Annotated in this window: 49 protein-coding genes; 23 read left to right on the top strand and 26 right to left on the bottom strand. The window is 69.5% G+C overall.

From position 1 onward, the window contains the following. Window positions 1-51: 51 nt before the first annotated feature. Together ACFVWR_RS15040 and ACFVWR_RS15035 are read right to left on the bottom strand one after the other, a co-directional pair. Entirely contained in the window at window positions 52-426 is a 375-nt protein-coding gene (locus tag ACFVWR_RS15040; protein WP_387213640.1) for an FKBP-type peptidyl-prolyl cis-trans isomerase, read from the bottom strand. Between the two features lie 239 nt (window positions 427-665). Next, the gene (locus ACFVWR_RS15035; RefSeq protein ID WP_387213637.1) at window positions 666-2,057 is read right to left on the bottom strand and encodes an FAD-binding oxidoreductase; all 1,392 of its coding nucleotides are present in this window, start codon (window positions 2,055-2,057) and stop codon (window positions 666-668) included. Between the two features lie 103 nt (window positions 2,058-2,160). Here ACFVWR_RS15035 and ACFVWR_RS15030 point away from each other — a divergent pair, with 103 nt between their 5' ends. After that, on the top strand, window positions 2,161-3,654 hold the full coding sequence (locus ACFVWR_RS15030) for an AlkA N-terminal domain-containing protein (RefSeq protein WP_387213634.1): 1,494 nt from the start codon (window positions 2,161-2,163) through the stop codon (window positions 3,652-3,654). A gap of 45 nt (window positions 3,655-3,699) precedes the next feature. Further along, the gene (locus ACFVWR_RS15025) at window positions 3,700-4,464 is read left to right on the top strand and encodes a glycosyltransferase family A protein (RefSeq protein ID WP_387213631.1); all 765 of its coding nucleotides are present in this window, start codon (window positions 3,700-3,702) and stop codon (window positions 4,462-4,464) included. A gap of 7 nt (window positions 4,465-4,471) precedes the next feature. Here ACFVWR_RS15025 and ACFVWR_RS15020 read toward each other — a convergent pair whose 3' ends face one another. After that, complete coding sequence (locus tag ACFVWR_RS15020; RefSeq protein WP_387213628.1) at window positions 4,472-5,347, bottom strand: fumarylacetoacetate hydrolase family protein; 876 nt, start codon at window positions 5,345-5,347, stop codon at window positions 4,472-4,474. Window positions 5,348-5,424: 77 nt separating this feature from the next. On the opposite strand from ACFVWR_RS15020, the gene ACFVWR_RS15015 reads away from it, so the two are divergent. Then, window positions 5,425-6,342 (top strand): alpha/beta fold hydrolase, encoded by a 918-nt coding sequence (locus ACFVWR_RS15015; protein WP_387213625.1) that lies wholly within the window; start codon window positions 5,425-5,427, stop codon window positions 6,340-6,342. Here ACFVWR_RS15015 and ACFVWR_RS15010 read toward each other — a convergent pair. From ACFVWR_RS15010 to ACFVWR_RS14985, 6 genes are all read right to left on the bottom strand, one after another. Beyond that, window positions 6,339-6,770, bottom strand: a complete 432-nt coding sequence (locus ACFVWR_RS15010) for a cytidine deaminase (protein WP_387213622.1) — start codon at window positions 6,768-6,770, stop codon at window positions 6,339-6,341. The two genes, ACFVWR_RS15015 and ACFVWR_RS15010, sit on opposite strands and share 4 nt — an antisense overlap. Then, the gene (locus ACFVWR_RS15005) at window positions 6,767-8,290 is read right to left on the bottom strand and encodes an aspartate ammonia-lyase (RefSeq protein WP_387213652.1); all 1,524 of its coding nucleotides are present in this window, start codon (window positions 8,288-8,290) and stop codon (window positions 6,767-6,769) included. The genes ACFVWR_RS15010 and ACFVWR_RS15005 overlap by 4 nt, the downstream gene beginning before the upstream one ends. A 138-nt stretch (window positions 8,291-8,428) precedes the next feature. Then, complete coding sequence (locus ACFVWR_RS15000; protein ID WP_387213619.1) at window positions 8,429-9,811, bottom strand: aldehyde dehydrogenase family protein; 1,383 nt, start codon at window positions 9,809-9,811, stop codon at window positions 8,429-8,431. A 9-nt stretch (window positions 9,812-9,820) separates the two neighbouring features. Next, complete coding sequence (gene trmB / locus ACFVWR_RS14995; RefSeq protein ID WP_387213616.1) at window positions 9,821-10,504, bottom strand: tRNA (guanosine(46)-N7)-methyltransferase TrmB; 684 nt, start codon at window positions 10,502-10,504, stop codon at window positions 9,821-9,823. 124 nt (window positions 10,505-10,628) lie between these two features. Further along, window positions 10,629-10,958, bottom strand: a complete 330-nt coding sequence (locus ACFVWR_RS14990) for a hypothetical protein (RefSeq protein ID WP_387213613.1) — start codon at window positions 10,956-10,958, stop codon at window positions 10,629-10,631. A gap of 113 nt (window positions 10,959-11,071) precedes the next feature. After that, a complete protein-coding gene (locus ACFVWR_RS14985) occupies window positions 11,072-12,532 on the bottom strand; it encodes an NCS2 family permease (protein WP_387213649.1) in 1,461 nt (486 codons plus the stop codon). A gap of 84 nt (window positions 12,533-12,616) precedes the next feature. On the opposite strand from ACFVWR_RS14985, the gene ACFVWR_RS14980 reads away from it, so the two are divergent. Continuing rightward, window positions 12,617-13,894, top strand: coding sequence for a uracil-xanthine permease family protein (locus tag ACFVWR_RS14980; protein ID WP_387213610.1), 1,278 nt, complete (start codon window positions 12,617-12,619; stop codon window positions 13,892-13,894). Window positions 13,895-14,221: 327 nt separating this feature from the next. Here the strand turns inward: ACFVWR_RS14980 and ACFVWR_RS14975 are convergent, their stop codons facing one another. From ACFVWR_RS14975 to ACFVWR_RS14965, 3 genes are all read right to left on the bottom strand, one after another. Then, the gene (locus tag ACFVWR_RS14975) at window positions 14,222-14,554 is read right to left on the bottom strand and encodes a peptidase (protein WP_387213607.1); all 333 of its coding nucleotides are present in this window, start codon (window positions 14,552-14,554) and stop codon (window positions 14,222-14,224) included. Next, window positions 14,551-15,768, bottom strand: coding sequence for an anion permease (locus tag ACFVWR_RS14970; protein ID WP_387213604.1), 1,218 nt, complete (start codon window positions 15,766-15,768; stop codon window positions 14,551-14,553). Before ACFVWR_RS14970 ends, ACFVWR_RS14975 begins: the two co-directional genes overlap by 4 nt. 167 nt (window positions 15,769-15,935) lie before the next feature. Next, window positions 15,936-18,494: a DEAD/DEAH box helicase gene (locus ACFVWR_RS14965; RefSeq protein WP_387213646.1), complete on the bottom strand. Its 2,559-nt coding sequence runs from the start codon at window positions 18,492-18,494 to the stop codon at window positions 15,936-15,938. A gap of 112 nt (window positions 18,495-18,606) precedes the next feature. On the opposite strand from ACFVWR_RS14965, the gene ACFVWR_RS14960 reads away from it, so the two are divergent. The 9 genes from ACFVWR_RS14960 (at window position 18,607) to ACFVWR_RS14920 (ending at window position 27,048) form a co-directional block, all read left to right on the top strand. After that, window positions 18,607-20,133, top strand: a complete 1,527-nt coding sequence (locus ACFVWR_RS14960) for a molybdopterin-dependent oxidoreductase (RefSeq protein WP_387213601.1) — start codon at window positions 18,607-18,609, stop codon at window positions 20,131-20,133. Window positions 20,134-20,150: 17 nt separating this feature from the next. Next, the gene (locus ACFVWR_RS14955; protein WP_387213598.1) at window positions 20,151-21,266 is read left to right on the top strand and encodes a ThiF family adenylyltransferase; all 1,116 of its coding nucleotides are present in this window, start codon (window positions 20,151-20,153) and stop codon (window positions 21,264-21,266) included. A gap of 4 nt (window positions 21,267-21,270) precedes the next feature. Beyond that, window positions 21,271-22,485 (top strand): gephyrin-like molybdotransferase Glp, encoded by a 1,215-nt coding sequence (gene glp / locus ACFVWR_RS14950; protein WP_387213595.1) that lies wholly within the window; start codon window positions 21,271-21,273, stop codon window positions 22,483-22,485. Further along, window positions 22,482-23,489, top strand: a complete 1,008-nt coding sequence (moaCB, locus tag ACFVWR_RS14945) for a bifunctional molybdenum cofactor biosynthesis protein MoaC/MoaB (protein WP_387213592.1) — start codon at window positions 22,482-22,484, stop codon at window positions 23,487-23,489. Before glp ends, moaCB begins: the two co-directional genes overlap by 4 nt. Continuing rightward, entirely contained in the window at window positions 23,486-23,899 is a 414-nt protein-coding gene (locus ACFVWR_RS14940) for a molybdenum cofactor biosynthesis protein MoaE (protein ID WP_387213589.1), read from the top strand. The genes moaCB and ACFVWR_RS14940 overlap by 4 nt, the downstream gene beginning before the upstream one ends. Before the next feature lie 71 nt (window positions 23,900-23,970). Then, complete coding sequence (locus ACFVWR_RS14935; protein ID WP_387213586.1) at window positions 23,971-24,375, top strand: molybdopterin-binding protein; 405 nt, start codon at window positions 23,971-23,973, stop codon at window positions 24,373-24,375. After that, the gene (gene modA / locus ACFVWR_RS14930; protein ID WP_387213643.1) at window positions 24,372-25,178 is read left to right on the top strand and encodes a molybdate ABC transporter substrate-binding protein; all 807 of its coding nucleotides are present in this window, start codon (window positions 24,372-24,374) and stop codon (window positions 25,176-25,178) included. The genes ACFVWR_RS14935 and modA overlap by 4 nt, the downstream gene beginning before the upstream one ends. After that, on the top strand, window positions 25,175-25,984 hold the full coding sequence (locus ACFVWR_RS14925) for an ABC transporter permease (RefSeq protein ID WP_387213583.1): 810 nt from the start codon (window positions 25,175-25,177) through the stop codon (window positions 25,982-25,984). The genes modA and ACFVWR_RS14925 overlap by 4 nt, the downstream gene beginning before the upstream one ends. Continuing rightward, a complete protein-coding gene (locus tag ACFVWR_RS14920) occupies window positions 25,981-27,048 on the top strand; it encodes a sulfate/molybdate ABC transporter ATP-binding protein (RefSeq protein WP_387213580.1) in 1,068 nt (355 codons plus the stop codon). Before ACFVWR_RS14925 ends, ACFVWR_RS14920 begins: the two co-directional genes overlap by 4 nt. A gap of 79 nt (window positions 27,049-27,127) precedes the next feature. Here the strand turns inward: ACFVWR_RS14920 and ACFVWR_RS14915 are convergent, their stop codons facing one another. Next, window positions 27,128-27,373, bottom strand: coding sequence for a MoaD/ThiS family protein (locus tag ACFVWR_RS14915; protein WP_387213577.1), 246 nt, complete (start codon window positions 27,371-27,373; stop codon window positions 27,128-27,130). Beyond that, a complete protein-coding gene (moaA, locus tag ACFVWR_RS14910; protein ID WP_387213574.1) occupies window positions 27,366-28,430 on the bottom strand; it encodes a GTP 3',8-cyclase MoaA in 1,065 nt (354 codons plus the stop codon). The genes ACFVWR_RS14915 and moaA overlap by 8 nt, the downstream gene beginning before the upstream one ends. Before the next feature lie 63 nt (window positions 28,431-28,493). On the opposite strand from moaA, the gene ACFVWR_RS14905 reads away from it, so the two are divergent. Genes ACFVWR_RS14905 through ACFVWR_RS14885 form a run of 5 tightly spaced genes read left to right on the top strand, consistent with a single transcriptional unit; the run spans window position 28,494 to window position 33,679 of the window. After that, a complete protein-coding gene (locus ACFVWR_RS14905; protein ID WP_387213572.1) occupies window positions 28,494-29,087 on the top strand; it encodes a sulfite oxidase-like oxidoreductase in 594 nt (197 codons plus the stop codon). Continuing rightward, window positions 29,084-29,824 carry an FAD-binding oxidoreductase gene (locus ACFVWR_RS14900; protein ID WP_387213569.1) on the top strand — a complete coding sequence of 247 codons (741 nt, stop codon included), beginning with the start codon at window positions 29,084-29,086 and terminating at the stop codon, window positions 29,822-29,824. The genes ACFVWR_RS14905 and ACFVWR_RS14900 overlap by 4 nt, the downstream gene beginning before the upstream one ends. After that, window positions 29,821-30,093, top strand: a complete 273-nt coding sequence (locus ACFVWR_RS14895; RefSeq protein ID WP_387213565.1) for a DUF6510 family protein — start codon at window positions 29,821-29,823, stop codon at window positions 30,091-30,093. Before ACFVWR_RS14900 ends, ACFVWR_RS14895 begins: the two co-directional genes overlap by 4 nt. A gap of 46 nt (window positions 30,094-30,139) precedes the next feature. Continuing rightward, on the top strand, window positions 30,140-31,636 hold the full coding sequence (locus ACFVWR_RS14890; protein ID WP_387213563.1) for an SDR family NAD(P)-dependent oxidoreductase: 1,497 nt from the start codon (window positions 30,140-30,142) through the stop codon (window positions 31,634-31,636). A gap of 45 nt (window positions 31,637-31,681) precedes the next feature. Continuing rightward, window positions 31,682-33,679 carry an amino acid transporter gene (locus tag ACFVWR_RS14885; RefSeq protein WP_387213561.1) on the top strand — a complete coding sequence of 666 codons (1,998 nt, stop codon included), beginning with the start codon at window positions 31,682-31,684 and terminating at the stop codon, window positions 33,677-33,679. Here ACFVWR_RS14885 and ACFVWR_RS14880 read toward each other — a convergent pair. After that, window positions 33,648-34,343 (bottom strand): LysR family substrate-binding domain-containing protein, encoded by a 696-nt coding sequence (locus ACFVWR_RS14880; protein WP_387213558.1) that lies wholly within the window; start codon window positions 34,341-34,343, stop codon window positions 33,648-33,650. The genes ACFVWR_RS14885 and ACFVWR_RS14880 overlap by 32 nt on opposite strands. Window positions 34,344-34,386: 43 nt before the next feature. Between ACFVWR_RS14880 and ACFVWR_RS14875 the strand changes: the two genes are divergently transcribed. Beyond that, window positions 34,387-34,779 (top strand): DUF5997 family protein, encoded by a 393-nt coding sequence (locus ACFVWR_RS14875; RefSeq protein WP_387213555.1) that lies wholly within the window; start codon window positions 34,387-34,389, stop codon window positions 34,777-34,779. Between the two features lie 12 nt (window positions 34,780-34,791). Here the strand turns inward: ACFVWR_RS14875 and ACFVWR_RS14870 are convergent, their stop codons facing one another. The 5 genes from ACFVWR_RS14870 to ACFVWR_RS14850 form a co-directional block, all read right to left on the bottom strand. After that, a complete protein-coding gene (locus tag ACFVWR_RS14870) occupies window positions 34,792-35,205 on the bottom strand; it encodes a DUF1622 domain-containing protein (protein WP_387213552.1) in 414 nt (137 codons plus the stop codon). Window positions 35,206-35,266: 61 nt separating this feature from the next. Next, window positions 35,267-35,674: a hypothetical protein gene (locus ACFVWR_RS14865; RefSeq protein WP_387213549.1), complete on the bottom strand. Its 408-nt coding sequence runs from the start codon at window positions 35,672-35,674 to the stop codon at window positions 35,267-35,269. A gap of 239 nt (window positions 35,675-35,913) precedes the next feature. Beyond that, window positions 35,914-36,837 carry an NADP-dependent oxidoreductase gene (locus ACFVWR_RS14860; protein ID WP_387213546.1) on the bottom strand — a complete coding sequence of 308 codons (924 nt, stop codon included), beginning with the start codon at window positions 36,835-36,837 and terminating at the stop codon, window positions 35,914-35,916. Window positions 36,838-36,908: 71 nt separating this feature from the next. Continuing rightward, on the bottom strand, window positions 36,909-37,937 hold the full coding sequence (locus ACFVWR_RS14855; protein WP_387213544.1) for a 6-phosphofructokinase: 1,029 nt from the start codon (window positions 37,935-37,937) through the stop codon (window positions 36,909-36,911). 114 nt (window positions 37,938-38,051) lie between these two features. After that, window positions 38,052-38,663, bottom strand: a complete 612-nt coding sequence (locus ACFVWR_RS14850) for a CYTH domain-containing protein (protein ID WP_387213541.1) — start codon at window positions 38,661-38,663, stop codon at window positions 38,052-38,054. A 76-nt stretch (window positions 38,664-38,739) separates the two neighbouring features. Here ACFVWR_RS14850 and ACFVWR_RS14845 point away from each other — a divergent pair, with 76 nt between their 5' ends. Further along, window positions 38,740-39,132, top strand: coding sequence for a DUF3224 domain-containing protein (locus ACFVWR_RS14845; protein WP_387213538.1), 393 nt, complete (start codon window positions 38,740-38,742; stop codon window positions 39,130-39,132). Between the two features lie 51 nt (window positions 39,133-39,183). Next, window positions 39,184-39,387: a hypothetical protein gene (locus tag ACFVWR_RS14840; protein ID WP_387213535.1), complete on the top strand. Its 204-nt coding sequence runs from the start codon at window positions 39,184-39,186 to the stop codon at window positions 39,385-39,387. Window positions 39,388-39,448: 61 nt separating this feature from the next. On the opposite strand, the gene ACFVWR_RS14835 is transcribed toward ACFVWR_RS14840, so the two are convergent. The 5 genes from ACFVWR_RS14835 to ACFVWR_RS14815 all read right to left on the bottom strand — a co-directional run bounded on the left by ACFVWR_RS14835 (window position 39,449) and on the right by ACFVWR_RS14815 (window position 45,350). Continuing rightward, window positions 39,449-41,617, bottom strand: coding sequence for a DEAD/DEAH box helicase (locus tag ACFVWR_RS14835; protein ID WP_387213532.1), 2,169 nt, complete (start codon window positions 41,615-41,617; stop codon window positions 39,449-39,451). Window positions 41,618-41,819: 202 nt separating this feature from the next. After that, entirely contained in the window at window positions 41,820-42,164 is a 345-nt protein-coding gene (locus ACFVWR_RS14830) for a DUF6804 family protein (RefSeq protein WP_387213530.1), read from the bottom strand. Between the two features lie 108 nt (window positions 42,165-42,272). Further along, on the bottom strand, window positions 42,273-42,698 hold the full coding sequence (locus tag ACFVWR_RS14825) for an RbsD/FucU domain-containing protein (protein ID WP_387213527.1): 426 nt from the start codon (window positions 42,696-42,698) through the stop codon (window positions 42,273-42,275). Between the two features lie 178 nt (window positions 42,699-42,876). Then, window positions 42,877-45,129 (bottom strand): heavy metal translocating P-type ATPase, encoded by a 2,253-nt coding sequence (locus ACFVWR_RS14820; protein ID WP_387213524.1) that lies wholly within the window; start codon window positions 45,127-45,129, stop codon window positions 42,877-42,879. Then, the gene (locus tag ACFVWR_RS14815; protein WP_387213521.1) at window positions 45,126-45,350 is read right to left on the bottom strand and encodes a heavy-metal-associated domain-containing protein; all 225 of its coding nucleotides are present in this window, start codon (window positions 45,348-45,350) and stop codon (window positions 45,126-45,128) included. The genes ACFVWR_RS14820 and ACFVWR_RS14815 overlap by 4 nt, the downstream gene beginning before the upstream one ends. A gap of 61 nt (window positions 45,351-45,411) precedes the next feature. Between ACFVWR_RS14815 and ACFVWR_RS14810 the strand changes: the two genes are divergently transcribed. Together ACFVWR_RS14810 and ACFVWR_RS14805 are read left to right on the top strand one after the other, a co-directional pair. Beyond that, complete coding sequence (locus ACFVWR_RS14810) at window positions 45,412-45,690, top strand: metal-sensitive transcriptional regulator (RefSeq protein ID WP_055892256.1); 279 nt, start codon at window positions 45,412-45,414, stop codon at window positions 45,688-45,690. A gap of 2 nt (window positions 45,691-45,692) precedes the next feature. Continuing rightward, complete coding sequence (locus ACFVWR_RS14805; RefSeq protein WP_387213518.1) at window positions 45,693-46,253, top strand: O-acetyl-ADP-ribose deacetylase; 561 nt, start codon at window positions 45,693-45,695, stop codon at window positions 46,251-46,253. On the opposite strand, the gene ACFVWR_RS14800 is transcribed toward ACFVWR_RS14805, so the two are convergent. Further along, window positions 46,231-46,800: a GDSL-type esterase/lipase family protein gene (locus tag ACFVWR_RS14800; protein WP_387213515.1), complete on the bottom strand. Its 570-nt coding sequence runs from the start codon at window positions 46,798-46,800 to the stop codon at window positions 46,231-46,233. The two genes, ACFVWR_RS14805 and ACFVWR_RS14800, sit on opposite strands and share 23 nt — an antisense overlap. Window positions 46,801-46,935 lie beyond the last annotated feature (135 nt).

The raw sequence follows: 46,935 nt of genomic DNA, 5'->3' as shown, positions 1-46,935 counted from the left end.
CCCCCGGCCCATGCCGGAGGAGCGTTTTCGTGCTCGCAGGTGCGCAGTCGCTCAGCTGACGCCGAGGAGGTCGATCACGAAGATGAGGGTCTTGCCGGAGAGCTGGTGCCCTCCACCGGCCGGGCCGTAGGCGAGCGCGGGCGGAACCGTGAGCTTGCGGCGGCCGCCGACCTTCATGCCGGGGATGCCCTCCTGCCAGCCCTTGATGAGGTTGTTCAGCGGGAAGTTGATCGACTGACCGCGGCCCCACGACGAGTCGAACTCCTCGCCCGTCTCGTACTCGACGCCGAGGTAGTGCACGTCGACCTTGGAGCCGGGAGCGGCCTCCGCGCCGGAGCCTTCGACGATGTCGACGATCTCGAGGGTCTCGGGAGCCGGACCCTCAGGGGCGTCGACTTCGGGCTTCTGGTTGGTGTTTTCTGCCATGCCTCCATCCAACTCGTTCGTGCGCATCCGCGTCAAAGGCGTTCGCTGAGCGCGTCATCCCGGATGCCCATTCCTGAATTCGCTCTTGCGCTCACCCGCGAATGTTGGCACCCTGGAGGTAGATCACAGATCAACTCGTCGCCCGGGAGAGTCGCAGGCATCGCCGCACCACCGGGCGATGAGTCTGTTAACCGGCAGCTTCGTGTCGCGTCGCTAGACCCCTCGATGGAGCGACGGGCTCAGCCGAAGACTTTGCCGGGGTTGAGGATGCCGAGTGGATCGAAGACCGACTTCAGCTTCACCTGGAGGTCGTAGGAGTCGGGGCCGAGTTCATCCCCGAGCCAGCGGCGTTTGAGCACGCCGACGCCGTGCTCGCCGGTGAGCGTGCCACCGAGCTCGATCGCGGTGCGGAACATGTCGCCCGCCGCATCCCACACCTTCTCCGGCACCTCTTCGCCCGTGTAGACGAAGTTGGGGTGCAGGTTTCCGTCGCCCGCGTGCGCGACGGTGGGGATGGCGATGCCGTAGCGCTCGCCGATGCGTTCGATCGCCGCGAACATCTCGGGCATCTTCGACCGCGGAACCGACACGTCCTCGATCAGCACCTCACCTGTCGCTTCGAGAGCGGGGTGGAAGGCGCGTCGGATCGCGAGGAGCCGCTCTCCTTCCGCGGCGTCCGCGGACACTCGCACGGTTCCGCCGGATGCGCGGATGACGTCGGCCGCGGCCGCTGCATCCGTCGCCGAGCTCAGGCCGTCGAACTGGGTGAGGAGATAGCTGCCGCCGCCGGTCGCGCCGAACGCCTCGGCGATGGTCTGCTCGCCGAGGTACGCCGCGATGCGCTCCAGCGACGGGGCGTCGAGCAACTCCATCACGGCTGGGCGCAGCCGGGACGCCGTCACGGCCGCTGCCGCCGCTGCCGCGCTGCGCACATCCGGGAACAGCGCTCCGATGGTGGTCGCGGTGCCGGGCGTCACCGGGAGCACACGCACGGTGGCGCCGACGATGACGCCGAGCGTTCCCTCGGATCCGACGAACAGGGCCGTGATGTCGTATCCGGTGACCCCTTTCACGGTGCGGTGGCCGGTGCGGAGGAGCCTGCCGTCGGCGAGCACCACGTCGAGCGCGAGCACAGCCTCGCGGGTCACGCCGTACTTGGCGCAGAGCAGGCCGCCGGCGTTCGTGGCGATGTTTCCGCCGACGCTGGCGATGGCCCGGCTGGCCGGGTCGGGGGCGAACCAGAGCCCGAACGGTTCGAGGGCGGCGTTCAGGTCACCGTTGATGACACCCGGCTCGACGACGGCCAGCTCGTCCTCCGCCGAGATCTCGAGGATGCGGTTCATGCCGGCGACGCTCACGACGATGGCGCCGTCCGTGCCGTTCGCACCGCCGGCGAGCCCTGTTCCGGCGCCGCGCGGCACCACGGGAACCCGGAACTCGCTCGCTGCGCGCATCGCAGCCTGCACGTGCTCGACCGTCGTGGCGTTCACCACGGCCAGCGGACGGCCGGAGGCCACCCAGCCGGAACGATCGGTGCGCGCGGCCTCCAGGGTCGCCTCATCGGTGCTGAGCACACCGGCGGCGACCGCATCGTCGCCGAGAGCCGCCTTGAGCCAGTCGAGAACATCCATGGCCTTCACCTTAGGGATGCGGTGGTCGTGCCACCGAATCGGCACGACCGGTGATGTCCGAAAACCGCTATCGAATGTCGGTCGCCGGTGTCAGTCTTGACCCATGAGCACCACCGACAAGCTGGCCGATCCCGTCTTCGCCGAGCGCTACCGGGCGATGAGCGCGCGGGATGCCCGGTTCGACGGGCAGTTCATCACCGGAGTGCACTCCACGGGCATCTACTGCCGCCCGAGCTGCCCGGCGGTCGCGCCGAAACCCTCCAACGTGACGTTCTACCTCACTGCCGCCGCCGCGCACGAGGCCGGGCTCCGCGCCTGCAAACGCTGTCTGCCGGATGCCGTTCCCGGCTCCCCCGAGTGGAACGTGCGCGACGATCTGGCCGCGCGAGCGATGAGACTGATCGCCGACGGCACCGTCGAGCGGGAGGGCGTTCCCGGGCTGGCGAACCGGCTGGGGTACACGCCGCGTCACCTGGGCCGCGTTCTGGTCGCCGAGCTGGGGGCCGGGCCGCTGGCGCTCGCCCGCGCGCACCGCGCTCAGACCGCGCGCCTGCTGCTGGCGGGCACCGACCTCAGCATCACGGATGTGGCGTTCGCCGCCGGCTTCACGAGCGTGCGGCAGTTCAACGAGACGATGGCGGAGATCTACCGCACCACGCCGGGCGACATCCGCGCCGCCGCGAAGGGCAGGCCGGCCGCGCGGCCGCAGCCGGGAGAGACGCGGGAGGCTTCTCTGACGCTGAGGCTGCCCGCGCGGGCGCCGTTCGACGGCCGTGCGGTGCTCGACTTCCTCGGCGCCCGTGCTGTCGCCGGCGTCGAACTCGGCGGCCCGGGCACATACTCCCGCGCCGTCGACCTGCCGCACGGGCCCACGGTGGTGCACCTGAGCCTCGGCGGAACCGAGGCGTCGCCGCACGTGGTCTGCGAGGCTGCCCTCGGCGACGTGGCCGATCTCGCGCCCCTGGTGGCGCGCATCCGTCGCCTGCTCGATCTCGACGCGGACGCGCAGGCGATCGACGCCGCGCTCTCGTCCGACCCGGCGCTGGCTCCGAGCGTCGCCGCCGCGCCCGGCCGGCGGGTGCCGGGTGCCGTCGACGCCGAAGAGATCCTCTTCCGTGCGCTCATCGGCCAGCAGGTCTCCGTGCCCGCTGCCCGCACCGCACTGGCCCGGCTGACCGACGCGCTCGGCCGACCCATCGATCTCGGCGGCTTCACGAGGCTCTTCCCCGCCGCGGCGGACATCGCCGAGCACGGTCGGAATGTTCTCCGCGGGCCGGCCCGCCGCATCGACGCCATCGTCGGCACGGCCCAGGCGCTCGCAAACGGCGAACTCGTGATCGATGTCGGCGAATCGCGCGAAGAGCTGGAGCGCCGCCTGCTCGCACGACCGGGCATCGGACCGTGGACGGCCGGCTACGTGGCGATGCGCGTTCTCGGGAGCCCCGACATCCTGCTCACGAGCGATCTGATCATCCGGCAGGGCGCCGCGAAGCTCGGCCTGCCGGCCGAAGCGCGAGCCTTAACGGAGTACGGCGCGCGCTGGGCGCCGTGGCGCAGCTACGCCGGAATGCATCTCTGGCGCGCCTCTCAGGCGTAGGATCGCAGACGGACAAGTTCGGGTCGGTGAAGGAGGAACGGCAGGTTGCCTTCGATCACCGTCGTGATTCCGGCATTGAACGACGCCGAGATGCTCGCTCACAGCCTCTCCGACCTCGCCGCCCAGCTGCGCCCCGCCGACGAGATCATCGTCGTCGACAACGGCAGCACCGACGAGACGGCCGCCGTGGCCGCGGCGCACGGTGCGCGCGTCATCGAGGAGCCGGTTCGCGGAATCTGGCCCGCGGCGTCCGCCGGCTACGACGCGGCGACGGGCGACATCATCGCGCGTCTCGACGCGGACTCGCGACCGCCCGTCGACTGGCTGCTGCACATCGAGGCCGAGTTCGTCGACTCCCCCGAGATCAGCGTGCTCACCGGACCCGGGATCTTCTACGACGGCAACGCCGTGATCGCCGGGCTCGGCCAGGCGCTCTACATCGGCGGATACTTCTGGTCGATGGAGATCTGGCTCGGGCATCCCCCGATCTTCGGCTCGAACTTCGCGATGCGCCACGAGGTGTGGCAGCGGATGCGCGGCCGCGTGCACCGCGGACTCCGCGCCATCCACGACGACCTCGACCTGGCCATCCACCTCGACCCCGATCAGGTCGTGCGCTACGACGAACGGCTCACCGTCGGAATCTCGGCGCGACCGTTCTCCACCTGGCGCGGCTTCGGCCGCCGCCTCGGCTGGGCGTACACGACGCTGCGGATGCACCTTCCCCAGGAGTCGCCGTGGCGTCGCCGGTCGGCGCGCCGCCGGTGGGAAGAGGAGCACGCCGAGGAACTGCCGGGCGCGGTCGCCTGAGGCGGGCTCAGGTGACCCGGCAGTAGGTGGTCAGGTAGCCGATGCCGCCGACCGAGACGGTGACTGTCGAGTGGTCGCGCAGGAAGACCGGCGGTGTGCGCGAGTAGCCGGCGCCGCCGGGGCTGCCGGTCGAGATGAGTGTGCCGGGCTGCACCGTCGCCGAGCGGGAGAGGAAAGCGATGATCTCGGCGACCGACCGCACCATGTCCGCGGTCGATGAATCCTGCAGGATGCGGCCGTCGACGTTCGTCGTGAGCCACAGGTCCTGCGGATCGCTGATCTCATCGGCGGTCACGACGACGGGGCCGTTGGGGGTGAACCCGTCGAACGACTTGCACCGCGACCATTGCGCCTCGGAGAACTGCAGATCGCGCGCCGTGATGTCGTTGACGACCGTGTAGCCCCAGACGTAGTCGAGCGCATCCCTCTCCGAGACATCGCGCGCCGGCTTGCCGATGATCACACCGAGCTCGGCCTCGTAGTCGACCTGCGTGGTGAGGTCTTCGGGCCAGACGGTCGTGCCCTCGTGCCCGGCGAGCGAGTTCGGCCAGAGCGAGAAGACCGTCGCCGCCTTCTCGCTGCGCAGTTTCAGCTCGGAGGCGTGAGCGGCGTAGTTCGCACCGATCGCGATCACCTGCGGCGGGCGGAGCACCGCAGAGGCGTGCCGCAGCTCGCGGATGGGCGTGAGCGAGGTGTGCTGGGCGATCGCGTTGTCGACGACCGCCCGCGCGTGGGCGAGCGCCTCGTCCCCGCGTTCGATGAGGTCTTGGAGGTCGCGCGGTGCGTCGTCCATCACCTCTTCGAGGAAGAGGGCGCCGTCACCGATGACGGCTGCCAGACGCGGCGTCGGGTCTGATGTGGAGCTGAGGTGCGAGAATCTCACCCCTTCAGGCTATCGGGCGCGCTGCGTCGACGCGGACACTGCGCGCGAACGTCGGGCGCGTCGGCTAGCGTTGGAGCGTGTCCATCGGTGAGAGGCGACCGGGAGTCGCCGGAGGTGACGACGAGGCTGCGCGACTCGATGCCGGAATCCCCGACATCGACTGGTCCGTGGCCCCGGTCGGCGCGCAGTTCTCGACCTTCGACGCACCGAGCGGCGCCCTCGCCGTGGTCTCGCTCGGCGACCCGGCCGACCCGCGAGTGGTGCTGATCCCTGGCGTCACGGGGTCGAAAGAAGACTTCTACCTGCTCGCGCCCATCCTGGTGGCCGGCGGGTACTTCGTGCAGAGCTTCGACCTGGCAGGCCAATACGAGTCGGCGGATGCGGGACCGGTGCCCGGCGGCCATTACACGTACGAGCTTCTGGTGACCGACGTTCTCGCCTTCCTCCGCTCGGGCGAACCGGCGCACGTGCTCGGCTACTCCTTCGCCGGCGTGCTGTCGCAGCTCGCGCTGATCGAGCAGCCGCACCTGTTCCGCAGCCTGACCCTGCTCACGACGCCGCCGGAGCCCGGCCAAGCGTTCCGAGGGGTGCGGGTCATCGGCTGGCTGAGCTGGTTCCTCGGCGGAAGACAGGGCGCCGGCCTGATGATCTGGGGCATCGTCACCAACAAGAACAAGGTTCCGCCCAGCAGGCTGGCATTCGTGCGCTCGAGGTTCCGGCTGACCAGACGAGCGAGCGTCGACGACATCGTCGGACTCATGAAGCGGGTTCCGGATGTGCGCGAGCGCGTCGCCCAGAGCCGCGTTCCCGTGCTGGTCGCCACGGGCAACCACGACCTGTGGCCCACGCACCTGCACGCTGCGAACGCCCAGGCGCTCCGCGCCACCCTCGCGGTCTACACGACCGGCCACAGTCCGTGCGAGACGGCCCCGCACCAGCTCGGCCGCGACATGCTCGCCCTGTTCCACCGCGCCGAGCGCGCCGAACGCTCCTAAGACGGCGCGTGGCGCCAATCGTACGGTAGGGCCTCGCGGAGCTTCACCCAGCGCAGGAGGTCATCGTGCGCTCGGCCCGGCTGGGCAGGCACGCCGACGAGAACGTCGTCACCGTGATCGCGCAGGCGTTCCAGGCACACGCCGCAGGGGCTCAGCACGACCATCCTGTCGCCTTCCCGAGCGATACACACCGAGGCGAGGATGCGGCGGTCACGCTTGAACGCTTCGGCGAATGCTCCCAGTTCGTGGCAATAGTCGACGGCGGGATTGCTCGCCGGAGGTGACGTGCTCGTCACGATGCAGCCGTCGTCGAGCAGCACGCCGGCTGCTCCGTGGTCCCCCGTCGGGAAGCGGGCGTCGAGAAAGGCGCGGACCTCGCCGGCCAACCGGGTGAGCGGAAGGCCGACGGGGTCGAGGCCGAGGGTCACTCGCCGAGATCGATCGCGTTCGGAACGGTGGGGATGGCCGAGGTGATCGTCTCGATGCCGCTCAGCCGGGCCGGTGACAGGAGGCGGGTGACGTCTTCGCGGCTCATGAGCTTGGCGTCGACGACCATGTCGGCGACGTTGTTGCCGGTGAGCAGAGCAGCCTTGGCGAGAGTCGCCGCCGCCGCGTAGCCGATGTGCGGCATGAGCGCCGTGATCACGCCGACCGACGAACCGACCATCGCGCCCAACCGCTCCTCGTTGGCGGTGATGCCGTCGACGCAGTTGACGCGGAGGGTGTGGAAGCCCTGCGTCATCCAGGTGATGCTCTGCAGCAGCGAGTGGGCGATCACCGGCTCGAAGGCGTTCAGCTGCAGCTGGCCCCCCTCGGCCGCCATCGTGACCGTCACGTCGGCGCCGGCGACCGAGAACGCGACCTGGTTCACGACCTCCGGGATGACCGGATTCACTTTGCCCGGCATGATGCTCGAACCTGCCTGGCGAGGCGGCAGGTTGATCTCGCCGAAACCGGCCTGCGGCCCGCTGGACAGGAGGCGGAGGTCGTTGCAGATCTTCGACAGCTTGATGGCGCTGCGCTTCAGAGCGCCGGAGAACGACATGAAGGCGCCCGCGTCGCTCGTCGACTCGATGAGGTCGGGGGCGGTCTCGAGGTTGAGCCCCGTGATCTCGTTGAGGTGGCGCACGGCCGCCGAGGCGTAGCCCGGGTCTGCTGTGATGCCGGTGCCGATCGCGGTGGCACCCAGGTTGATCTCCGCGAGCAGCCATTTCGACTCGGTGAGCCGGGCGTGGTCTTCGGTGAGAGTGGTCGCGAAGCCGTGGAACTCCTGGCCGAGGGTCATGGGCACCGCATCCTGAAGCTGCGTGCGGCCGACCTTGAGCACGTGCCGGAACTCTTTGCCCTTCGCCGCGAAGGAGTCGCGGAGCAGCGCCAGCTCGTCGAGCAGGTGTGCGAGGGCGAAGGTCAGGGCGATCTTGATCGCCGTCGGGTAGGTGTCGTTGGTGCTCTGACTGCGGTTGACGTCGTCGATCGGGCTGAGGTACTGGTAGTCGCCCTTGGGGCGGCCGTCCAGTTCGAGCGCGACGTTGGCGATGACCTCGTTGGCGTTCATATTCGTCGAGGTGCCGGCGCCGCCCTGCATGACACCGACCACGAACTGGTCGTGGAAGCGGCCGTCGATGATGAGCTGGCAGGCGCGGTCGATGAGTTTCGCCTTGCGCTCGTCGAGCACCCCGATCTCGAGGTTGGCACGAGCGGCAGCCTGCTTGACGCTGGCCAGGGCGACCACGAGGTCGGGATACACCGAGATCGGACGCTTGGCGATCTGGAAGTTCTCGAGCGCCCGGGAGGTGTGCACCCCCCAATATGCGTCGATCGGAATGTCTCTGACGCCGAGAGAGTCGCTCTCGGTTCGCACCTCGCCCTCGGCGCTGGGCGCGGGAACGTCGGAGACGTTCTCACTGGCGTCCACGACCGGGATGGGGCGGGTCTTGGGTTCGTCCATGGTTGCTGCGGTGGGGGAATTCACGTTCGGCTCCGTTGCCTCTCGTTGTGCGTTGGCAGGATGAAGGTGTCGACCGTTCGTGGCCGTCGACCCTTCGAGCCTACCCCGCCCGCCTGCCCGCCGGGAGGGTGCCGGCCGTCAGCCGAGTTTGCGCAGGAGGCCGCGCGCGAACCTGTCTTTCGCGTCGGTGTACGGCGGGTAGATCAGCTTCATGGTGTCCGGCTTGAGGCTCTTCGTGAGCACGGCCTTCTCGTGGCTGAACGTGCGCAGCGAGTTCTCGCCGTGATACGAGCCGCTGCCGCTCTCGCCCACTCCCCCGAACGGCAGACCGGCGACCGCGAGGTGGGCGGCGGGAACACCGAACCCGACGGCCCCCGAGCTCGTCTCGGTGAGGATGCGCTTGCGCACGGCCGCGCTGGCGCTGAACACGTAGAGCGCCAAGGGTTTGTCGCCCGCCTTGATCACCGAGATCGCGTCGTCGAGTCCGGCGACCGTCACGATGGGAAGGACGGGGCCGAAGATCTCCTCCTGCATGACCGCCGCGTCGCGCGGCACGTCCGTCAGCACCGTCGGAGCGATGTACCGGGAGGCAGGATCGGTGACCCCGCCCACGACGGTGGTTCCCGCATCCAGGAGGCCCGCGAGCCGCTCGAACTGCCTCGCGTCGACGATGCGGCCATAGTCGGGGCTCGTCGCTGGATCGGCGCCGTAGAGGGCGCCGAGCGCTGACTCGAGCGCCTCCGCCAGCCGGCGCGACACGGCAGCCGTCGCGAGCACGTAGTCGGGCGCGACGCAGGTCTGCCCGGCGTTCATGAACTTGCCCCAGGCGATGCGCTCGGCCGCTGCAGCGATGTCGACGGTGTCGTCGACGTAGACCGGCGACTTTCCGCCGAGCTCCAGCGTGACCGGTGTCAGGTTCTGAACCGCCGCGGCCGCCACGATGCGCCCCACCCGGCCGTTGCCGGTGTAGAAGATGTGGTCCCAGCGCTGCGCGAGCAACTCGGTCGTCTCGGCGACACCGCCCTCGACCACGCTCACGGCGCGGGGATCGAGATACTGCGGAACGAGCCGCGCCATCGCGGCTGATGTCGCCGGCGCGAGCTCACTCGGTTTGAGCAGAACGGCGTTGCCCGCAGCTAGAGCGCCGACCAGGGGCGCCAGCAGCAGCTGTACGGGGTAGTTCCACGGCGCGATCACGAGCACGACACCGAGCGGTTCGCGCACGACGGATGCGCGCGCCGGCATCAACGCGCCTGGCACGCTCACCCGGCGCGGGCGCAGCCACCGCCGCAGGTGCTTGGCGGTGTGGTCGATCTCGCCGACGACGAAACCGATCTCGGCGATCTGCGACTCGGTGGGATTCTTCGCGAGATCCGCCAGCAGCGCATCCTCGAAGTCCGGCGCCCGTTCGACGAGCATCCGGCGCAGCGCCGCCAACTGCGCGAGCCGCCAGGACAGCGGCTTCGTGAGGCCGGAATCGTAAGAGCGACGGAGGTCTTCGACGGTCTGCGCCAGGGTCATGCGGCCATCCTACGGGTGCGCGGTCGGGCGGTACTCCAGGTCTTTGATGGCGTGCCCGAGACGCTCGCCGCGGCGCTCGAACCTCGTGACGGGACGGTCGGCCGGCCGCTCGACGAAACCGCGTTCGCCCGCCGCGTTGACGAGCCCGGGAGCCGCATCCAGCACCGTGAGCATGTGCTCGGCGTAGTCCTCCCAATCGGTCGCGAGGCGGAAGACTCCGCTCGGCTTCAGCACACGCACGACCAGCTGGGCGAACTCGGGCTGCACCAGCCGCCGGCTGCGATGGCGGTTCTTCGGCCAGGGATCGGGGAAGAAGAGCAGCACCTCGTCGACGCTGGCGGCCTGAAGGTGCTCGTCGAGCACCTCGACCGCGTCGTGGCGGATCACCCGGATGTTGGTGAGGCCGCGCACGTGCGCCTCGTTGAGAGCGTGGCCGACGCCGGAGCCGTGCACCTCGACGCCGAGGAAGTCGCGCTCAGGGTAGAGCGCGGCGAGGGCGAGCAGGTTCTCGCCGTTGCCGAAGCCGATCTCCACCACGCGCGGAGCCTTGCGCCCGAACACCTCGTCGAGGTCGAGCGCCGCCTCACCGAGATCGACGCCGTAGGTCGGCCACAGCTCGTCGAGCGCTCGCTGCTGCGCTTCTGTCTTGCGTCCGCGCGTCACGAAGCTGCGGGTTCTGGTGCTGTTCTCCACCCGACAAGTCTCCCCCACCTGACGCCCCTCGCGCGCATCGACGGTCTCCGCACGCATCGACGCCCTCCGGGAAGCCGTCCGGAGGGCGTCGAAAGGTGTGCGGGCGATGAGCGGCCTGCGGCGGTTACAGGAACGCGAACGGAAGGAACGCGAACCCGACGCCGACACCCACGACTGCAAGCAGCGCGACGAAGATCGCGCCGGCCAGCATCACGGCGTTGAGCACGATGCCCCAGACCGCCATCGTCTTGCTCGCCGGCTCGCGGGTGAGGGCGAGGATTCCGACGACGAGTCCGATGACCGGCGCGAAGAACGTCCAGCTGAAGACGATCGAGGCGAGTCCGAGCACGAGGCTGGTCACGCTCAGTGCCCTGCTCTCGGGCTGTGCGATGGGTGCAGGCGCCGCGGGCGGGGTCGCCGCATACGGTGTCTGCTGGTATCCGATGTTGGTCATGGTGGCGGGTCTCCTCGATTGTTTCTCGGTGACTCCGAGTCAACCGGATCGGCACGCACCGCACCATCGGGATATCCCCCGATTGCACTCAGGGGAACCCCCGAGTGGCGACCCTAGTGGGGCAGCACGGCCTCGATCGGCCCACGCGCGAAGTACACCAGGAAGCCGGCGGCCACGATCCAGAGCAGCGGGCTGATCTCCCGCGCCTTGCCGCCGAGAGACCGGATGAGCACCCAGCTGATGAATCCGACGCCGATGCCGTTCGCGATCGAGTAGGTCAACGGCATGACGATGATCGTGAGGAACACCGGCAGCACGCTCGAGAACTCGCTGAAGTCGATGTGACGGATCTGCACGACCATGAGCGCACCGACCACCACCAGAGCGGCGGCGGCGACCTCGAGGGGCACGACCTGGGTCAGCGGCGTGAAGAACATCGCGAGCAGGAAGAGCACGCCGGTGATGACGCTCGCGAAACCGGTCTTCGCGCCCTCGCCGATGCCCGACGCCGATTCGACGAACACGGTGTTCGACGACGCCGACGTGCCGCCACCGACCACGGCGCCGACGCCCTCGACGATCAACGCGGACTGCAGCCGCGGGAACGTGCCGTCTGGCGCTGCGAGATCCGCGCTGCGGGCCAGGCCCGTCATCGACCCCATCGCATCGAAGAAGTTGGTGAAGACGAGGGTGAAGACCAGCATGATGGCGGCCAGAGCGCCGATGCGGCCGAACGAGCCGACGAGGTCGACCTGGCCGACGAGTCCGAGGTTCGGCAGCGAGACGAGCGACGACGGCAGCTGCGGAACGGTCAGGTTCCAGCCGCCCGCGTTCTTGCCGCCCATCGACGGGCCGACGGGGGCGATGGCCTCGACGATGATCGCGACGACGGTGGCGGCGACGATTCCGATCAGCAGGGCGCCCTTGACCTTGCGGGCCATGAGAACACCCATGATCACGAGGGCGAGCAGGAAGATCAGGGTCGGAACGGTGGCGATCGAACCGGCTTCACCGAGCTGCACGGGCGGAGACGACATGTTCGTGCTGCGAACGAACCCGCTGTCCACGAAGCCGATGAAGGCGATGAAGAGCCCGATGCCCACCGTGATCGCGGTCTTCAGCTGCTGCGGCACGGCGTTGAAGATCAGGCGTCGAAGGCCCGTCGCGGCGAGCAGGACGATGATCAGGCCGTTGATGACGACGAGGCCCATCGCCTCCTGCCAGGTCAGGATCTGCACGACGTTCACCGCGAGGAACGAGTTGATCCCGAGGCCGGCGGCGAACGCGAACGGCAGGCGTGCCACCAGGCCGAACAGCACCGTCATGAAGCCGGCGCTCAAGGCCGTGACGGCCGCGAGCTGGCCCCCGTCGAGCGAGTGGCCCGCCACATCCGGGGTGCCGCCGAGGATGAGCGGGTTCAGGATGACGATGTACGCCATCGTCACGAAGGTGAGCACGCCGCCGCGCACTTCGGTGCCCCAGGTCGTGCCGCGTTTGGTGATCTCGAAGAAGCCGTCAAGGCGCCCGCGGAACGTCGGCGCGGGCGGAGCGGACTTGGTCGGTGCGGAAATGATCGTCTCCCGTAGTATCTCGTAAGGCTTTTCGTGCGCTGATCGCGACCGGACAAGCCTAAAGCCCCCTCGACGCGAAGGAAATCTATGGCTCTGCCCTGGAAGCTGCACGGTGACGGAAAGAACGTGGGGGCGGCCGAGGTCGTCCATCCCGGCGAACGGCTGACCTGGCCCCGCACGATCGGGCTCGGCGCGCAGCACGTCGTCGCGATGTTCGGCGCGACATTCCTCGTTCCGGTGCTCACACACTTCCCGCCGAGCACCACCCTGCTGTTCTCCGGCGTCGGAACGATCCTGTTCCTGCTCATCACCCGCAACCGCCTGCCCAGCTACCTGGGCTCGTCGTTCGCGTTCATCGCGCCGATCACCGCGGCAACGGCCAGCAGCGGGATGGGCAGCGCCCTGTTCGGGATCGTGGCCGTCGGGATCCTGCTCGCCATCGTCGGCGGGATCGTCATCCTCACCGGAACCGGGTGGATCGACGCGCTCATGCCGCCGGTGGTGGCCGGAGCGATCGTCGCCCTCATCGGGTTCAACCTGGCGCCCGCAGCGAAGAACAACTTCGTGCTCGCCCCGTGGACCGCGCTCGTGACGCTGCTCGCCGTGATCCTCTGCACGGTGCTGTTCCGCGGCCTGCTCGGGCGGCTGTCGATCTTCATCGGCGTCATCGTGGGCTACGTCTTCGCGGTCTTGATGGGCGAGGTCGACTTCTCCACCGTGGCGAAAGCCGACTGGATCGGACTTCCGCAGTTCGCGCTGCCGGCCAACCCGTTCGAGAACCCGGGGGCCACCTTCGGCATCCTGCCCGCCTTCCTGCCGGTGGTGCTGGTGCTGGTGGCCGAGAACGTCGGGCACATCCGTGGGGTGGCGCAGATGACCGACCCGTCGGTCAACAGGCTGACGGGTCGCGCACTGTTCGCCGACGGCCTCGCGACCACGATCGCCGGGTTCTTCGGCGGTTCGGGAACCACGACCTACGGCGAGAACATCGGCGTGATGGCCGCCACCAAGGTGTACTCGACCGCGGCGTATTGGGTGGCGGGCATCTTCGCGGTGCTGCTCGGGCTGTCGCCGAAGGTCGGCGCCGTGATCAATACCATCCCGCCGGGAGTGCTCGGCGGTGTCACGACGGCGCTCTACGGCCTCATCGGCATCATCGGTGTGAAGATCTGGCTCGACAACAAGGTCGACTTCTCGAAGCCGGTCAACCAGTTCACGGCGGCGACCGCGCTCATCGTGGGAATCGCCGACTTCACGCTGAACCTCGGACAGCTCACCTTCAACGGCATCGCGCTCGGCACCATCGCCGCGATCGTGGTGTACCACCTGATGCGAACGGTCTCCCGCCTGCGCGGCACCGACTGAGCCGCCGCGCAGCTGCGCTGGCCCGCTTGCGTCGCCGACTGTGCCCTTTCCCCACGAGTGTGGCCACTGCGGTCGAGCGTGCCAGGTGTGCCGGCCACACTCGACCGCACCGGCCACACTCGGCACGAACAGCCACACTCGCGGCACCGCAGCCGCCCAGAGGAAGCCCCACCGCATCCGCAAACGCCCAGCGCTCCACAGAAGCCCGAATGTGGCTACTGCGGTCGAGCGTGCCAGGTGTGCCGGCCACACTCGACCGCACCGGCCACACTCGGCACGAACAGGCGCACTCGGCGCGACGAGGCGCGCTCGGTGGGAAGAGCGCGGCTAGTGGTGGAAGAACGGGATGATCAGGTACAGCCCGTACAGCACGGCGAGGCCGCAGAGCACGAAGCAGGCGTAGGCGCCGGTGAGCGCGGCTCGTTTCTGGCCGTCGGTGAGCGGGTTCTTCTTGAGGGCTTTGTTGGCCTTCTTGAGAGCTTTGGCCGCCTGCTCCGGGGAGATGACGGTGATCGCGTCGGTGAACTCGGCCGGCTCGACGAAGAGCGCCCGGCCGGCGGCCGCGAGGAGGCGCGTGCCCGTGGCATAGAAGGCCACGACCACGCAGGCGCCGAAGAGCGACGAGGCGAAGACGATGAGGAAGGCGACCCAGTCGATCATGCTGACTCCTTCTTGGTGCCGCGCGGCTTCTTGAGCGGCTTGACCTTCTTGATCCTCACGGCGCGCCCGGAGGCCGCGACCTCGCTGGTGCCCTGCACGGGTGCGGGCGCGACGGCGTTCTCCGAGTGCACGCTGTTGCGGCGGGCGAGGATGAAGATCGTCACGATGATGGCCACGGCGAGCACGGCGTCGATGGCGATGCCGATCGGCCCGAAGCCCGCGAGCCAGGCGGCGATGGCGCCCACGATGGCGGCGGCGGGAAGCGTGAGCAACCAGCCGAGCGCTATCCGCCCGGCGGTGCCCCAGCGCACGGAAGAGCCGCGACGGCCGAGGCCCGAACCGATCACGGAACCCGAGGCGACCTGCGTGGTGGAGAGCGCGAAGCCGAGATGGCTGGAGGCGAGGATGGTCGCCGCCGTGCTGGTCTCAGCCGCGAAGCCCTGCGCCGGCTTGACGTCGGTCAGGCCGCGGCCGAGGGTGCGGATGATGCGCCAGCCGCCCGAATAGGTGCCGATCGCGATCGCGAGCGCACACGCGATGACCACCCACAGCTCAGGACCGGAGCCGGCCGACTGTGCACCGGCGGCGATCAGCGTGAGCGTGATGACACCCATGGTCTTCTGCGCGTCGTTGGTGCCGTGCGAGAGCGCGACGAGCGACGACGAGAAGATCTGACCGTAGCGGAAACCGCCGCGTCCATCCGGTCGCCCGTCGTAGCGGCGCGTGATCGCGTAGGCGAGCTTGGTGGCCGAGAATGCGACGACTCCGGCGGTCACCGGGGCGATGAGGGCAGGGAGGATGACCTTGTCGAGCACCACGAGGAAGTCGACGGAGCCGAACCCGACGCCGACGATCGCCGAGCCGATCAGACCGCCGAAGAGCGCGTGGCTCGAACTGGACGGCAGCCCGAACAGCCAGGTGACCATGTTCCAGATGATCGCGCCGACGAGCCCGGCGAAGATGAGCTCCGGCGTGATCTGAACTCCGCCGTCGCCCTCTTTGATGATTCCGCTGGAGATGGTCTTCGCCACCTCGGTGGAGAGGAAGGCGCCGACGAGGTTCAGGACAGCGGCGAGCGCGACGGCCACTTTCGGCCGCATCGCGCCCGTCGCGATCGGCGTCGCCATCGCGTTCGCGGTGTCGTGGAAGCCGTTCGTGAAGTCGAAGAACAGGGCCAGTGCGATGACCAGCACGACGATAAGGGTGAGATCCACCGGTGCCGGTGCCTTTCTCTCGAGAGCACAGTCTCGTGTCGGGACACAGTCCGTCCCGCGCCTGGTGTTAGCGGGGATTTCATGCAGATGACCTGGCGCTGTTAGGCAACCAGGACGATACTCACACGGCTGCCGGACCAGGTCAACTTGAGAGCCTCCGCGGCACGTCAGAGCCGGTCGACGGAGGTCACCCTCAACACGGCGAGTCCCTGCTCGGCCGACGCAGCGAGAAGCACGTCCGCCGCGATTCCCCAGTCGTGGTCTCCCGCAGGATCGGCGAGGATCTGCCGCACGCGCCAGACCCCTTGCGTGGCCGCCGCGCTCTCGTCGACGACGATCATGGCAGCGGAGCGGGCGGCCGCATCCGTGCCGATCGCGTCGTGGTCGGCGTAGTACGCCTCCAACGCTTCGTCCCAGTCCAGAGCGGTGAACGAGGGGGTCACGGCTCCGGCGAGCGCCGCGGCCTCGTTCTCGAGGGCGCCCAGCTGCTCCACCTGGTCGAGCGCAGCCAGCTGCACACGCCGGAACAGCTCGTTGCGCACCAGAATGAAGAACGCCCGGCGGTTGGTGGTCACGTTGCGCGGCGGTGGCGGGGCGATGTCGGCGCTCTCAGCAGCGTGGCGGGCGGCGTCGGGATGGATGAGCTCCTCCCATTCGTCGAGCAGGCTCGAGTCGACCTGCCGCACGAGCTCGCCGAGCCACTCGATGATGTCGCTGAGTTCGTCGGTGCGCGCCTCCAGCGGCACCGTCTGTCCGAGGGCACGGTAGGCGCCGGAGAGGTAGCGCAACACCACGCCTTCCGAGCGGGCGAGCTCGTAGAACGCGATGAACTCGCCGAAGGTCATGGCGCGCTCATACAGGTCGCGCACGACTGATTTGGGGCTCAACTCGAAGTCGGCGACCCACGGCTGGCTGCCCGCGTAGGTGATGAACGCCTCCTGCAGCAACTCCGCATGGGGTTTCGGATGCGTGACCGACTCCAGCGCCTCCATCCTCTCGTCGTACTCCACACCGTCGGCCTTCATGGCGGCGACGGCCTCGCCGCGCGCCTGGAACTGCTGCGCCGACAGCACCGGTCGCGGGTCGTCGAGCGTGGCCTCGACCACCGACACGATGTCGAGCGCGTACTCCGGGGATTCCACGTCGAACAGCTCGAATGCGGCGAGCGCGAACGGCGACAACGGCTGGTTGAGCGCGAAGTCGGGCTGGAGGTCGACGGTGAGCCGGATGCTGCCGCCGACGTTCTCGACGACGCCCGCCGTCACGAGCGTGCGGTAGATGCCGAGCGCTCGCCGGGCGAGGGCCAGTTGACGCTTCCAGGGCTCGTGGTTGTCGAACACGAGGGAGCGCACGTGCTGGAACACATCTCCGCCTCGGGCGACGACGTTGATCAGCATCGAGCTCGTGATCTGCATCGAGGAGACCAGGGTCTCGGGCTCGGCGTCGATCAGTTTGCGGAACGACGGTTCGCCCCAGGAGACGAACCCGTCGGGCGCCTTCTTGCGCACGATCTTGCGCCGCTTCTTGGGGTCGTCGCCTGCTTTCTCGATCGCCTTGATGTTGTCGCTCTCGTGCTCGGGGGCTTGCGCGACGACGGTGCCGGCGGTGTCGTAGCCCGCCCGCCCCGCGCGCCCGGCGATCTGGTGGAACTCGCGGGCGTTGAGCTGGCGCATCCGGGTGCCGTCGAACTTCGTGAGCGCCGTGAAGAGCACCGTGCGGATCGGGACGTTGATGCCGACCCCGAGGGTGTCCGTTCCGCAGATCACCCGCAGCACGCCGCGCTGGGCGAGTTGCTCGACAAGACGGCGGTACTTGGGCAGCATCCCCGCGTGGTGCACGCCGATGCCTTGACGCAGCAGCCGGGAGAGGGTCTTGCCGAACGAGGTCGTGAACCGGAATTCGGCGATCAGCTCGGCGATGGCGTCCCGCTGCTCCCGCGTCGCGATCTTCGCGCTCGACAGCGACTGGGCTCTCTCCAGAGCGGCGAGCTGCGAGAAGTGCACGATGTAGACCGGCGCCTGCCCCGTGCTCAGGAGGTCTTCGACCGTCTCGTGCACCGGAGTGACCTCGTAGTAGAAGTGCAGCGGTACCGGGCGCTCCACGCCGGTGACCACGGCCGTCTCCCGGCTGGTGCGTCGGGTGAGGTCGGCGGCGAGCTCCGTCACGTCGCCGAGGGTCGCCGACATCAGGATGAACTGCACCCGCGGCAGCGTGAGCAGCGGCACCTGCCACGCCCATCCGCGATCCGGGTCGGCGTAGAAGTGGAACTCGTCCATCACGACCTGTCCGACCGGGGTGTCGGCGCCTTGGCGCAGAGCGAGGTTGGCCAGGATCTCCGCCGTGCAGCAGATGATCGGCGCGTCGGCGTTGACCGAGGAGTCGCCCGTCATCATCCCGACGTTCTCCGCGCCGAAGATGTCGACGAGCGCGAAGAACTTCTCCGACACCAGCGCCTTGATCGGCGCAGTGTAGAAGCTTCGCCGGCCGCGGGCGAGCGCGGCGAAATGGGCGGCGACGGCCACCAGCGACTTGCCGGTTCCCGTTGGCGTGCTGAGGATGAGGTTCGCGCCCGACACGATCTCGATCACCGAGTCGTCCTGTGCGGGATAGAGGGCGATTCCGCCCGCCTCCACCCAGGTCACGAAGGTCTCGTAGATCGCGTCGTCGTCGACGCCGTTCGCGCCGTCACTCTGCGAGTTCTCGAAACCGGGGATGGCGCTCACCATCAGGGGCCGGGTCTGCTCGGACTGTTCTGCTGCTGCCATCGTGGTCCCAGCCTCCCACGTCGCCGCGGCGCCTTACGCCTGAGTCCCAGGTTGCGCCCCTAGCCTCGGCGCTATGACGTCGTTCTGGCGGCCGGCCGCGACCGGCGTGGCGAGTGTGCTCGCCGGAGTGGGCGCGGGCGAACTCGTGAGCGCGTTCTTCGTGCAGAACGGCAGCCCGGTGCTCGTCGTCGGCGCCCTGGTCATCGATCTGGTGCCCGCCTGGCTGAAAGAGGCCGTGATCGCCGTCTTCGGCACGGGCGACAAGGCCGTGCTGATCGTGAGCCTGGCGCTGGTGCTGCTCGTGGGCGCCGGCGTCGCCGGGTGGCTGGAGCACCTCCGCCCGCCGGTCGGCCGCATCCTCATCGCCGTGGGCGGAGCGGTCGGCGTGCTCGCGGCGCTGACGCGCTCGGGTGCTGGGCTTCTGGATGCGATCCCGTCCGTGATCACGGCCGTGGTCGGCATCCTCGTGCTCGGCGCCCTGTCCCGGATGCTGCGCGGCACGGCTCCGACGCGTGTCGCGCCGTCGGGCTCGGTCACCCGCCGGCGGTTCGTGACCGCGACGAGCGCGACGGCGGCCGGTGGCGCTCTGGCCGTGATCGTCGGGCAGGTGGTGGCGACCGGGTACCGAGCGGCGGCGACGGCCCGGGCCGCGATCCATCTCCCCCGAGCGGCGTCGACGGCCCCGCCCATCCCCGCCGGGGCCTCGTTCGACATCGCCGGCCTCTCCCCCGTCGTCACGCCCAACGCCGACTTCTACCGCATCGACACGGCACTCCAGATTCCGGGCATCGACCCGTCGAGCTGGCGACTGCGCATCACCGGAATGGTCGAGAACGAGATCGAGCTGACGTTCGCCGAGCTCCTGAAGCTTCCGCTGGAAGAGAGCACCACGACGCTCACGTGTGTGTCGAACGAGGTCGGCGGAAACCTGATCGGCAACGCCACCTGGCTCGGCTACCCGCTGCGCCACCTGCTGGCCCGCGCGAAGCCGACGGCGAAAGCCGACATGGTGCTCTCGCGGAGTCAGGACGGCTGGACGGCGAGCACCCCGATCGAGGCGCTCACCGACGAGCGCAACGCCATCCTCGCCGTCGGGATGAACGGTCAGCCGCTCCCCCTCGAACACGGCTACCCGGTGCGCATGGTCGTGCCCGGCCTCTACGGATACGTCTCCGCCACCAAATGGGTGGTCGAGCTGAACGTCACCCGCTTCGACGACATCACCTCGTACTGGACCGACCGCGGCTGGTCGCAGCGCGGCCCCGTCAAACTGTCGTCACGCATCGACGTCCCCGCTGCCGGGCGTCAGGTCGCGGCCGGAACCGTCGCCGTCGCCGGTGTCGCCTGGTCGCAGCACGTCGGCGTGAGCGCGGTGCACGTGCAGATCGACGGCGGCGACTGGCAGGCGGCCGAGCTCGCCGACGCGATCTCGGTGGACACCTGGCGGCAGTGGAAGTACGCCTGGGAGGCCACGAAAGGCAGCCACACCATCCGTGTGCGGGCCACGGATGCGAACGGCAAGGTGCAGACCTCCAAGGTCGCCGACGTGGTGCCCGACGGCGCCACCGGGCTGCACGAGATCAGCGTGTCGGTCTCCTGAGTCGTTAGCCTGAATCCATGTCGCTTCCGCCTCTCGTGCAGCCCGGACCCGAGCTCAGTCCGGAAAGACAGGACCGCTACTCGCGCACCACGCAACTGCCGGGCTTCGGGATGCCCGCCCAGCGCCGCATCCGCAACGCCCGGGTGCTCGTGGTCGGCGCGGGCGGGCTCGGCAGCGCGGTGATCCCGGCTCTGGCGGCCGCCGGCTTCGGAACGATCGGGATCGTGGACGCCGACCGCGTCGAACCGAGCAACCTGCCGCGCCAGAGCATCCACACGCCGGCCGATGTCGGGGCCGCCAAGGTGGCGTCGGCCGCTGCCGCCGTCACGGCCTTGGACGCCGAGACGACGGTGCGGATCTTCGACACGATGCTGACCGCGCAGAACGCCGCCGAAGTGTTCGACGGTTTCGATCTCGTGCTCGACGGCAGCGACAACTTTCCGACCCGCTATCTCGTGAACGACGCCGCGGTCCTCGCGGGCCTACCGGTCGTGTGGGGCGCCGTCGACCGGTTCGGCGGACAGGTCGGTCTGAGCTGGGCCGAGCAGGGGCCTCACTACCGCGACCTCTTCCCCGCACCGCCCGAACCGGGCACCGTGCTCAGCTGCGCGGAGGCCGGCGCGCTCCCGTCGGTGTGCGCGGTCGTCGGCGGCCTGATGGTGGGAGAGGCGATCAAGCTGGTGACCGGAACGGGTGACCCCCTCCTCGGACGGGTGATCGTGCACGACTCGTTGCGCGGCACGTTCCGCGAGCTGCGCTACGAACGCGATCCGCAGGGCGCACCGGTCGCGCCGCTCGCCGGTCGCGCTGCGTCCGCCATCGCGCCCGCCGATCTGCACGCCCGGCTGCTGGCCGGCGACAGCGTGACGATCGTCGACGTGCGTGAGCCCTGGGAGGCCGACATCGCCGAGATCCCCGGCTCCCTCCTCGTGCCGCTCGGCGTCGTGCAGCAAGACCCGCGCGGGCTCGCGGCGCGGCTCGGCGACGACGCGCTCGTGATCGTCTGCCACCACGGGCAGCGGGCGGAGGCGGCACGCGAGATCCTCGCGCAGGCCGGAGCCTCGGGCGTCGTGCTGACCGGCGGGATCGACGCGTGGGCGCGCGACATCGACGCGGGCCTGGCGCGATACTGAACCCATGACCGTCCGCATCCCGCTCGAGCAGCACGCCCTTCACGTCGCCGACCTGCTGGCGCCGGTGCTGTCGTCCCCCGCCGTCGAGACGGTGCCGATCGAGGATGCGCTCGGCCGCGTCACCGCTGACGACGTGCGCTCCGACGTCGACCTCCCGCTGTTCCGCAACTCGCAGATGGACGGCTTCGCGGTGCGCGCCGCCGACACAGCCGCCGCCCCGATCGCGCTCGAGGTGAGCGGCGATGTACCGGCCGGTCACGCCGTTCCCGTGGTGCTCACGCCGGGAACCGCGATCCGCATCATGACCGGGGCTCCGCTGCCGACCGGCGCCGACGCGGTCGTTCCGGTCGAAGACACCGAGCTGGTGCTCGGGCGCGACGACGACCTCGCGGGAGCGGTGGTGGAGATCCGGACATCCCGGGCCGCCGGTGAGTACGTGCGGGAACGCGGGAGCGACCTCGCCCGCGGCGAGGTCATCGTGCCGGCGGGCACAGCGCTCGCGGCCCGCCACCTGGCCGCGCTGGCCTCGGCGGGGGTGCGCGAGGTGAGGGTGCGGGCTCGGGTGCGGGTGGGCATCCTCACGACCGGTTCCGAGCTGTCCGGCGGCGAGACGGTGGAGTTCGGCCAGGTGTTCGACGCCAACGGGATCGCGCTGGCCGCCCTCGTGACGGAGGCAGGGGCGGCCGTCTCGTTCCGCGGCACGAGCGCCGACGACCCGGCGGCCTTCCGCGCCGTTCTCGACGACGCCGTCGCGGTGAGCGACCTCGTGCTCACCTCGGGCGGCATCTCGCAGGGCGCGTTCGAGGTCGTGCGCGAAGTGCTCGAGCCCCTGGGCGCGCGGGTGACGACGGTCGCCATGCAACCGGGAGGGCCACAGGCGACGGCCGTGCTGGGCGGCGTTCCGATCGTCTGCTTCCCGGGCAATCCCGTGAGCACGCAGGTCTCGTTCACCGTCTTCGTGCGAGCGGCGCTGCGGAACGCGGCCGGACTCCAGCCGCTCGACCCCGCCTCGGCGCTCCTCGCCACGCCGGTGCACTCCGTCGCCGGGCGGAGGCAGTTCCTGCGAGGCCGCGTCACGACCGACGGCGCCGTGGAGCAGATCTCGGGCGCAGGCTCGCATCTCGTTGCCGGAATGGCGCGCGCCGACGTGCTCATCGACATCCCGGCAGACACGACGGACCTCGAGGTCGGCGCCGACGTGACAGTCTGGACACTATGAGCGAACTCACCCATCTCGACGGCGACGGACGCGCCAGGATGGTCGACGTCGGCGGCAAGCCGGAGACCGTGCGCACCGCCGTGGCCCGCGGGCGTCTTCTGACCACCACGGAGGTCGTGCGCCTCGTGCGCGCCGACGACCTGCCGAAGGCTGACGTGCTCGCCACCGCGCGCATCGCCGCGATCTCGGGAGCGAAGCGCACCTCCGAGCTCATCCCCCTCTGCCATCCGCTGCCGCTGACCTCGCTGCGGGTCGAGTTCGACCTGAACGCCGAGGCCGGCACGATCGACGTCGAGGTCACGGCCGGCACCACGGGGCGCACGGGCGTCGAGATGGAGGCGCTGACCGCCGTCGCCGTGGCGGGCCTCACCCTCCACGACATGGTGAAGGCCGTCGATCCTGCGGCGAGCATGACGGATGTGCGGCTCGTGGCCAAGAGCGGAGGCAAGCGCGGCGACTGGCGGCGCCCTGCAGAGCGGGAACCCGAGGCCGCGGTCGCGGACGCGCCTGCTCCTGCCGATGTGGAGTCCGCCGCCGCCGCCATCGTCGTCGTCTCCTCCACCCGTGCGGCCTCGGGCGAGCGTGAAGACGCGACCGGTCCTGTCATCGCGCGCTGGCTCGCCGAGCGCGACCTGCCGGCCGAGGTGCGAGTTGTCGCCGACGCCGACATCGCGGGCGCGCTGCGGGATGCCGTCGCCGCCCATCCGGCGGTCGTGCTGACCACCGGCGGCACGGGCGTCAGCCCCACCGACCGCACCCCCGAGGCGACGGCCGCCGTGCTCGATCGTGAGCTGCCCGGTGTCGCGGAGGCGATTCGTGCCCGTGGCCTGGCCAGCACGCCTCTTGCCGCCGTCAGCCGTGGACTCGCGGGCGTCGCCGGCGACACCATCGTCGTGAACCTTCCGGGGTCGCGCGGCGGCGTCGCCGACGGCCTCGCCACTCTCGACGACCTGCTGGCACACCTGATCGACCAGGTTCGCGGCCGGGCGGAACACCGCTCGTGAGCGACGTCTTCTCGCGCATCAGCGCGGAACCCCTCGACTCCTCGGCCGTCGACGAGTTCGTCTGGAGCGCGGAGTCCGGCGCGGTCGTCGCCTTCCAGGGCATCGTGCGCGACCACGACGGCGGGCGGGACGTGGTGTCGCTCGACTATCGCGCGCATCCCGAGGCCGACACGTTCTTGCGCGAGTGCTGCGAGAAGATCGCCGCTTCGACCGGGCTGCGCGTCGCAGCGGAGCACCGGGTCGGCTCGCTCACGATCGGCGATCTCGCTCTGGTCGCGGCCGTCGCCGCCCCGCACCGGGCAGAGGCGTTCGCGGCCTGCGCGGAGCTCGTCGAGCTGATCAAGGCTTCGGTGCCGATCTGGAAGAGGCAGCACTTCGCCGACGGGGTGTCCGAATGGGTGGGCCTGTGATCCTCGAAGCGATGACGCGGATTCGCCCTCAACGCTGATTTCTCCGCAGATGCGGCCCTAACATGGGATTCATGCCGCAGATTCGGATCAAAGACGCCGCGCTCTACCTCGGGGTGAGCGACGATACCCTGCGCCGCTGGATCGACGGCGGCCTGCTCGCCAGCCAGAAAGACGAGTCGGGACGCACCGTGGTCGACGGTCTCGAACTCGCTCGACTGGCCAAGCAGAATGCCGTGCTGCCCGCCGACCCGTCGGCCGTCGGGCGTTCCGCGCGCAATCGTTTCGTCGGACTGGTGACCGACATCGTCATGGACAAGGTCATGGCACAGGTCGAATTGCAGTGCGGCCCGCATCGGGTCGTGTCGCTCATGAGCAGCGAGGCGGTGCGCGATCTCGGTCTCGAGCTCGGCTCGGTCGCCATCGCGGTCGTCAAAGCCACCACGGTCATCGTCGAGACCCCGACCGGAAAGAACTGATCGTGCGCCGCACCACCATCACCCTCGCTGCGGCGATCGCCTCCACCCTCGCGCTGGCGGTCTCGGGATGCGCGTCCAGCGCACGCACCGGCGCAGCGACCCCGGGCGGGAGCGCCACGCCCGAGCTCTCCGGAACGGTCACGGTGTTCGCCGCCGCCTCGTTGACCGCGACGTTCACCGGGCTGGGCAAGTCGTTCGAGTCCGCGCATCCCGGAACCTCCGTGAGCTTCAGCTTCGGCGGATCGTCCGATCTGGTGAGTCAGATCACCGAGGGAGCGCCGGCCGACGTGTTCGCGTCGGCCGACGAAACCAACATAACCAAGGCGACCGCCGCGGGCCTCGCTGCCGGCGATCCCGTCGACTTCGCCACCAACGTACTCGCGATCGCCGTGCCTCCGGGCAACCCGGCCGACATCACCTCGTTCGCCGACCTCGCGAAACCAGGGGTCAAGACGGTGATCTGCGCTCCCCAGGTGCCGTGCGGGGCTGCGACCGCGAAGGTCGAAGCGGCGTCCGGCGTGACCCTGAAGCCCGTGAGCCAGGAGTCGTCGGTGACCGACGTTCTCGGCAAGGTGAGCTCGGGCGAGGCCGACGCCGGCATCGTCTACGTGACGGATGTGACGGCCGCGGGCGACAGGGTCGGATCCGTTCCGTTCCCCGAGAGCTCGTCCGTGGTGAACACGTATCCGATCGTTGCGCTCAAGGGCGCCGAGAGCGCGGCACTCGCACGGGCGTTCGTCTCGTTCGTGAGCGGCCCGGAAGGACGCAAGGTGCTGAGCGCTGCGGGCTTCGGGGCACCATGACGCCGGCGCGCGGAGACGCCGGCGCTCCAGGAGTCCCCCGCTGGGTGATCGCGATCGCCGTGGTCGGTGGACTCTTCGTGCTGCTGCCGCTCGTCGCCCTGGTCGTGCGCGTCGACTGGGCACGGTTCATCCCGTTGATCACCTCACCGTCGTCGGTCGATGCGCTGCTGCTCAGCCTGCGCACCTCGGTCTGCGCCACGGTGCTGTGCGTGCTGCTCGGCGTGCCGATGGCGACCGTGCTGGCACGGGTGCCCTTCGCCGGTCAGCGCGTCATGCGGGCCCTGGTGCTGCTCCCGCTGGTGCTGCCGCCGGTCGTGGGCGGGCTCGCGCTGCTCTACCTGTTCGGACGGCGCGGGTTGCTCGGCGGGGCGTTCGACGTCGCATTCTCGACCACAGCGGTGATCCTGGCGCAGACCTTCGTGGCCCTGCCGTTCCTCGTGCTCAGCCTCGAGGGTGCGCTGCGCACCGCGGAAACCCGGTACGAGGCCGTCGCCGCAACGCTCGGCGCACGTCCCAGCAGCGTGCTGCTGCGTGTGACCCTGCCACTGGTGCTGCCCGCACTGCTGTCGGGCGCCATCCTCTCCTTCGCCCGAGCCCTCGGTGAGTTCGGGGCGACCCTGACCTTCGCGGGCAGCCTGCAGGGCGTGACCCGAACACTCCCACTCGAGATCTACCTGCAGCGCGAGACCGACCCGGACGCCGCGGTCGCCCTGTCCCTCGTGCTCATCGCCGTCGCGGTCGTTGTCGTCGCGGTGGCGCACGGCGCCGGTGTGCCGTCCCGACGCCGACGGCGGGTGACGCTGTGAGCCTCCGCATGGAGGCCGTTCTCGCGGCCCGCGACGTCGCCGTCACGCTCGATGTCGCGACGGGCGAGACCGTGGCCGTGCTGGGGCCGAACGGCGCCGGCAAGTCGACACTGCTCGGGATGATCGCCGGCCTCGTGCGCCCCGACAGCGGGGTCGCGACTCTCGGGGACGGCGTTCTGTTCGACCTGCCGAAGACCTGGACGCCTCCCCACCGGCGCGGCATAGCGCTCCTGGCCCAGGAGCCCCTGCTCTTCCCCCATCTCTCCGTGCGCCACAACGTCGCGTTCGGCCCGCGATCCGCGGGCGTGCCCCGCACGGAGGCTCGCGCCGCCGCTGAACGCTGGCTCGCCGAGACGGGCGCGACCGAGTTCGCCGACCGCCATCCCTTCGAGCTCTCGGGCGGGCAGGCGCAGCGCGTCGCCATCGCCCGCGCCCTGGCCGCGGAGCCCGGCCTGCTGCTTCTCGATGAGCCGCTCTCCGCCCTCGACGTGACGGTCACCTCTGAGGTGCGCCGGATGCTCGCCCGCGTTCTCGCCGATCGCACCGCGGTGTTCGTGAGCCACAACGCTCTCGACGCCTACCTGCTCGCCGATCGTGTGATCGTCATGCACGACGGCCGCATCGTGGAGCAGGGACCAACGCGCGCGGTGCTCGAACGCCCTCGCCGCCCGTTCACGGCCGAGCTCGTCGGCGTCACCCTGCTCACCGGCCGGCGCACCCCGACCGGCCTCGTCACCGACGATGGTCGCGCGATCGCGGCGACGCCCGCCGAGGCCGCGGCCCTGGATGCGAGGGTCGCCGCCACGCTCCGCCCGGCCGAGGTGCGCATCGAGGGGGCGGGTCGCGCGAGCCGACCGGCCGATTCGGCCGCCGATTCGGCCGCCGAGAACCGCATCCCCGCGATCGTGCGAGATCTCGAACCGCGCGGCGACCTCATCCGCGTGCGCACGAACTCCTACCCGGCGCTGGCCTCCCCCGCCGTCGTCGCCGACCTCGCGCTCTCCCCCGGCACACCCGTGACGCTCACGTTCCCCGCCACCGCCGTCACCCTCTACCCCGCATGACAGGCAATCGAGATGCGCCGAAGTGGGGTCATTCCCGACTCAGAACCACACTTCGGCTCGTCTCGCCGATTCTGACCGGTCAGCCGCCGGCGAAGGGCGGGAGCACGTCGACGGTGGCGGTGATGCGGCGGGCCGGGTCACGGGAGACGACCGCGTCGACGAGGAAGGAACCGGAGCGGAGCACGCGCTCCATCTCGGCCCCGTACCGGGCGAGCAGATCGGCGCGCAGAGCGCCGAGGGTCGGCTCGGCGAGCGTGACGTGCTCCTCCGTGAGGCCTGTCGCGTCTTCTGCGGCCGCGAAGTAGCGCACGAGAACCTCAGCCACCGATCGCCCCCATGCTTCTGGCCGGTGGCACGAACCCGCTGCTGTCGATCCCGTGCCCGGCCTGCTTTCCCCACATGGCCCCGCGCCACCAGCGCGCGATCTCGGCGTCGTCGGCGCCGCCACGCAGCAGTCCGCGCAGGTCGGTCTCGTCGTCGCCGAACAGGCACGAGCGCACGGTGCCTTCTGCCGTGATCCTCGTGCGGTCGCACGCAGCGCAGAACGAGCGAGTCACCGAGGCGATGATGCCGACGGTCGCCGGCCCACCGTTCACGAGCCACTCCTCCGCCGGAGCCGACGGATCGTCGCGGCCGGCCTCGGTCAGCGTGAATCGCGTGCCGAGCACGTCGAGCAGGGCCTGCGCCGACACCATGTTGTCGCGGGCCCAGTTGTGGTCGGCGTCGAGCGGCATCTGTTCGATGAACCTCAGACGGCAGTCGTTCTCGATCGCCCAGGCGAGCAGGTCGGCGGCGCCGGCGAGCGTGTCCCGCATGAGAACGGCGTTGATCTTCAGCGGGCTGACCCCGGCGTCGTGGGCGGCACGGATGCCCGCCAGCACGGCCGGAAGCCGGTCACGGCGGGTGAGCTCGGCGAAGTGCCGGCGGTCGATGGTGTCGAGCGAGACGTTCACCCGCGTCAGCCCGGCCGCCACGAGCGAGTGGATGCGGTGGTCGAGCCCGATGCCGTTGGTCGTGATCGACAGGTCGACGCCGGGCGCCGCATCCGCCGACAGTCCGATGATCTCGGCGAGGTCGGCGCGCATCAGCGGCTCACCACCGGTGAACCGCACCTCGGTGATGCCGAGGTCGCGCACGCCGATGCCGACCAGACGCGCGATCTCCGCCGCCGACAGCAGCTGTTCGCGAGGGATGTTCGGCAGCCCCTCCGCCGGCATGCAGTACGTGCAGCGCAACGAGCACTTCTCTGTCACGGAGACCCGCAGATCGCGTGCCACGCGACCGAACCTGTCGATGAGGCCCGCCACCTCCGGGCGTCCCACCTGGGTCGGCTCGCCGCGCACCGCCGCGCGGGCGGGAAGTCCGAGGTTCACGGCAGGCATGCCATCAGACTAGACCGGCCAGGATCGTAGACCGTCGCGCTCTACTGGGAATAAGCTGCGCGCATGGGAATCATCTCTTCCGGCTTCCTCGGCCGACGTCGCAGCGAGAACCCCAGCCTCCCTCCCGGCCAGTACGAGACCGACGGATTCCCGGTGCTGTCCGCCGGCCCGACGCCGCGCATCCCGAAGGACCAGTGGGCTTTCACGATCACCACCGAGAAGGGTGTCGTTCACCGGTGGAGCTGGGACGAGTTCCTCGCCCTGCCCCAGGACGACGTGTCCACCGACATCCACTGCGTGACCAGTTGGTCGAAGCTCGGCACCTCCTGGCGCGGGGTGAAGCTCGACACCCTCTTCGACGGCATCGACACCGACTACGAGTACACGATGGCCCACTCGTACGGCGGATACACGACCAATGTGCCGCTCGCCGACCTGCTCGACGGCAAGGCCTGGGTCGCCCACCAGTTCGACGGCGCCGACCTGGCCCCGGAGCACGGCGGCCCGGCCCGTCTGCTCGTGCCGCATCTGTACTTCTGGAAGAGCGCGAAGTGGGTGTCGGGCATCGAGATGCTAGCCAGGGACACACCGGGGTTCTGGGAGCAGAACGGCTACAACATGTACGGGGACCCCTGGCGCGAAGAGCGTTACGGGTGAGCACGGTCTGGCGCGCCGCCGACCTGGTCGGCGACCGTTTCGAGACGCCCACCGCCCGAACCCTCCGGCTGCGCATCCCAGGGCTGAACGGCCACCTCGCCGGTCAGCACGTCGACGTGCGCCTCACCGCTCCCGACGGCTACCAGGCAGTGCGGTCGTACTCCATCGCCTCGGCGCTTCCCGGTGACGAACTGGAGATCACGGTCGAAGAGCTCGCCGACGGCGAGGTCTCGCCGTATCTGGTGCGCGGCCTCTCCATCGGCGACCAGCTCGAGGTGCGCGGCCCGGTCGGCGGGTGGTTCGTCTGGCATCCGGGCGACGACGGCGCCGTTCAACTCATCGGCGGCGGATCGGGCGTCGTGCCCCTGGTGTCGATGGCCAGAGCCCATGCCGCGGCGGCGAGCCCCGCCGAGTTCCGGCTGCTGTACTCGGTGCGGATGCCGGGCACCGTCTACTACCGAGACGAGTTGCCCGAGCTGGAGAAGGATGCGGCGGCGCCGTTCCAGGTCTCCTACATCTACACGCGCACGGCTCCGGCGGGCTGGCCCGTCGCCGCTGCCCGGCTGAGCGCGGAGACGCTGGCGCAGAACATCCTGCCCGTCTCGGCGAACCCGACCGTGTTCATCTGCGGGGCGACCGCGTTCGTCGAGTCGGTCTCCGACTGGCTCGTCGCGGCCGGTTACGACCCCGACCGCATCAAGACCGAACGCTACGGCGGAGTCGGAGGCGCATCGTGAGCGACCTGAACTTTCTCGACGGCAACGCGGCCGCCGGTCTCCTGTCCGAGATCTTCGCGGTCGACGTGACCGCTGCCCGGGGGATGTGCTCCCACTGCGGCGATCAGGCCGAGGTCGCGAAAGCGCACGTCTACCCGAACGCGCACGGCATGGTGCTGCGGTGCTCAGCGTGCGGCGACGTGCTGGCGATGCTGGTCGAGCATCCGGGGCGGGTGTCCATCGACCTGCAGGGGCTCGCCTGGCTGCAGCTCGCGGTCGACAACGAGTAGGACGCCGCGAATAGGCCTCCTCAGCATCTCGGCCTAGAATTCTCCGGTGCTTCCCGATTCCCCCTCCATCGATCCCGACGATCTCGCGGCCGCCCTACGCGTGCTGGAGACACTTCACGAGCTCGACGAGGAGCACCCCGACTTCATCACCGTGCGCCGCGCCACCGCGCACATGTTCAAGTCGGTCAAGCAGGCCCGGCGCAAAGCCATCCGGGATGCCGTCGCCCGCAACGATCGGGCCGTCGTCGCGGCGACCGCGACCGGCGCCCCCGACCGCATCGACGACGAGACGCGCGGCGTCGACCTGACGGCGAGCACCACGGGAGCGACGGCAGGCACGCTCCTCAAGTCGCGCGCCTGCTACATCTGCAAGCAGCACTACACCGTGGTCGACGCGTTCTACCACCAGCTGTGCCCCGACTGCGCAGCCTTCAGCCACGCCAAGCGCAACGCCCGCACCGACCTCACCGGCAAGCGCGCCCTGCTCACCGGCGGCCGCGCCAAGATCGGGATGCACATCGCGCTCCGTCTGCTCCGCGATGGCGCCCACCTCACGATCACGACACGGTTCCCGAGGGATGCGGTGCGCCGCTTCTCCTCGCTGCCCGACTCCGCCGACTGGCTGCACCGGCTGCGCGTCGTGGGCATCGACCTGCGGGACCCGGCCCAGGTGGTGGCCCTCGCCGACTCCGTCGCCGCCCAGGGGCCGCTCGACATCCTCATCAACAACGCGGCACAGACCGTCCGCCGCTCCCCCGGCTCCTATTCGCTGCTCGCGGAGGCCGAGTCGCGGCCGCTCCCCGACGGGCCCCTTCCCGAGATGGAGACGTTCGGCCACACGAACGACCCGCATCCGCAGGCGCTCGAAGCATCGGTGGCCGCGAATCCGCTTCTCTCCGTCGCGAGCCTGGCCGGTACGGTCGGCGCGCTGAGCCGGCCGGTCGCGGTCACCGCCGACGAGCTCGCCGCTCTGGCGATGGCGCCAGGCTCCTCGTCCCTCGCCAAGCACGCCGACGGCACCGCGATCGACGCCGGCGGTCTGGTGCCCGACGTCGACCGCGTGAACAGCTGGACGCAGGCGGTGCAGGACGTCGACCCGCTCGAGATGCTCGAGGTGCAGCTCTGCAACACCACGGCGCCGTTCATCCTGATCAGCAGGCTCCGCCCGTCGATGGCAGCCGCCCGGGCGGGACGCTCCTACGTCGTCAACGTCTCGGCGATGGAGGGCGTGTTCGGCCGCCAGTACAAGGGCCCAGGGCATCCGCACACCAACATGGCGAAGGCCGCCCTCAACATGCTGACGCGCACGAGCGCCAAGGAGATGTTCGACAGCGACGGCATCCTGATGACAAGTGTCGACACGGGCTGGATCACCGACGAGCGCCCGCACTACACGAAGGTGCGCCTCGCCGAGGAGGGCTTCCACGCTCCCCTCGACCTCGTCGACGGGGCGGCCAGGGTCTACGACCCGATCGTGCGCGGCGAGGCGGGCGACGACCTGCACGGAGTGTTCTTGAAGGACTACCGCGTCTCCGCTTGGTGACGGGTAACCTGAACCTCATTAGCAGCCGGCCGACGAAGGATCCCGATGTCCAGCACTCCCGCCGAGCAGGCACCCGAGAGACCCGTTCCCGGTCAGACCCATCAGCTGCCTCGACCGGCGAAGGGCGGGCGATTCCGGCACTGGCTGCTGTCGGGTCTCGTCGACGAGACGGGCACCCAGCAAGGGCCCCACGGCCGGAGCCCTGAGCACACCCACACCTGGTGGCAGGTCATGTGCCTCACCGGCGTCGACTACTTCTCGACCCTGGGCTACCAGCCGGCCATCGCCGCCCTGGCCGCCGGCGTCGTCTCGCCGTTCGCCACGCTGGTGCTCGTGGCGCTGACGCTTCTCGGCGCCCTCCCCGTGTACCGCAGAGTCGCGCGCGAGAGCTTCAAAGGGTCCGGGTCGATCGCCATGCTCGAACGGCTGCTGCCCTGGTGGGCGGGCAAGCTTTTCGTGCTGGTGCTGCTGGGGTTCGCCGCCACCGACTTCATGATCACGATCACGCTGTCGGCGGCCGACGCCTCGGCGCACGCGATCGAGAACCCGTATACGCCCGAATGGTTCCACGGCAATCAGATCGGCATCACCCTCGTACTGCTCGCCTTGCTCGCCGCGGTGTTCCTCCGCGGGTTCCGGGAGGCGATCGGAATCGCGGTGATCCTGGTCGCCGTGTATCTGGCCCTCAACGTCGTGGTCGTCGCGACCTCGATCGTGGAGGTGTTCGAGCATCCGACGGCCGTCACCGACTGGTGGGCGGCGCTCAATACGCAGCACGGCGATCCCATCATGGTCGTGGCCATCGCGCTGCTGGTGTTCCCGAAACTGGCGCTCGGCCTCTCCGGCTTCGAGACCGGTGTCGCCGTCATGCCGCAGATCAAAGGCAGGCCCGACGACGACCCGGCAAGGCCGGAGGGTCGCATCAAGGGCGCCCACCGGCTGCTCACCACCGCCGCCGTGATCATGAGCGTCTTCCTCATCACGTCGAGCTTCACGACGACCCTGCTCATCCCGCAGAAGGAGTTCGAGGCCGGCGGCTCGGCGAACGGGCGGGCCCTCGCCTACCTCGCCCACCAATACCTCGGCAACATCTTCGGCACGGTCTACGACATCAGCACCATCCTCATCCTCTGGTTCGCGGGGGCGTCGGCGATGGCCGGCCTGCTGAACCTGGTGCCGCGGTATCTCCCGCGCTACGGGATGGCCCCGCAGTGGGCGCGCGCGGTGCGGCCCCTGGTGCTCGTGTTCACGGCGATCGCCTTCCTGATCACCATCGTCTTCCAGGCGAGCGTGGATGCGCAGGGCGGCGCATACGCGACAGGCGTGCTGGTGCTGATCACCTCCGCATCCCTCGCCGTGACCCTCTCGGCGAAGCGCAAACGTCAGCGGAAGCGCACGATCGCGTTCGCGATCATCACCGCGATCTTCGTCTACACCACGATCGTGAACGTCATCGAGCGGCCCGACGGTCTGCGCATCGCGACGCTCTTCATCATCGGCATCCTCGTGATCTCCATCGTCTCCCGCATCGGTCGCTCGTTCCAGCTGCGGGCCACGTCGGTGACCCTCGACGTCACCGCCCTCGATTTCGTGCTCGAAGACGCGGAGGAGGGCGAGATCCGGATCATCTCGCACGAGCCCGACGTCGACACCGGCAAGGAGTACGAGCAGAAGAACAAAGACGAGCGCAAGTTCTCCCACATCCCGCAGCGCTCACGCACGATCTTCGTCGAGGTCTACCCGTCGGACTCCTCCGACTTCGAAGAAGACCTGGTCGTGTACGGCGTCGTCAAGCACGGCTATCGCGTGCTCCAGGTGAAGAGCGGCAACGTGCCCAACACGATCGCCGCGGTTCTGCTCGAGGTCAGGGATGTGACGGGCGTCGTGCCGTCGATCTACTTCCAGTGGACGGAGGGCAACCCGATCTCGAACATGTTCCGGTTCCTCATCACAGGAGTGGGCGAGGTCGCCCCGGTCACGCGCGAGGTGCTGCGTGAGGCCGAGAAAGACGTCAAGCGCCGCCCCGCCGTGCACGTTTCCTGATCTGGCCGCCGGCCTTCTTCCGTTTGGCGGCGGCCTCCCTGGCTGAAGCCTGACGGGCGGCCTTCTGCCGTTCCGCCTTCTTGCGCTCGCCCTCTTTGCGTTTCGCCGCCTCGCCGGCCGCGACCTCGGGGTTGCGTGAGCTGTGGGCCGACCGTCCGCGCACGATGCCGATGAACTCGTCGACGAGCGGATGCTGCGAGTCACGGGGCCAGGCCAGGGAGATGCGACTGGTCTCGGCGTCTTCAAGGAGCATGGCCGTCACGTCCTTGCGCCGGAAGGCCTTGGCGACGGACTGCGGCAGCACGGCGATGCCGACGCCTTCGGCCACCCGCCGGAACTGCGTCTCCGAGCCGTCGCCTGCCACACGCGGTTGCTCCGCGATGTCGGCTGTGTGGAGCTTCTCCTCCAGCGTGAGCAGGTGTTCGTGGTTCATGACCACGACGACGTTCTCCTCATAGAGCGGGATGATGTGCAGCCCGTCTCCGTCGATCGGCTCGCGCACGAACGCCATGTCCGCGTCACCTCGCTCGAGCGTCGCGCGCTGGTCGGCGAGCTCCATGCGCAGTACCTTCAGCTCGACATCCGGATGCCGCTGCTCGAACGCGCGCGTCCATTTTCCGATCGTGACGCCGAGCGGAAACGCGATGGTGAAGGTGGACGGCATGCTCGTAAGGGTATCGAACCCGCAAGGACGATACCCTTGAGCTATGAGCACGGAGAAGAAACCCCAGACGATGAAGGCGGCCACGGCCGCCAAGAAGCTCGGGATCTACCTCCCCGCAGCCCCCGACGAGTTCCGCGATCGCGAGATCACGCGCACCGAGCTCGCCGAGCTCACGGCTCAGCCGCCCGAGTGGCTGACCACGCTTCGTGCCGACGGCCCGCATCCGCGCGACGTGGTCGCCCACAAGCTCGGCGTGTCGATCAGCGGCTTGGCCCGCGCCGGCGTCGACGATGCTCTGACCACGGCCGAGATCAAAGAGCTGCTGACGGCGCCCCCGGGGTGGCTCGTCGCCGAGCGCGCCACGCAGGCCGAAGTGCACGCCGAGAACGCTCGCGTCAAGGCTCGCAACGCCGAACGCGCCGCTCGCAACGCCTGACCTTCCCCGCGCTCAGCCCGCGTTCGGCTGAGATCCGTCTCCCGAGCGCGCAGCGGCCCGCGCCAGCACCTCGGGGCCGGTGACGAGCGCGCGACGCCACGGCGCGACGCCGTCGATCTCCACCTGCAGCGAGAAGCTGAGCACGGTGCGGATGAGCACGATCAAGGCCAGCACGAGCGCGTCGGTCAGCGACGGGGTCGACGTCACCGTCTTCACGAGGTCCGCGGCGACCAGCACTTCGAGCCCGAGCAGGATCACGCCGCCGAACGTCTCCCGGAGCGTGCGGAACGCCGTCGCACCGCTGCGAGTCTTCGCCCAGGTCCGTAACGTGATGCCGACCGCCACGATGAAGCCGATGACCATCGCCGACACACCGACCACCTCGAAGGCGACGGCGACAGCGTCGAAGAACTCGTGACCGAACATGCCTCATGCTCCCACACGCCGGTGCGCCGCCCACGGTGCGACGCCCGGGATGCTCGCCGGGCTAGAGAACGGAGGCGCCGATCAGCGACAGGAGGGCACGGGCGTAGGCGCTTGCAGCGTCTTCGTGCTCGAACATCCGGTCGTCGCCGCCCAGCTCGATCGTCACGCGATAGCCGTCGGGCGTGCGCGCGAGGTGACGGAACGAACCGCCGAGCAACTCCCGCAGCTGGTCTTCGCGAGGAATCCACAGCGCGTCCTCGACGGCGAGCGAGTCGAGCGCCCATTCCGTCGTGCCGTTGAACCCCAGAATGGTGCCGGTGTCGAACCGATGCGGCTCGATCGTCATCTCGCTGACCGTGAACCTGTCGCCCGCCAGCTCGTCGCGATCGATCGCGAACGTGTCCCCCGATTCCGGCTGCCACCGCAGTCCGGCCGCGCGCAGCTCGCGCGCCAGCGCGTCCGAGATCATGCGCCGAACGGCGTACCGGCGCCGTCGGTCGGGCTGTGTCGGAGCGTGTCGGTGACCCTCATGAAACCTCCTCGGTCGAACTGTCGCGAGTCTACGCGCGATCCCTGGGCAGCCGGCGCGATCGTCGCGCCCCGCCTCTCCAACGCAATCGACTACAGGAAGATCGCTCCCCAACAGACCGGGTGGAAGCGTTCTTCCTGTAGTCGATTGCTTCTTTTTTGGGGGGCTAGGGGTGGCCGCTACTCGGTGACGATCACGATCTTGCCGCGCAGGTGGCCGGCCTCGAGACGGCCGTACGCCTCCCCGACGCGCTCGATCGGGTAGATCGAATCGATGGGCAGCACGAGCTCGTTCTCAGCGAGCAGCCGGGCGATCTCCTCGACGTCGTCACCGGTGGCGTTCGCGCCGCCGACCGATGTCGCTCCGTGAGCCTCCGGACCGTACGCCGCGATCGTGTTGATCCGCTCGACGGGAACGCCCAACTCGATGGCCGCCTCGATGGTGTCCGACCCGTGATTGTCGAGCACCGCCGTCACGGTGTCGCCGTCGTCGAGAACTTCGCGCACGCGATCCGCCAGCCCGTCGCCGTACGCGACCGGAATCAGGCCGAGCGTCTCCAGGTAGTCGTGGTTCGGCTCGCTGGCCGTGGCGATCACCGTCGCTCCGGCACGCACGGCGAGCTGGGCGGCGAGCACCCCGACGCCACCGGCGGCAGCGCTCACCAGCACCGTGTCGTTCTCGGTGAGGCCGAGGGATGCGACGCTCGCCATGGCGGTGCGCCCGGCGATCGTCAGCGACCCGGCGACCTCGAAGGTCAAGGCGTCCGGCTTGTGGAACACGGCGCCTTCCGCGGCGACCGCGAAGTCGGCGATCGACGCGTACGGCGCGGTGCCGAAGACGGCCTCTCCCACGCTGAACGTCGTCACGCCCTCACCGACCTCTTCGACGAACCCGGCGAACTCCTGGCCCGTGCCGCTCGGCACGGTGACACCGACCCGCGCAGCGACCTTCTCGTCGCGGTAGACCTTGGCGTCGAGCAGGTTGAGCCCGGCCGCCATCACCCGCACCAGGATCTGGCCCGGCCCGGGCCACGGCTTCGGCTTGTCGACCACCCGGAGGTAGTCACGCGACCCGAATTCGTCGAATTGAACGACTCTTGGCACTGAAGCTCCTTCCGTCTGTGCGGAGAGCTTAGTCCTGCGGCCTGTGCCGCGCGGGGGCCGGCCGGGAAGGGTCAGCCGAAGAGCAGGGCCGCTTCGTCGTAGCGCGCCTGAGGCACGGTCTTCAGTCCGCCTGTCGCGTCGGCGATGGAGACGTTGACCACATCCGTGCCGCGCAGAGAGACCATGGACCCCCAGCGTCCCTCGTAGACGGCGTCGATCGCGGCCATGCCGAGGCGCGTCGCGAGCACGCGGTCGTACGCGCTCGGAACACCGCCGCGCTGCATGTGACCGAGAACGGTGGCGCGCGACTCGATGCCCGTGCGCTCCTCGATCATCGGGGCGAGCATCTCGCCGATGCCGCCCAACCGGGGACGGTTGAACGCGTCGAGGCCCTTGTGCGAGTGAGCCTCCTCCATGGTGTCGAGGTGGAAGCCCTCGGAGACGACGAGCACCGGTGCGCGGCCGCGGTCGCGCACCGACTCCACCCATTCGACGACCTGTTCGATCGACTGCGGCTGCTCGGGGATGAGGATGGCGTGTGCGCCGCCTGCCATGCCGGAGTGCAGCGCGATCCACCCGACGTGCCGCCCCATGACCTCGACGACCATGCAGCGCTGGTGGGACTCGGCGGTGGTGCGCAGCCGGTCGATGGCCTCGGTGGCGATCTCGACGGCGGTGTCGAAGCCGAACGAGTAGTCGGTGGCGGCCAGGTCGTTGTCGATCGTCTTCGGCACGCCGACGATCTTGATGCCCGCATCCGTCAACCGCCGCGCCGCCGTCAGGGTGCCCTCTCCCCCGATGGCGATGATCGCGTCGATGCCGTGCTGGTCCATCATGCGCTGGATGTTCTCGGGGCCGCCCTTGTCGCCCTCGAACGGGTTGGTGCGGCTCGAGCCCAAGATGGTGCCGCCCTGTCGGGACAAGCCGCGAACGCTGTGCCGATCGAGCGGCATGATGTCGCCCTCGACGACGCCGCGCCAGCCGTACCGGAAGCCGGCGAACTCCGAACCGAACACGCGGTCGCCCTTCAGGACAGCGCCGCGGATGACCGCGTTCAGTCCTGGACAGTCGCCGCCGCTGGTGAGGATGCCGATCTTCATGCTGCTCCCTGGGATGTTGTGCCTACGTGTGAATAATGCCCGACGCTCACCCACAGCGCCAAAACGCCTTCGGCTCCTGCGGTCGGCCCGCCGGCCGCACCACCAGTCTCGCGCTCAGAGCCCGAGCGCACGCGCGAGCTTGGAGGAGCTCGCCGACGGCGCCGCGCCGGCGGCCACCAGGCGCGTCTCGATCTCGTCGAGCAGGGCGGTTCGCGCGGCGCGCGTGTCGGGAGCGCCGCCGAGGAGCTCCACCTCCCACTCGCGCCACGAGCGGACTCCACCGTCGCGCAGGTTCTCGCTGCTCACGTGATCGTCGCAGAGCTCGGCGATGGCGAAGCGGGCGGCGTCCTGCAGGATCGTCGTCGTGCGCCGGTTGGTGACGCGCGCGATCGGCTGAAGGCGCGCATCCCCGATCTTCTCTCGCAGCGTCTGGAGCAGCTCGGCGGGCGGCACGTCGTCGTCACCGAGGGGCCAGTGCAGTTCGGTGCGGCCCTCGTCGCCCGGCAGCTTCACGTGCCAGCCCTCATCGGCGCCGCCACGGCGAACTCGCACGGCGACCTTCTGTCGGGCGAGCGCGAGATCAGGAGTGTCCAGATACAGAGCCACGAGGTCTGCGGTCGCCGGTTCGCTCTCGATCGCGACGGCGCCTGCGCCCACGAGCCGCGGCGGAGCGACGGTCTCATCGACGTCGTACTTGCGTTCGATCTCGGTCTGGGTCAGATGCATCACCCTTGTCTAGTCCAAACACGCCCTGTCGCGAAATTACAAGACCGGTGCCGCACGCCGCCCTAGGTTTGGGGGCATGACCGACTCCGAGACCATCACCGCCCGCTTCGCCATCACCGGGTGGGAGCCCGCGGACCTCGCCGGGATCGACGGCGACTGGGTGGGCGCGGTGGTGATGCGCAAGAGCTACACCTCGGGCCTCGTCGGCGAATCCGTCGCGCACTTCCTCTCCTCCGGCACCGAGGAGAGTCGCGGATATCTCGCGGCCGAGCGGGTCACGGGCACCATCGACGACGGGCGCACCGGATCCTTCACGGTGCACCACGGCGCCTTGCAGCACCCGAGCGACGACTCCGCGTTCGGGTGGATCATCCCGGGAACCGGCACCGGCGACTTCGCGGACTTCGGCGGGCCCGCGCGCATCGTCCACGACGAGGAGGGCCCGTTCCTCGCGTTCACCGCGGGCTGACACACCGACCTCGACCTCGCGGGCGGGGCCCGGCAGGCGTACCCTCGCAGCATGAACGCAAGCGACCCCCGTCGCGACGGCGACGATGACCTGGACGAGTTCGTCGAGACGCAGGACACCGGCTATGAACCGGCGCCCACCTTGCACGACGAAGACGACCTGCCCGTGAACGAAGACGAGCTGGACGACGACGCACCGGTGCCCGACGACGAACGTCGCGTGCCCATCGACCCCGACGACGCCGAGATCCTCTGAGCGACCGGGCGACGAGGCGACGAGGCGACTAGACGCCGGGATGCCCCGGCGCCCAGCCGGTTCAGAGTCCCTGGTCGAGCGCCTCCGTGAGCAGGTGGATGAGCGCATCCAGCTGCACCGAGTCGGCCGAGCCGACCTCGACGTCGGAACCGTCGAGGGCACGCGCGGCGAGACCCTGCTTGGCGTCGATGAGCTCTGCGATCTTCGAGTCGATCGTCTGTGCGGCGATGATGCGCCACGCGGTGACCGGCTCCTCCTGCCCGATGCGGTGCACACGGTCGATGGCCTGCGTCTGCTCGGCCGCCGTCCACGACAGCTCCGCGAGCACGACGTTGGACGCAGCCTGCAGGTTGAGCCCGACGCCGGCGGCGGTGAGGGATGCGACGACCACCGACACCTCGGGATCGTTGTTGAACGCGTCGATCTCCTTCTGGCGGGCGAGGGCACTCTGGTCGCCGCGGATCGACACGGTCTTCAGATCGCGGGCTGCGAAGTGGGCCTCGGCCGCATCCATGACGTCGATGTGCTTCGCGAAGAACACGACCTTGCCGACAGACCGCGCCAGCTGGGCGGCGTAGTCGCTGGCGAGGTTCGCCTTGGCCTGACCGATCTTGCGCACCATAGTGAACACGTTGTCGCCGGACTTCGACGACTTCGCCTCTTCGAGCTCCGACTGGGCGACCAGACGGATGAGGTGGTCGCGGTGCGCTTCGTCGTCGCCGTCGAAGCTGTCGGGCCGTCCAGCCGCGGAAGCGCGGTTGAACCGCGCCACGAGGCGGGTGGCGAGCTCGTGCTCGGCCTGGCGCACCGAGCGGCCGAGGTCGTCGTCGAGTTCGACCGGCAGGTCGACCACGCGACGGCTGGGCAGGTCGGCGGCGACGTCGAGTTTGCGGCGGCGCACGATGCCCATGTCGATGACGGCTTCGCGCGCTGCGGCGTAGAAGCCGAAGTCGGCCGGGGTCAGCTCGGTCTCCTCCAGCCGCTGCATGAGCTCGGGCGTCGGCCTGTCCCCGTCGATCCAGCCGAGGAACTGCCAGATCGCCTTGAAGTCGTCGATGTCGTTGATGAGCGGGGTGCCGGTCAGGGCGATGAGCAGCGGATCGCCGGTCTTGCGGATCGCGTCCGCGAGCCCGAGCACATACTTCGAGCGTTGGGAGTGCAGGTTCTTGATGAAGTGAGCCTCGTCGACCACCATGCCTTTGAAGCCGAGGGTGCTGAGCCAGGCGAGGTGCCGGTCGAGCACCTCGTAGTTGACGATCACCACATCCGCGAACGCGTCGAGTCCCTCGCCGTCTCCGTCGATGACCGTGGCCCGGCGGCCGGGTGCCCAGAGCTCGACCTCGCGCGCCCAGTTCATCTTGACGACGTTCGGCACGACGGCGAGCAAGGGCCACGCCCCCGCGACGGAGGCCGCGAGGATGGACTGGGCCGTCTTTCCGAGACCGGGCTCGTCGGCGAGCAGGAACTGGCGGTGGCCGAGCCTGGCGCTCTCGATGAAGCGTGCCTGGTGGTGCATGAGTTCCATGCCGGGAGGGGAATACCTGTCGATGGCCGGAGCCGGAGGCAGTTCCATGCTGGCCGCCTGGCCCCCCGCGCCGTACTCGAACGATTTGAACAGGGGGCCGAGCAGCTCCCACGAGTCGAGGCGCCGGCGGGGAGCCTCGGGCTGCGGCGTCAGTTTGGAGAAGTCGGGCGCGAGGAACGGGTTCGAGAGCTGACGGGCCCGAACCGACTGCGGGATGACCTGCTTCTCGGCGAGCTCGGGCGTGATCACGCTGTCCTGCTTGGCGATCGGGCGCTCGACGGTGATGATGAGGTCGTCCGGGCTCAGTTCGGTGCCCGATTCCAGAAGCCAGTCACGGCGCATCTTCTGGGCGGTCGCCGTCGGCGGCGACTCGCTCTCTAGCAGCGCGATCAGCGAGGTGTCGCGGGCGGCGGTCTTGGCGAGGATGGTCGCGATGCCGTCGAGCCGCTTCAGCTGCTCGGCGCGAGCGGCGTCGCTCAGCTCCGAGTCCGACTTGGCGCGGGCGCGCTCCTCGCGCATGAGGAACGCGATCACCTGGAACTTCGTTCGGTTGGTCGGCCCGAGCTTCTTGCCGTCGGTGGCCTTGGCCTCCACCTCGCGCACCTTGCGGGCGAGAACAGGGATGAGCCCGTCATTGTTCGCGTGGCGGGTGCGACGCTGTTGCTGCGGGCGCGAAGAGCTGGTGCGCTGACCAGAACGGGACATGGTCCTCCAGAGGAGCCGGCGGTCGCGAGTGGACCGCGTGCGTCACGGCCGCGAAGGGCGGGACGCCGGTAGACGTGAGAGAGATTCGACGTGGCGACCCGGATGCAGAATCCGGATGCTGTACGCCGACGTGCGTGTGCCGCAGAGCTGAGGCACACGCACAGTTTACGCGAAGGAGGGCCCGCGGGCCACATCCGGTGCGCTATCGGCGTTGCTCGTTCGGCACCTTGACGTTGACGGCGACCGCGATGAAGACCACGGCGCCTGCGATGTGCAGCCCGCGAAGCACCGCGTCATCGATGCCGAGGGGCCACACCGGGTTCCAGATCACCGCGATCGGCACGAGTCCGATGAACCACCACCACTGCTTCGCCTGTCCGGCGAACACGCACAGGATGAGCGCGAGGATGGCCGTGGCGTACTCGACGTAGAGGTACCACTCGCCGCCGATCAGGGCGAGACCGGCGATCAGCACGATCGCGCCCAGAATGCCCGGCGCGAGCGCCGTGCGGTTGAACGCGGGCTGCTGGCTGACGGGTCGGGACACGAGAGTCGAGTCTACGTCAGTGGCGAGGCGAGGCGGATGCCGCCGCCGGACCGACACCGCCGCGCCCGTGCGAGACCTCCACGGGCGCGACGACGGTCGAACTGTGATTCAGCAGGAGCCTTTCCGCAGCAGGAAAGCGCACGGCGGGGCGTCGGACCCCACACGGACGGTGACCACGGACTGGCGGGCGAGCGCGACGAAATCGTCGAGCTCCAGACGTGTCATCGCGACGCGGCGGAGTTCGGCATCGGACGCGATGCCGTTCACTGCGAAAGCGACGTCTGGGACATCGTACGGTTCTCCGCCGAGATCGAGGAACTTGATCGGCGACGGGTCTGCGTTGTCGAGAGGGAGAACACTGAGGATCGCGTCTGCCGCGGCCTCCGTGCTCACCTCTCCGAGATGAATGACGGGTGAAACTATTTCTTGCACTGGATAGCCGCTGCCGACAAGGGTAAGCATGTCGCCATCGTCCATGGAATCGAGCGCGCTTAAAAGCGCGCCGGACAGCAGCGGGCTGAGGTTCTTCAGCAAAGTCGGGCCTTTCCTGTAAAACGAATATTTCTCAACCCCTACGTGGAGGATAGACCCACCGGTATGTCCTCCCCCACCCCCCTTTCAGGGGGGTGCGATTCGGCACGCCGACGCGTCGTGGATCACGGGCGCAAACCCTGTGTTAAAGCCCCGTTCACGGGATGGATATGACGCTGCGTTACGCGCGACCGCGCGAGCCGGCTCTCCCGAAATTCCTGAGCCGAAGGCTGTTCAGAACGACGAACACACTGGAGAATGCCATCGCTGCGCCCGCGATCATCGGGTTGAGCAGCCCGAAGGCGGCGATCGGCAGAGCCGCGACGTTGTAGGCGAAAGCCCAGAACAGGTTGCCGCGGATCACCCCGAGCGTCTTGCGAGAGAGGCGGATCGCATCCGCCACCAGCAGCGGGTCCGACCTCAGCAGGGTCAGGTCACCCGCCTCGATCGCCACGTCGGAGCCCGAGCCCATCGCGATTCCGAGATCGGCCTGGGCGAGGGCTGCGGCGTCGTTCACGCCGTCGCCGACCATCGCCACGCGCCGGCCCGACGCCTGAAGGCTGCGCACCGCATCCGCCTTGCCGACCGGGTCGACCCCGCCGATCACGGTGCGAACGCCCAGCGGGGCGACCACCGCGTTCACGGTGGCCTGGTGATCGCCGCTCAGCACGACGGGCTCCAACCCGAGGGCCCGAACGCGGGCGATCGCGGGCGCGGACTCGACGCGGAGCGGGTCGGAGATCACGAGCACGCCGGCGGAGCGGCCGTCGACGGTCACCAGTACCGCCGTCGAGCCGGACGCCCGGGCCTCGTCGATCGCCTCGGCCAGCCCATCCGTCTCCCTCGCGAGGTCGGTCGCGTCCCCCGCGCGTCCCACCGCGACCGAGCGGTCGTCGACCGAACCCGTCACGCCCGATCCGGCGATCGCGCGGAAGCCGGAGACGCTTGGTAGGACGCACCCCTCCGCCTCGGCTGCTCGCACGACGGCCACGCCGATGGGATGCTCGGAGCCGCGTTCGAGAGCGCCCGCCAGCGCGAGCACGTCGGCCCTCCGCCAGCCGTCGGCGGCCGTGACCCCGGTGACCGTCATGACGCCGGTCGTGAGCGTTCCCGTCTTGTCGAAGATCACCGTGTCGATGCGTCCGCTGCGTTCGAGCACCTCGGGCCCGGTGATGAGGATGCCGAGCTGTGCCGCGCGCCCCGTGCCGACGACCAGCGCGGTCGGCGTCGCGAGCCCGAGCGCGCACGGGCACGCGACGATCAGCACGGCGACAGCCGCCGTGACGGCGGTCGCCGTGCCGCCTCCGGCGAGCAGCCAGCCGACGAAGGTGGCGATGGCGAGCGCGATGACGATGGGGACGAACACGCCGGAGATCCGGTCGGCGAGCCGCTGGATGTCGGCCTTCCCGAGCTGCGCTTCTTCGACCAGCGTGGCCATGCGCGCGAGCTGCGTGTCGCCGCCCACCCGGGTCGCGCGCACGACGATGGCGCCACCGTGCACGATCGTGCCCGCCGACACGTCGTCGCCCGCGGAGACCTCTCGCGGCACCGACTCCCCCGTCATCGCACTGGTGTCGACGGCGGCGCCGCCGTCGTCGACGGCGCCGTCGGCCGCGATCCGCTCACCGGGGCGCACGACGAACCGGTCTCCGACCATGAGTGCCGCCACGGGAACGCGTTCTTCGCCACCTCGCGCATCGAGCCTGGCCACATCCTTGGCGCCCGCCTCGAGCAGCGAGCGCAGAGCGGCGCCGGCGCGACGCTTCGACCGCTCCTCCACCACCTTGCCGAGCAGGAGGAAGGTCGTCACGACCGCGGCGACCTCGAAGTAGATGCTCCCGGATGCCGATCCCGGCTCGCTCAGCAGCGAGAACGGGTGGCGCATCCCCAGCTCACCGGCCGTGCCGAACACGAGCGCCCAGAGCGACCACAGGTACGCGGCAGCGGTACCGAGCGTGACGAGGGTGTCCATGGTCGTGGCGCCGTGACGCAGGTTGACCATCGTCGCGCGGTGGAACGGCCAGCCGCCCCACAGCACCGCCGGAGTGGCCAGCGCGAGCGACACCCACTGCCATCCCCAGAACTGCCACGCCGGCACCATCGAGATGAGCACGATCGGCACGGTCAGCGCTGCACTTCCGATGAGTCGGGCGCGAAGCCCGCGCGGGTCGCCGGATGCGTCCTGTCGTGCGCCTGCCACTGCCTCCGGTTCGATCACGTGCGCGCCGTATCCCGCCCGCTGCACCTCGGCGACCAGAGCCGCAGGGTCGAGGCCTGCGGGATGACTGACCCGAGCGCGCTCGGTGGCGAGGTTGACGCTCGCCGTGACGCCCTCGAGACGACCCAGACGCTTCTCGACGCGGGCGACGCAGCTGGCGCAGGTCATCCCCTCGATCGCGAGGTCGAGCTGGACCGAGCCGGTGGTGTCGCTCATGCCAGCGGAAGCATTCCCGGCCGGGCGAGCACGTAGCCCGCCTCCTCGACGGCGGCACGCACCTCCGCCTCCTCGAGCGCAGCGGCGCTGGTCACGGTGGCCGTGCCGGCGGCCACGTCGACCGACACGGCGGTCACGCCGTCGACGGCCTCGAGCTCTTCGGTGACGGCGTGGGCGCAGTGCGCGCAGGTCATGCCCTGGATGTCGTAGATCTTCTCCATGGGTCCCACGCTAGCACATACCCCATAGGGGTATGTGGGATCGCCGGGTTATCCTTGAGAGGTGATCGCAGACATCAAGAAACGCGCCATGCACCGCACGCGCATCCTCGAAGGCCAGTTGAGAGGCCTGGAGAAGATGATCGAGAACGAGGACTACTGCATCGACATCATCACGCAGTCGCTCGCCATCCAGAAGTCGCTCGGCTCCCTCAACAAGCTGCTCGTCGAGAACCACCTGAAGACCCACGTCTCCGAGATGTTCGAAGAAGGCGGCAGTCAGCGCGACGATGCGATCGTCGAACTGCTGAAGGTCTACGAGCTCTCCAACAACCGGGGCTGACCGTGGACGACGTCATCGAGATCGTCCGAGGCGACATCACCGGCGAGCGCGTCGACGCGATCGTCAACGCGGCCAACAACTCACTGCTCGGCGGTGGCGGGGTCGACGGCGCCATCCACCGCGCGGGAGGCCCCGCCATCCTCGCGGCAACCCGCGAACTGCGCGCGACCACGCTGCCTGACGGGCTGCCGACCGGCCAGGCGGTGGCCACGACGGCCGGCGATCTGCCGGCCGAGTGGGTCATCCACACCGTGGGGCCCGTCTGGTCGGCCACCGAAGACAGGACACCGCTGCTCCAGAACGCCTACCGCTCGTCGCTGCGCGTGGCTCGGGAGCTCGGCGCGACGAGCGTCGCCTTCCCGGCCATCTCAGCCGGTGTGTACGGCTGGCCGATGGACGACGCCGCGCGCATCGCCGTGAGCACCGTGCGTGCCGTGCTCGCCGCATCCCTCGGCCCGGTCGAGCGTGTGCGTTTCGTGCTGTTCTCCGACGAAGCGCTGGCGGCTTTCCGTTCCGCGGCCGGCGAGGAGCCCGACGGCGCTAGCCCAGGTCGGGAAGGGTGATCGCCCGGCTCGACGGAGGAAGCTGACGCAGGCGTTCGAGCGCCGGCGCTAGCTCGTCCACCCAGGCCCGGTAGCCGGCCTCGTTCAGATGAAGCCTGTCTTCGCTGTATGCGGGGTTCAGCTCGCCGTCGTCGAGCGCGAGCGCCGGCCAGAGGTCGAGCCACTGCGCGTGCACCGTCGGAGCGAACTGCCAGAGGTGCCGGTTGATGTCGCGCAACTGCTCGGCGAACTCGTGCCCGCGCGGCAGCACCGACTCCACCAGGATGCGGGTGTCGGGGAGCTCTCGCCGGATGGTGACCAGAATGGTCTCGACGTTGCGGACCACGTGCTCCACCGAACGTCGCCACGCCAGGTCGTTCGTGCCGATCAGCAGCACGACGATCGCCGGGCGCGCGCTGATCACATCCCCGAGCCGCGCTATCACATCGTCGGTGGTGTCTCCCCCCACCCCGAAGTTGTAAATGGTCTCTTCTGGTAGCCACGCCTGCCAGTCTCCGCCTTGCACGAGACTGTCTCCGACGAGGGCCGTCGGTCCCGAATCCGACATCGCACCTCCTCAAGTTCTGCCCCCATCCTCCCCCGGGATGCTCCCTCGCGCCAGTGCGCGCGCCCGCACGACGTCGACGAGGGGTCCCGACTCGCCGTCACCGTGAGGCAGGAGACGGCGTGTCGGGACCCCTCG

It is taken from the genome of Leifsonia sp. NPDC058292 (assembly GCF_042880955.1).
In the GTDB taxonomy this organism is placed as follows: domain Bacteria; phylum Actinomycetota; class Actinomycetes; order Actinomycetales; family Microbacteriaceae; genus Leifsonia.
This window is presented reverse-complemented; position numbering and strand designations above follow the sequence as displayed.

What these genes read in the sequence shown, in the direction of transcription:
- ACFVWR_RS15040 (WP_387213640.1), bottom strand. Translation starts at nt 426, where the DNA reads ATGGCAGAAAACACCAACCAGAAGCCCGAAGTCGACGCCCCTGAGGGT.
- ACFVWR_RS15035 (WP_387213637.1), bottom strand. Translation starts at nt 2,057, where the DNA reads ATGGATGTTCTCGACTGGCTCAAGGCGGCTCTCGGCGACGATGCGGTC.
- ACFVWR_RS15030 (WP_387213634.1), top strand. Translation starts at nt 2,161, where the DNA reads ATGAGCACCACCGACAAGCTGGCCGATCCCGTCTTCGCCGAGCGCTAC.
- ACFVWR_RS15005 (WP_387213652.1), bottom strand. Translation starts at nt 8,290, where the DNA reads ATGGACGAACCCAAGACCCGCCCCATCCCGGTCGTGGACGCCAGTGAG.
- ACFVWR_RS15000 (WP_387213619.1), bottom strand. Translation starts at nt 9,811, where the DNA reads ATGACCCTGGCGCAGACCGTCGAAGACCTCCGTCGCTCTTACGATTCC.
- ACFVWR_RS14990 (WP_387213613.1), bottom strand. Translation starts at nt 10,958, where the DNA reads ATGACCAACATCGGATACCAGCAGACACCGTATGCGGCGACCCCGCCC.
- ACFVWR_RS14980 (WP_387213610.1), top strand. Translation starts at nt 12,617, where the DNA reads ATGGCTCTGCCCTGGAAGCTGCACGGTGACGGAAAGAACGTGGGGGCG.
- ACFVWR_RS14975 (WP_387213607.1), bottom strand. Translation starts at nt 14,554, where the DNA reads ATGATCGACTGGGTCGCCTTCCTCATCGTCTTCGCCTCGTCGCTCTTC.
- ACFVWR_RS14965 (WP_387213646.1), bottom strand. Translation starts at nt 18,494, where the DNA reads ATGGTGAGCGCCATCCCCGGTTTCGAGAACTCGCAGAGTGACGGCGCG.
- ACFVWR_RS14960 (WP_387213601.1), top strand. Translation starts at nt 18,607, where the DNA reads ATGACGTCGTTCTGGCGGCCGGCCGCGACCGGCGTGGCGAGTGTGCTC.
- ACFVWR_RS14955 (WP_387213598.1), top strand. Translation starts at nt 20,151, where the DNA reads ATGTCGCTTCCGCCTCTCGTGCAGCCCGGACCCGAGCTCAGTCCGGAA.
- glp (WP_387213595.1), top strand. Translation starts at nt 21,271, where the DNA reads ATGACCGTCCGCATCCCGCTCGAGCAGCACGCCCTTCACGTCGCCGAC.
- moaCB (WP_387213592.1), top strand. Translation starts at nt 22,482, where the DNA reads ATGAGCGAACTCACCCATCTCGACGGCGACGGACGCGCCAGGATGGTC.
- ACFVWR_RS14935 (WP_387213586.1), top strand. Translation starts at nt 23,971, where the DNA reads ATGCCGCAGATTCGGATCAAAGACGCCGCGCTCTACCTCGGGGTGAGC.
- ACFVWR_RS14925 (WP_387213583.1), top strand. Translation starts at nt 25,175, where the DNA reads ATGACGCCGGCGCGCGGAGACGCCGGCGCTCCAGGAGTCCCCCGCTGG.
- moaA (WP_387213574.1), bottom strand. Translation starts at nt 28,430, where the DNA reads ATGCCTGCCGTGAACCTCGGACTTCCCGCCCGCGCGGCGGTGCGCGGC.
- ACFVWR_RS14905 (WP_387213572.1), top strand. Translation starts at nt 28,494, where the DNA reads ATGGGAATCATCTCTTCCGGCTTCCTCGGCCGACGTCGCAGCGAGAAC.
- ACFVWR_RS14885 (WP_387213561.1), top strand. Translation starts at nt 31,682, where the DNA reads ATGTCCAGCACTCCCGCCGAGCAGGCACCCGAGAGACCCGTTCCCGGT.
- ACFVWR_RS14880 (WP_387213558.1), bottom strand. Translation starts at nt 34,343, where the DNA reads ATGCCGTCCACCTTCACCATCGCGTTTCCGCTCGGCGTCACGATCGGA.
- ACFVWR_RS14875 (WP_387213555.1), top strand. Translation starts at nt 34,387, where the DNA reads ATGAGCACGGAGAAGAAACCCCAGACGATGAAGGCGGCCACGGCCGCC.
- ACFVWR_RS14870 (WP_387213552.1), bottom strand. Translation starts at nt 35,205, where the DNA reads ATGTTCGGTCACGAGTTCTTCGACGCTGTCGCCGTCGCCTTCGAGGTG.
- ACFVWR_RS14865 (WP_387213549.1), bottom strand. Translation starts at nt 35,674, where the DNA reads ATGATCTCGGACGCGCTGGCGCGCGAGCTGCGCGCGGCCGGACTGCGG.
- ACFVWR_RS14855 (WP_387213544.1), bottom strand. Translation starts at nt 37,937, where the DNA reads ATGAAGATCGGCATCCTCACCAGCGGCGGCGACTGTCCAGGACTGAAC.
- ACFVWR_RS14850 (WP_387213541.1), bottom strand. Translation starts at nt 38,663, where the DNA reads ATGCATCTGACCCAGACCGAGATCGAACGCAAGTACGACGTCGATGAG.
- ACFVWR_RS14845 (WP_387213538.1), top strand. Translation starts at nt 38,740, where the DNA reads ATGACCGACTCCGAGACCATCACCGCCCGCTTCGCCATCACCGGGTGG.
- ACFVWR_RS14840 (WP_387213535.1), top strand. Translation starts at nt 39,184, where the DNA reads ATGAACGCAAGCGACCCCCGTCGCGACGGCGACGATGACCTGGACGAG.
- ACFVWR_RS14835 (WP_387213532.1), bottom strand. Translation starts at nt 41,617, where the DNA reads ATGTCCCGTTCTGGTCAGCGCACCAGCTCTTCGCGCCCGCAGCAACAG.
- ACFVWR_RS14820 (WP_387213524.1), bottom strand. Translation starts at nt 45,129, where the DNA reads ATGAGCGACACCACCGGCTCGGTCCAGCTCGACCTCGCGATCGAGGGG.
- ACFVWR_RS14815 (WP_387213521.1), bottom strand. Translation starts at nt 45,350, where the DNA reads ATGGAGAAGATCTACGACATCCAGGGCATGACCTGCGCGCACTGCGCC.
- ACFVWR_RS14800 (WP_387213515.1), bottom strand. Translation starts at nt 46,800, where the DNA reads ATGTCGGATTCGGGACCGACGGCCCTCGTCGGAGACAGTCTCGTGCAA.